Raw genomic sequence first — 57,671 nt, 5'->3', positions numbered from 1 at the left:
GAAGATCCGCGCTGGGTGCTGGTGGACGTGGCGTTCGAGCGCAAGCTCGGACGGACGATCGCACTGGACGAGATCAAGCAGCACGCCGACGCGCTGGGCGAGGGTTTCCCGCTGATCGCGCGCGGAAATCGGCTGTCGATCCTGCCGGTGACCGCTGCGCAGTGGAAATTGTTGCTGGCGATGGAATCGCCGTGATTCGGGATTGGGGATTCGCTCAATCCCCGCAGCCCGACGTGCGCCGCTCCGACGAATCCCAAATCCCCAATCACTAATCCCGAGCCTCAACAATGTCCGAAGCAAAACGCCTGGCCGCCGAAAAGGCGATCGATTACGTGGAAGACGGCATGATCGTCGGCGTGGGGACCGGTTCGACGGTGGCCTACTTCATCGATGCGCTGGGCCGGATCGGCCACCGCATCAAGGGCGCAGTGTCCAGCTCCGAGCAAAGCACCGCGCGATTGCGACAGCACGGCATCGAGGTGCTGGACCTCAATCACACCGGCAACCTGTCGCTGTATGTGGACGGAGCCGACGAGTGCGACCCCAACCGCTGCCTGATCAAGGGCGGCGGCGCGGCGCTGACGCGCGAGAAGATCATTGCCGAGGCCAGCGAGCGCTTCATCTGCATCGTCGACCCGAGCAAGCAGGTGCCGGTGCTGGGCAAGTTCCCGCTGCCGGTGGAAGTGATTCCGATGGCACGCAGCCTGGTGGCCCGGCAGATCCTGGCCTCGACCGGCGGCCAGCCGGTGTGGCGCGACGGCGTGGTCACCGACAACGGCAACGTGGTGCTGGACGTGCACAACCTGCACATCGCCGACCCGGTGGCGCTGGAGCGCAGCCTGAACCAGATTCCCGGCGTGGTCTGCGTGGGCCTGTTCGCCCGCCGCCCGGCCGATGTGGTGATCGTCGGTGGGCAACCGCCGCGCGTGCTGTGACGCGTCGGCGACATGGAGCGCCGGCGGTCCGCGCGCGCCGATAAGCACAGCGCCTACGCGGCCGGCGCTTCGGCGCCCACCCGGCCGCGCTCGCGGCCAGGTCGATCCGCGGCGGCCTGTGTCCGCTTTGGAGCAACGCGCTGCAAGCGCAATGCATGCAGCGCGTTGCATCGGTCCGGACACGCATGCCTGCAGGCCACGCAACCACGCCTGGGCCGCTGCGACGACGCACCGGCGGCTTGACGCGCGCCGGTGCATGGCAGATGGTGCGCGATCCCCCGCTTCGCCGGTCTGTCGCATGCGCCCTGTCCGCCTCTTCGCCCTCGCCTGCCTGATCCTGCTAGGGGGCTGCGCCAGCAGCGGACCATGGGTGGAGCTGGCCGGCACGCGCTACCAGGTCGAGGTGGCGCAGAACGACGCCGAGCGTATCCAGGGCCTGATGTTCCGCGATGCCATGGACGACGATCGCGGCATGCTGTTCATTCACGACCGTCAGGAGCCGCTGGCGTACTGGATGAAGAACACCAAGATCGCCCTGGACATCCTGTATTTCGACGACCAGCGCCGGCTGGTGTCGCAGCAGCGCGACGTGCCGCCGTGTTCGGCCGGCGATGCCTGCCCGCCCTACCCCAGCAAGGCTCCGGCCCGCTATGTGCTGGAACTCAATGCCGGGCAGGCGGCCAGGCTCGGCCTGCAGGACGGCACCGAGCTTGTTTTCGGTCCGGATATTCCCAAGCTGAAGTGATTCACAGCGATGCGGTGTCGCCTGTCAGGAAGTACCGGACTTGAACCCCGCGTCGCTTGCCGACACTCTTGGAGGCATGGTCGACATGCTCCCACTTCCCCACTGGACCGCACTCGCCAGCCTGGACGACGAGGCGGTGCCGCTGATGTCCACCGCGCTGCTGATCGCGCGCGACGAGTATCCACAGCTGGATGCCGAGTTGTACGACACCCTGGTGCAGAGCCATGTCGAACACCTGCGCCCCGAAGTGGAGGCGATCGATCTGTGGCCACTGAAGATGGCCGCGGTCAACCGCTACCTGTTCGACGAACTGGGGTACTCCGGCAATCACAACGAGTACTACGATCCGCGTAACAGCTATCTCAACCAGGTGTTCGAGCGCCGGCTGGGCAATCCGATCTCGCTGGCCATGGTGCAGATCGAAGTGGCGCGGCGCCTGGGCATCCCGCTGGCCGGCGTGTCGTTTCCCGGGCATTTCCTGGTCCGGCTGCCGGTCGACGACGGGGTGCTGGTGATGGACCCGTTCAACGGCGGCCGCCCGCTGGGCGTGGACGAACTACGCGAACGCGCGCGCCCGCATCTGGGCGGCGAGATTCCCGACGACCGCGCACTGGCGCAGATCCTCGACCCGGCCCCGCACCGTGCGATCCTGATCCGCATCCTGCGCAACCTGCACGGCGTCTACGCCGATGCCGAGCATTGGGACCGCGCCGCACGTAGCGCCGACCGCATCCTGAAGCTGGTGCCCGATCAGCCCGAAGCCCTGCGCGATCGCGGCATGGCGTATCTGCACCTGGGCCACCGTAGCGGCGCGCGTCACGATCTGTCGCGCTATCTGCTGCTCAACCCGAGCGCGCAGGACGCGGCGAGCCTGCACGAACATCTGGTCGAATTGAACAGTCAGCGCGCCCGCGCGCACTGAAGCACGCCCCCGCGCAGGCCTGGCGGCATCCTGCCTGCGCGCGGCCTCGGCCAGGCCGACCGGGCGGCCGACATCCGTGGATGCCTCGCGTACGGCCGCGCGCGTCCGCCTGCAATGCCCGCTCCCGGGCGCAATCCGCCCGCGGCATTGGGCCAGGCGGCTTTTGCCGCTCAGTCGATCTCCACCATCTCGAAATCGTCCTTGGTCACCCCGCAGTCCGGGCAGGTCCAGGTATCGGGCACGTCCTGCCAGCGCGTGCCGGGGGCGATGCCTTCCTCGGGAATGCCGTCGGCCTCGTGGTACAGAAAGCCGCAGACCACGCACATCCAGGTTCGGTAGGTAGTCGTGGATGTCTCGCTCATCGGATAATCGCGGCCATGCAACGGTGGGGTCTGCATTGTCCCATTCCACCCACTGCTTTCGGAAGCGCAGCCATGCCGCACCTCGAAGACGCCCGCGGCGTCTACCTGATCACCCCCGATGAGCCCAACACGCAGCGCCTGCTGCTGCGCACCGTCCCGTTGCTGCCGTCCGTCACCTGGCTGCAGTACCGCAACAAGCAGGCCGACGCGCCGCTGCGGCTGCGCCAGGCGCGCGCCCTGCACGAGGTCTGCGCGGCGCACGGGGTGCCGCTGATCATCAACGACGATGCGCAGCTGGCCGCGCAGGTCGGGGCGCAGGGCGTGCATCTGGGCGAGGACGATGGCGAAGTGGCCGCAGTCCGCGCCTTGCTGGGCGAGCAGGCGATCATTGGGGTGTCGTGCTACGACGGGATCGATCGCGCACGCATCGCGGCTGCGGCAGGCGCCAGCTACGTGGCGTTCGGTGCGTTCTTCCCCACCACCACCAAGCAGACCACCCGGCGCGCCACGCCGGCGCTGCTGCAGCAGGCTGCCACGCTGGGCGTGCCGCGCGTGGCGATCGGCGGTATCACGCCTGCGCATGTGCCCGACCTGATGGCAGCAGGTGCCGATCTGGTCGCTGTGGTCAGCGGCGTGTACGCGGCGGCGGATCCAGTCGCAGCGGTGCAGGCATATCGTGCAGGGTTCGGGTCTTAGTGCGGCAATCGTTCAAGCTTGCAGGCTTGCAGGCTTGCAGGCTTGCAGGCGCAAGCTATTCGTCCAGGCTTGTAATGCGCTTCAAGCTGGTGAATTTTTATTTCACTGCATCTGTTGATCACAGAAAGCCGGGGGCGTCGAGTGTGCGGTGCCCTCACCGCTCGCGGGACACGCCGTGGACCCGTCCGTGGGGGCTCGATGGCGGCATCCATGCCGCCAACGGTCCCGCAATCGGCAAGGACACCGCACCAGACAGCTGGCTGGCAGCCAACGAAAAGCCGCTCACTGCGACGAACCGCTTGCTGCATGTGTCGATTGGGTTGCTGCTGCGGATCGGTTGACCATGACATCCGATAGGCATTGCGACAGAAATCGAACGAGCTGACACCTGCTTTGTTCAGCGAGTCGCGCAATGCACCGCTTGTGCTACGCCCACCGACCGTCGCGACTGGTCCTTGCCCGCTCACCGTCGCGGGACCCTTGGCGGCATGGATGCCGCCACGGAGCTTACAGGGACGTACTTGCAGCGTGTCCTGCGATGGTGGGCGGGCAAGGGCCCTACAGCAGTCGCAACGTCGAGGGCGTGGTGCCCTCACCGCTCGCGGGACACGCCGTTAACCCGTCCATGGGGGCTCGATGGCGGCATCCATGCCACCAACGGTCCCGCAATCGGCAAGGACACCACGCCATACAGTTGGCTGGTTTTTTTGTTGAAGAGCAAAAGACACCGCGTCGTCAGCCAAGCCATCTCCCAAAACAAAAACAGCGACGCGTGCTTTCACGCGTCGCTGCCGAAACCGGCTTTGTCGCTGGCGCGATTAGAAGTCGTAGCTCAGGGTCACCCGGCCAGAGCGCGGCGCCTGGTAGGCCACGACCTGATTCCACAACGGATTGGTCGTGTTGTCGGGCAGCTGCGAGAACGGGTAGATATTGGTCGCGGTCTGCTCGTTGGTGATGTTGAACACGTCAAAGCGCAGCGCCAGCCTGCCATCGGCGAACGCGGGCTTGTAGGTCACGCCCATGTCGAGTTGCGCGATCCAGCCCAGGCGGCCCTGCGAGCCCGGAGGCGATGCCACGCCGGTGCCGGTTTCCGGGTTGTAGCAGTAGTGGTAAGGCCCGCCAGTGATGGCGCTGCCGCCATAGCCGGCCGGATCGCGGCCGCTGTATTGGCTGCCGTAGTAATTGCCCAGGCAATTGTGTGGCGCACCGGAGATCAGGCTGAAGTTGGCCGAGGCGCCCCATTGCGGATTGAACTGGTAGAAGCCGAACAACTTGAGCTGATGGCGGTGATCGTTGGACTGGTCGCCGTTGAAGTGTTCCATCAGCGCCGGATGGTCCCAGCTCTGCGTGGTCGAGACCGAGGCCTGGCCCTGGTAGCTGCCCAGCGCACCGCCGGTACGCCATAGATCCGAGCGCACCTGGCCCTCTGTGGTGCCGTAGCTGTGCGACCACACATAGTTGACCTTGGCGTACCACTGGCCGTCGAACGGGCGTTCCAGATTGAATTCCACCGCCGAATAGTTGCGTTTGAACTTCGGGAAGCCAGCCGCTTCACGGCTGACCGAGACTTCGTGGAATTGACCGTCGGTGCCGATCACGCCCCAGGTGTTGGTCTGGCCAGGATTGATCAGCGAGGCGCCAGCCACCTTCGAGAAATCGATGGTCACCCCTTGCGCCGCTGCCGCATCGATCAATGCGGTGTTGGAGACATCGTAGTTCTGGTCGTCGATGCCCGCGTTGAGGCGGCGATGGGTGCCGCGCATGCCCAGTACCCAGCCGCTGTCGAGTTGCTTGGTGAAGCCGAGGATGAGTTCGTCCTGGTTCTCGCCTTCGATGTCCTTGACCACCGCCGTGCGCACGTCGGCGATGCGGCCGAAGCGCGAATTGGCCGACACCGCAGAGCCCAGTTGCTGCGCCAGGATCGGTGTGCCGTCGGCATTGATGCCGCTGTAGGTGAAATAGGTGTCGGTGGTGGTGGCCGGGGTAAACAGACTCACCGCCGATAGCGGCAGGCCGAGATAGTAGCGGCCGAGGTTGCCGAACACCTTCAGGCTGGAATCGCCGTTGACGTCCCAGCTGAAACCCAGCCGTGGCGCCCAGGCGTTGTCCACCTCGATGTACGGGTCGCCGAACGGGGTGTAGTTGGTGAATTCGTCCTTGCGCAGGCCCAGGCTGAGCAGCAGATTGTCGGTGACCTGCCATTTGTCTTCGATGTAGTACGCGCGTTGTTTCGCCTCGTAGGAATACAGGCTGGTATTGATGTTGCGCACCACGTAGTAGCCGCTCGATCCGTTGACCGGATCGACCAGCCCCGGGCTCGGCGCGCCGATGCCGCCGGCTTCGTTGGCCGACTGACTGACCAATCCGCCGGTCGCCAGCCCGTTGGGATCATTGGTCTGGCCATAGGTCCACGCAAAGCCGGGGCCGGACAGCACCGACCCGACGTCGATGCCTTCGGACTTCTGGTTGTCGATACCGAAGTTGAGCGTGTGATGTCCCAGCCGCCATTCCAGATTCAAGCGCTGGTTGTCCTTCTTGTACTCGCGGTCGGGCGAGCTGACCGAGGTGACCAGCTGATTGCCGATACGCGGTGTGCCGCCGGTATAGGCGGGATTCTGCAACGCGGCGCTGTTGATCACCGGACCGTTGGCCGCGTTGTAGTTGAACGGAGTCAGCTCGTCCGGTGTGGTCATCTTGCCGTACAGCGCCGTCACGGTGAGGTTGTCGCCGAGGTAGCCGGTGTACTTGCCGGTGAACAGGGTCGGGCCGGTCTTCCAGGTGGATTCGTCGGTGAGATAGCTGCCGCGCGCGCGGCTGAGATAGTTGTAGCGATAGATCGAGCCGTTGGTTTCGGCTTCGTCGCTGGCACCGGTCACCTCGATCAGATGGTTGTCGGTGATGTTCCAGTCCACCTTGGCGTACCAGCGCTGCTGCTTGTAGTCGTAGTCGGTGAGGCCGCCGGTGCGGCCATTGTCGGTGTCGCGATTGGTGCCCACGCGCACGCCGTCCGAGTCGACCTGTTCGGCGGCCAGGAAGAAGAACAGCTTGTCCTGGATGATCGGCCCGCCCACGTAGGCGCTATAGGTGGTCTGGTTGGCCTCGGCCTCGCTGGCCGGCTGGTACAGGCCGTTGGCTGCGCGCGCGTAACGGTAGGCGGCGTTGTTGACGGTGCTGGCCTGGCTGTCCGGGCGCCAGTAGAGATCGCGCTGGTTGGCGCGCAGGCCATTGGGCTCCCAGATCACCGCGGCGCCGAACTTCCATTCGTTGGTGCCACGCTTGCCGATCTGGTTGATCACGCCGCCGTTGGAGCGACCGAACTGCGCGCCGTAGCCGCCAGTGAAGATTTCCTGCTGGTCGATGGCGCCGTATGGCAGGGTCAGGCCGCCGAGATTGTTGCTGATGGTGGTGGTGTTGAAACCGTTGAGGTAGTACGCGTTTTCGCTGGCGGCCGAGCCGCCGAAGCTGGGCAGCGAGCCGCCGAGCGGGCCGTTGTCGAACCCACCGCTGTTGACCACGACACCCGGCGCCAGCAGCGCGATCGCTTCGGCGGTGCGGCCCAGCGGCAGCTGCGCCAGCTGTTCGGCGGTGACCACGGTGCGGGTATCCACGCTGCTGACGTCGATGGTGGCCAGGCTGGCGGCATTGACGGTCACGCTGTCCAGGGTCTGCACGCCGCTTCCTGCGGCATTGGCGGCGAACGAGACGTCGGTGTTCGCGCCGACGGTGATGGCCACATTTTCGCGGGTTTCCACCACCGCGCCGTCGCGCTTGACCGTCACCTTGTAGGTACCCAGCGGCAGGTTGCCGGCGGTATAGCGGCCGCGCGCATCCACCGGCACCTCACGGCTGAGGCCACTGTTGTTTTCCACCACCACGCTGGTGCCGTTGCCCTGCCCCACGCTGCCGACGATGCTGCCGGTGGTCGACTGCGCGTGTGCGCTGCCGATGGCCACCACCAGGGCCAACGCCAGGGCACGCTTCTGGATACTGCGGTTCATGCTGTCTCCCAAAAGTCTGAACTGTTGCGACGAATGAACGGGGCCATGAGCCACCGCAATCACACTTTCTGAACATCGGCTGCCCAGCGCCAATAGCGCTATGCCATCAGCTCATGCCCGAGGCGGTCGATACCGTCGCGCTCGATCATAGGCAGGCCGGCTCGCCCACCCGTCGCCCGCGACGGGTAGGCAGGCATCTACCGGGTAGGCGTACACGGCTGCAGGCCTGACAATGGCGCAGACGATGCCTGTTGCCGGGCATCGCGGCCCCCACCGAACTTCCTCAAGGATCCGCGCGCATGAACCACACCCGCTCCCACGCCCTGTTCGCCCGGGCGCAGACACTGCTGCCCGGTGGCGTCAACTCACCGGTGCGCGCGTTCAAGTCGGTGGGAGGCGAGCCGTTCTTCGTGGCGCGCGCCGACGGCCCGTATCTCTACGATGTCGACGACAACCGCTATATCGACTACGTGGGCTCGTGGGGCCCGATGATCGCCGGCCACAACCACCCTGCAGTGCGCGAGGCGGTGGAGCGCGCGATCCGCGACGGACTGTCGTTCGGCGCACCCTGCGCGGCCGAGGTCAGCATGGCCGACACCATCACCCGGCTGGTGCCGTCGTGCGAGATGGTGCGCATGGTCAACTCCGGCACCGAGGCCACGCTGTCGGCGGTGCGTCTGGCACGCGGCGCGACCGGGCGTAACCGCATCGTCAAGTTCGAAGGCTGCTATCACGGCCACGGCGACTCGTTCCTGGTCAAGGCCGGCAGCGGCATGCTGACCCTGGGCGTGCCCACTTCGCCGGGCGTGCCGTCGGGCCTGAGCGAGCTGACCGCCACGCTCAGCTTCAACGACTTCGAAGGCGCGACCGCCCTGTTCGACGAGATCGGCGCCGACGTGGCGGCGGTGATCATCGAACCGGTGGTGGGCAACGCCAACTGCATTCCGCCGCTGGCGGGCTACCTGCAGCACCTGCGCACGCTGTGCACGCGCCACGGCGCGCTGCTGATCTTCGACGAGGTGATGACCGGCTTCCGCGTGGCCCTGGGTGGTGCGCAGGCGCACTACGGCGTGACCCCGGACCTGACCACGTTCGGCAAGATCATCGGCGGCGGCATGCCGGTGGGCGCCTATGGCGGCCGGCGCGAGCTGATGGAGCAGATCGCGCCGGCGGGCCCGATCTACCAGGCGGGCACCTTGTCGGGCAATCCGGTGGCCATGGCCGCGGGCCTGGCGATGCTGGAGCTGGTGCAGGCACCCGGCTTCCACGCCCGGCTGAGCGAGGCCACCGGCATGCTGTGCGAAGGGCTGGAAGACGCCGCACGCGCGGCCGGCGTTGCGGTCACCACCAACCGGGTGGGCGGCATGTTCGGGCTGTTCTTCACCGACCAGATCGTGGAGAGCTACGCGCAGGCCACCGCCTGCGACACCACCACCTTCAACCGCTTCTTCCACGCGATGCTGCAGCGGGGCGTGTACCTGGCGCCCTCGGCGTACGAAGCCGGCTTCCTGTCCAGCGCGCACGACGCGGCGACGATCGAGGCGACGCTTGCCGCCGCAGGCGAAGCCTTTGCCGAGGTGGCGCGCTGAGCGAGGCGGTCGACTGAGCGGCGCGTGTCCGCTGCGATCGCCGGCTCGGGCCATCCCGCGCCGGCGATTGGCCACGGCCGCCGATGCGTCCTGCATGGCCGGCCGCGATCGCGCCCACGCTTGCACGCGACCACCGCGCCAACGCCACAGCTCGCTGGCGAGGATGCTCGCACGGCGTGCGCGTTGGCTGAGTGGGCCGGTGGCGGTTCGCGCCCGGCCCGACGGCAACACTGCCTGCATCGCCGGATGTGCAGGACATTCGAACAGCGATCCGCGGTTTCAGCGATCGCTGCAAGCGCCGGCTCCCGTGCAGGCGCATGCAGCTGCTGCCACGGCCTGCACCGGCACCGATGCATGCGCCTGCGCGACCTTCACGAACGCCATTGGCTGACGGAGCGCGCTTGCCGACCCGGCGCACACCGACGGCATCGCTTGCCGCGATGCCTGCGATATGCGGCAGACGTCTTTGCTTTTGTCGTGTGGCTGTCATACCTTTCTGAAAGGTGCTCACGGACGGGCATGGGTGGGGACCCTCGAAGCAGCCGATCCGCCGTTGTCGTCTTCGCTGGCGACAGGTTGGCCGTCGCCGCTGTTTCATCCAGTCATGCAGCGCGTCGCGCCGGCGCGCTGTCGACGCTTGCCACGGCCGCCCTCGCCTCATGCTCAAGCCTGTTGCGTTGCTCACTCCGCGCCCGTCGCCATTGCGCGACCGCCATCTTCCCGACTGGCTGCTTGCCGGCAAGCTGGAGCCCCCATCGCCGCGTCCGGGGGCAGTGCTGCGCACGTCGCTGCTGACCGCGCTGGATCAGGCACAGGCACGCCCGCTCACCTTGCTGCTGGCGCCACCCGGCTTCGGCAAGACCACCGTGCTGGCGCAATGGCATGCCCATCTGCATGCAAGCCGGCACAGGGCGGTGGCGTGGCTATCGCTGGATGAAGAAGATGCCGATGCCGCGCGCTTGCTTGGCCACCTTGCCCTGGCGCTGCAGCACGCGGGCGCGGACGAGGCATTTTGCGCACGCGTGCTCCACGAGCGTGACCAGGACCCACGCAACGCGCTGACCCTGTTGCTCCGCGCACTGCATAGCGCACCGCGTCCGATCAGCGTGATCCTCGACGACTATGACCGCGTGGGCAGTGCGTCGGTCGATGACCTGGTGCTGCGGTTGATCGAACACGGCGGCGGGCGCCTGCATCTGTTGCTGGCCACCCGCCGCATCCCGGCGCTGCCGCTGGCGCGCCTGGACCTGCAGGCGCAACTCAGCCGGCTCGGCAGCGCGCAACTGGCATTGGATGGCGATGAGGCGCGCGCGTTGCTGGGAGCGCAGATCCCTGCCCCGGTGGCGGACGCCTTGCTGCATTACACCGAAGGCTGGCCAGTGGCGCTGCATCTGGCCCGGCTCTGGCTGGAAGGCGATGCGCAACGCCAGCAACAGGTGACGGCGCGCTTCTCCGGGCGCAGCGCGCAGATCGCCGCTTACCTGGCCGAACAGGTGGTCAACGACCTGGATGCGGACACGCGCGATCTGTTGCTGCGCACCAGCCACCTGGAGCGCGTCAATGCATCCCTCGCCGATGCGCTACGCCAGCGCGATGACAGCGGGCGGCTGCTGGCGCGCCTGGAGCACTTCCATGGGCTGCTGGTGCCGCTGGACGGCGAGCGTGAATGGTTCCGCTATCACCCGCTGTTCGCCGACTTCCTGCAGCAGTTGCTCGACCGCGAACATCCCGGCCAGGCCATGCAGCTGCACCAACGCGCGGCGCGCTGGTTTGGCGAGCACCGGCATCTGGCCGACGCCGTGCGGCATGCCGCGCGTGGCGAGTGCGGCGACCTGGCTGCCAGCTACATCGCACGCGCAGGCACCTGGCAATTGCTGTTGACCCATGGCACGCACGCGGTGCGCGCGTTGTTGCGCCACTTCGACCACCGCACCATCCGCGACACGCCCGCGCTCAACCTGACCCAGGCGCACCTGCATCTCAAGCTCGGCGAATTCGGCCACGCACGCCTGCTGCTGGAGCGCTTCCGCGATTTCCCGGCCGCCCTGCGCGAGCCGCAACAACGCGACTACACCGTGATGGTGGCGCTGCTGCGCGACCGCCTGGATGAGATCTGCGGCAATCCGCATGGCCTGGCCCAGATCGCCGCGCAAGCCGGCGCACTGGACGAAGACGACCACCTGAGCCGCGGCATGCTGCTGTGCATCTGTGCCAACACGGCTCTCGCACAGGGCGCCTTTGCCGTGGCCGAGCGCCATGCGCTGGCCGCGCGCGATGCCATGCGCCGCGGCGGCAGCGATCTCGGCGCCAGCCAGGCACTGCTGTCGTTGGGGCAGAGTCTGTTCTATCGGGGCCGGCTCGGCGACGCCGAAGCCTGCTACCAGCAAGCCCTGCAGTGCTGCGCGCGTTCACCGCAGCCGGATCGTGTATTGCAAGCCGCAGGTCAGTGCCTGCTTGCGCAGCTGCACCATGAGCGCGGCCACCACGACGATGCGGCCGACCTGCTGCATCCGGCGCTGGAGCTGCTGGAACAACACGATGGCAGCGCCGACATCCTGGCAGCCGCCTACCAGACCGCGCTGGGCCTGCAACGCCTGCGCGATCGCAGCGGACGCAGTGCCCTGGCGTTGCTCGAACACGTCGAACAGATCGCCCACGGGCGCAAGCTGGCGCGCCTGTCCGAACTGGCCGCCGCGTGGCGGCTGATGTTGCTGCTGGAGCACCCCGGCACGACGGCCATCGACCTGCTGATCGCGCGCAGCGGCGGCGAATCCGGCCTGGCCCACACGCTGCGTGCCGCGCACCACTGGCGCGATCGTGCCGCGATGGGCTTCGCGCTGGCACGCTGGCACCGCCTGGCCGGACGCAGCAGCGCGGCACTGGGCATTCTTGGACAGATCGAACAGGCCTGCCTGAGCAACGATAACGCGTGGCATCTGGCGCGTACCCGCGCACGCATCGCGCTGGTGCTACAGCAGCGCGGCGAACTGCTCGAGGCACTGCCGCCGCTGTACAGTGCACTGGAGCATGTAGCGCTGACCCAAAGCTGGCAGGCCATCGTCGAGCTGGGTTTGCCAGCCAAGGCGATGCTGCGGTCGCTGCGTCAGCACGATCCGCACACCATTGGCGGCACCACGCGCGCCTTGACCATCCAGGCACTGCTCGAACGGCTCAGCGGCGACGAAGATCCGGCCAGCGACATGTTCAGCGAGCGCGAACTGGAAGTGCTGGCGCAGCTGGCGCGGGGTCACTCCAACAAGCAGATTGCCCGCCACCTGCACCTGTCGGAGAACACCGTCAAGTTCCACCTCAAGAACCTGTATCGCAAGCTCGATGCACGCAGCCGCGAGGGTGCGCTGGCGCAGGCACAGCAACGCGGTGTGTTGTGTGTCCAGCCTCCGCAGCACTCCAAGGCGCCAACTTGAGTGGGCGGCACCTTGAGCGAGCGGCGGTGCCAGGCCTATTGAACGACCCTGCCGCGCTCGGCAATGCACGGAATAAGACGCGAGCAACCAACACGCTTCAGCCAGGAGCAGCCCACAAAACGACGGTGCTCACCGGCAGGCGGGCGCGGCCGGTGCCCGGAACGGCATGTACCACGCATACATTCCGCTTCCTCAAAGCCGTCCATACCCAGCTCACGACTGCTCGCTACGTTCTATCAGTCGCTCTGAGTGCCACCCGCTGCAGCTTCAGCCGAATGTGAGTGTGCCCTTCATCATCGCCCAGTGCCCGGGGAACGAGCAGAAGAACGTGTACGCGCCGCCCTTGGTCAACTTGCTGGTCGCAAAGCTGACGGTGGTACTTTCGCCGCCACCGATGACCTTGGTATGCGCGATCACGCGCGCATCGGCCTTGGGCAGATAGCTGTTGGCGATGGTCGATCGCATGCCGTCATTGGCGACCGGCTGGAAATCGGCAGACTTGGTCAGCACCCAGTTGTGCCCCATCGCCGTGGCAGCCAGCTTGCCGGAGTGCTTGAGCGTCACGTCCACCTGGGTGCAGTCGGGCGCGATGCTGATGGCGCTCCGGTCGAACGCCATCTGGTCGTTGCCGGTGATGGTGACCGCACAGCTACGCGCCCATGCCGATGGCGCCATCGCCAACAAGCCGAGCACCGCAATCGTCGAATACAGTTTCAAGACATGTCTCCTGCAAACAGAACTGCGCGATCCATTCGTCACCCGCGCCGCTCGCGCACGGCGTCGGGGCACTCAGGGTAGCGCCTTGGCGCAATCAACGGAATCGAGTGCGCTCCAGTGACGCAACCTGAGCGGCGTAGCGCACCGTTGGCGCGCGGGACATGCGCGGCGTTGCCCAAGGAAACCCCTGCGTCGCCACGCTGGCGGTCATGGTGCTTCCGCATGCCAGCACGGCGTCAGGGCCGTACCGCGACCACTTCGATCTCCACCCGGTACAGCGGATTGCCCAGCGCAGCGATCTGGAAGGCCGAGCGTGCCGGAAGATTCGGCTGCGCCTTGGTGCCGAAGAACTGGCGGTAGCCTTCCATGAAGCCATTGAAATCCATCTTGCCCCCCAGGGCCGGGTCGCCGACCAAAAACACCTGCATCTTCACCACATCGCCCATCCCCAGCCCCAGCGCTTCCAGCTGCTGTTTGATCTGGTTCAACACGCTCACCGTCTGCGCTTTGGTATCGCCGTAGGCGGCAGCCGAATCCTTCGGTGCGCTGGTATCCAGCACCGCCGGTACCTTGCCGCTGACGTACACCGTCGCCTTGCCGGCAGGAATCTCCACCGCCGCGGCGATCGGGAAGTCGCTATTGGGAATCTTGTGACGGATGACCTCGGCGGCAGTGGCAGCGGCAATACCCACCGAGCATGCGAGAGCGGCAAACAGGACACTTGCAAGAGGACGGAACATGGCAACTCCTTGGCATGGAAAAGGTCAGCGACGCAGCAGTTTGACGTCGTCGGCGGTGACGCGCTCGCTGTACTCGTTGCCGAAGTGGGTGCGCACATAGCTCACCACCTCGGCCACCTGGCGATCGTCGAGCAGGTCGGCGAAGCCGGGCATGCCGGCGTGCCCGTCGAGCACCATCATCGTCACATACGGGCCGGCCGCCAGTTTGGGATTGGTCGCCAGTGCAGGATATTCACCGGCGCCCTGGGCGCCATGTCCGGCCGGCATGTGGCACCCCTGGCAGATGGCCTGATAGACCTCCCGTCCGGAAGCCCTGGCAAAGCGCTGTTGCGGGAACAGGCGCGTGGCATCCGAACTCTGCGCCTGCGCATCGCGCATACCGGGCGGTAGCAGCAGCGCGACGATGAGCAGGCTCGCCAGGGCGATCAGGACGCGGGGTAGCAGACTCATGGGCGGGATCCTCCGGCGACGACCTTGCGATGCAGCCGGTCGACGACGTCATGCGCAGACAGGATCGCGCCCTCCTGCCAGGCGGGAATGTAGGACACATGCTCGCCCGCCAGCGCCAGGCGTCCGTCGATCTGACACAGCGCTTCGTAGTGTTCGGCACGCGCCTGCTCGCTCCACATGCCGAAACAGCCATGCGCGAACGGCACCCGATGCCAGCCGACCGCCACACCGGTCTCGAATTCGTGCGGATATTGCGGATGCAGCTGGGTGCCGTCGTCCACAGCCTTGCGCACGCGCTGCTCCGGCGTCATCGCGGTGAACTGGTAGGCGTCCAGCCCCCACGCATAGGCACCGAGCAGCACGCCTTTGCCAGGACTGTGATAACCGGTACTGGGATAGCTGATCAGCGTGATCGGCAGGTCGGTGTAGCTGATGCCGCCGTAGATCGCTTCGTCCTCTTCCCAGAAACGGCGCTTGAACTGCAGCCCGACCTTGACCGAGGCCGCATACGGTACCTGACCGATCGCGGCGGTCATCGCGTCGCTGGCGGTGACCGGAATCCGGCTCAGCACCGAAAGCGGGATCGTGCAGATGCACCAGTCTGCGCTGGCGATGCGTTGCTCGCCGCCCCGCGTCACATCCTGCCAGGACACGCGCACGCCACCGCCATCCTGATCGATCCGGGTGACCTTGGCGTTGTAGGTGATGGCGTCGCCGAGCCGACGCGCGAACGCCTTGCCGATCTGATCCATGCCGCCCACCGGCTGAAACATGGTGGTCTGCATCTCGTAGTTGTTGCCGGCCGCCAGGGTGGTCCATAGCCGCGAGCGCAGCACGTCCTGCATTCCGAACGGTTCGGAGAATTCCGGCTTGCCCGACAGGCCGCCACCGGGGTAACGCGCAAAGCCGCGCCGCTCGCTGCTGTCCTTGCCGCGTACGTAGCCGAAGTTGCGATCCAGCGCGCCCCAGCTGCGCAGCGATTCCAGCAGGATCTGCTGGTCCTCTGCGCTGACGCGCGCGTCCAGCGCATGCTGCTGGGTACACTTGGCCAGCAGCTCGGACACATGCCCCCTGTAGTCGGCGTCGATGGCGCGAAAGCGCTGCGGCCTGCCGCCGAAGCCCCGCTGGCTGTGCAGCAGCGCGTTGTAGTTGACCTGATTGAACGCCTCCAGTGCCACGCCGAACTGCTTGCAGTAGCTCAGCACCGCCGCGTGGTGATGTGGAATGCGCCACGGGCCTGGATTCAGATACAGCCCATCGTCGAACTGGCAGTGCTGACTGGCACCGCCCAGTTCGGTATAGCGATCGCCTCCGCGCAGTGTCCAGTTACGGCCACCGGGTCGGCCGTTGTATTCCAGCACCTGGACGCGATAACCGGCCTTGCGCAGCTCGAAGGCCGCGGTCATGCCGGCCAAGCCGGCCCCCAGGACCAGCACCGACGCGCCCTTTGCGTCGCCATCCAGCTGCAGCGGGCCGCTGAACCTGGACTCGGCCGCCATGCCCAGGCTGCTCATCGCCTGGTACATCATGGCGCCGCCGGCGCTCATCCCGATCCGCGCCAGCAATTGCCGCCGCGTCATCACCCGCGTGTGAGTACCCTGCATCAACGCATTCCCTGCACGTCATGGGCGCGTGCGGCCAGTGCGGCCGTCGGGTACTCGGTCTTCAAGTGCTCAGGCATGCAGTCGCCCCCCGGAATATGTTGCCTGCCGAGTGACCGCCCCCGCTCCCCGAGCCTGGCTGTCACCGCAGCTGCGGCACGGACCGACCATACCCAGCGCCGTTCTGCTACAGCGGCGGTGCGAAGGGTAGGCGCTGCCCGAGCGGGTAGGCTGCTACCGAATCGAAACATTTGGATACGAAGCATCGCTGCCCTCGGGCAGACGCGCGCCTGCAGGGCAAGGCATTGCCAAGGCCGGCATTCACCCGGCGGCGCGCAGGCGTGAGCCGGTCGCGGTAATGCGCCTACCCGTTCGCGGCTGGTCGGGCATCGCCCCTCGCACGCTTGCCATGCAGCGGCAAATCGACAAGGCTGCGGCACCACTCCCGAGCCTGCGCATGCCGACCGCACCGATTTCCCTGTTGCTGCTCGACTTCGACGGGGTGCTCGCCAGCTATCGGCGTCCGCGCCGTCTGGCCGCCCTGGCAACGGCCGCCGCCTGCACTCCGGAGCGCGTGCAGCAGGTGCTGTTCGAACAGGGACTGGAGCGCGCCTACGATGCCGGCGTGATCGACACGCCGACGTACCTGAGCCAGCTCGGCGACGGTCTAGGGCACCCGATCGACCGGGCCACCTGGATCGCTGCACGCGTGGCCGCATGCCGTGCTGACCCTGCGGTGGTGGCGCAGGTATTGGCGGTATCGGCGACGACCGCCGTGGCCGTGCTGACCAACAACGGCCCGTTGATGGCCGAGGCGATTGCACGGATCGTGCCGTCGCTGTTTCCGCTCTTGCAGGGGCGCGTGTTGTGCAGCGGTGCACTGGGCGGGCGCAAGCCGGACCTGCAGGTGTATCAGCGTGCGCTCGACGCCCTGGGTGCGAGCGCGGCAGGTACCTTGTTTGTCGATGACCTGTTCGTCAACGTTCGCGGTGCCCGCGCTGCGGGCCTGCATGCCGACACGGTGCGCGATGCGCGTGCCTTGCGGCGGGTGTTGCGGAGGTACGGCCTGGGCTGAGGAATCGGGAACCGGAACTTCCGAGTTCGAGTTCCGAGTTCCTCACCGCTCACGTGCCTGCATCTCTGCAGCCGCAGCCACGCGCGCCGTAATCGATTACTTCTGCGCCGCGTACTCGGCAATCGCCAGCCGCAGGCGCGCCAGCCCATCGGCCAGCTCGGCATCGGTCAGATTCAGCGCCGGCACGAAGCGCAGTACGTCCGGTCCGGCCTGCAACATCAACAGCCCGTGCTTGGCCGCCAGGTCGAGGATCGCACCGGCCTGGCCGGCATGTGCCGGCGCCAGCACAGCGCCCAGCATCAGGCCGCGCCCGCGGATCTGCGCGAACACGCCGAACTCGGCGTTCAATGCCTCCAGCCCTGCGCGCAATCCAGCCGATTGACGCTCCACATTGGCCGCGATCTCCGCCGAGGCCAGCTTGCGCAAGGCCACCCGCGCCACCGCCGCCGCTAGCGGATTGCCGCCGAAGGTGGTGCCGTGCGCGCCAAACTGCATGGTCTGCGCCACCTTGGGGCCGGCCAGCATCGCACCGATCGGGAAACCACCACCCAGCGCCTTGGCCAGCGTCACGATGTCCGGCGTCGCCTGCTCCTGCCAGTGCGCGAACAGGGTCCCGGTGCGGCCCATGCCGCATTGGATCTCGTCCAGCACCAGCAAGGCATCGTATTGGTCGCACAGCGCGCGTACGCGCGCCAGGAAGCCCGGTGCGGCCGGCATCACTCCGCCCTCGCCCTGGATCGGCTCGACCATCACCGCCGCCACGTCGCCTGCGGCCATCGCCGCTTCCAGCGCCGGCACGTCGTTGAAATCCACATAGCGAAACCCGCCCGGCAGCGGCTCGTAGCCTTCCTGGTACTTCGGCTGCGCAGTCGCGGTGACCGATGCCAGCGTGCGGCCATGGAAACTGCCGCGGAAGGTGACGATCACGCGACGCTCGGCCGGGCGGCCCTGATCGCTGGCCCACTTGCGCACCAGCTTGATCGCCGCCTCGTTGGCCTCGGTGCCCGAATTGCACAGGAAAACTTTCTCGGCGAAGCGCGAAGCGCCGACCAGTTCTTCGGCCAGACGCAGCGGTGGTTCGCTGTAGAAGATGTTGCTGGTGTGCCATAGCTTGCCGGCCTGCTCGGTGAGCGCGGCCACCAGATCCGGATCGTTATGGCCCAGCCCGCTGACCGCGATGCCCGAGGACAGATCCAGATACTCGCGGCCGGCCGCGTCCCACACGCGACTGCCCTGGCCGCGCTCCAGCACCACCTGGCGCGGGCGATACACCGGCAGGTAGTAGTGCGCCAGTGACAGGGGCGAATCGGCAGCGGTGCTCATGATGATCGGTCGCGGAAGCGGAAGGGGAACCGGCATTCTCGCGCATTCGCACGCCTGCGGCACAATGCGCGCATGCGCCCACTCTCCGATCCGCAGCTCACCCCCGCCACCGACCAGGGCTGGCGCCGGCACTGGTTCGACATCATCTACCGGCACGACACGCGCCCCTCGCGCAATTTCGACCTGATGCTGGTGGCGGCCATCCTGGCCAGCGTAGTGGTGATCATGATCGACAGCGTGCCGCGCATCCATGCGCAATCGGCACACTGGCTGCTGCCGCTGGAATGGGCCTTCACGATCCTGTTCACGCTGGAATATGCATTGCGCCTGGCGGTGGTGCGGCGCCCGCTGCATTACGCGCTCAGCATCTGGGGCGTGATCGACCTGCTGTCGATCCTGCCCAGCTATCTGTCCTTCTTCGTCCCCGGTGCACAGACGTTGCTGGTGGTGCGGGTGCTGCGCATCCTGCGCCTGTTCCGCATCCTCAAACTCACGCGCTATATCCAGGAAAGCGGGCAGCTGGTGGATGCGCTGTGGCGCAGCCGCCGCAAGGTGCTGGTATTCCTGTTCAGCGTACTCACCATCACCGTGATCGCCGGCGCCACGATGTACGTCATCGAAGGCCCGCAGCATGGGTTCACCAGCATTCCGACCAGCATGTACTGGGCCATCGTCACCATGGCCACGGTGGGCTTCGGCGATCTGGTGCCGCAGACCACGCTGGGCCGTTTCGTCACCTCGGCGCTGATCCTGATCGGTTACAGCATCATCGCCGTGCCCACCGGCATCTACACCGCCGAACTGGCCACCACGCTGCGCGAAGGTGGCCACGCGGGCAAGCGCGACATCCGCAACTGCGTGCGTTGCGGGCTGGAAGGCCATGCGCCGGACGCGCGCTATTGCCGGCAGTGCGCCGAGCCGCTACCGGCCGTGGGCAACGGCTGACGAAAAACCCTGCACGCAGGTGGGTCGCGCAGCCGGCAGGTGCGGCCGCAAGGCCTGCACCGCGCATCGCCAGCGGCGTGTACGCCCCGCGCTCCTGGCCCAGGCGATCCATGCGCACATGCACGCACGCGCGCGGCTCTCAATCCAGAAACAGATCCGGCAGCAGGTCGCGCGAGGGATCCACCGCATAGCCGCGCAGATCGGTGATGCCGGCCTGCGCCAGCACCTGCTCGTCGATCAGGAACTGCCCGTGGAAGCCGGCCGCTTCGCTAGTCAGCACCGCATGTGCGGCATCGGCCACGATCTCCGGCCGGCGACAGGCGGCCGCCTCCACCCCGGGCAGCATATTGATCGCATCGGTGGCGATCACCGTGCGCGGCCACAGCGCGTTGACCGCGACGCCCTGAGGGCCGAACTCGGCGGCCAGCCCGAGCGTGACCAGGCTCATCCCCATCTTGGCCAGCGTATAGCCGGTATGTGCGCCCCACCACGCCGGATTCAACGAAGGCGGCGGCGCCAGGCTGAGGATGTGCGGATTCGGCGCCTGCAGCAGATGCGGCAGGCAGGCCTGTGCACAGACGAAGCTGCCGCGCGCATTGACCTGCTGCATCAGGTCGAAGCGCTTCATCGGCGTGTCCAGCGTGCCGCGCAACCAGATCGCGCTGGCGTTGTTGACCAGGATGTCGATGCCGCCGAACGCCTCCACGGTGGCGGCAACGGCTGCCCGTACCTGCTGCTCGTCGCGGATGTCGCATTTGAGCGCCAGCGCCTGCCCACCGGCCGCGCGAACCGCGTCCGCCGCACCATGGATGGTGCCGGGCAGTTTCGGATTGGCCACTGCCGACTTGGCTGCGATCGCCACATTGGCGCCATCGCGCGCCGCCCGCAGCGCAATCGCCAGCCCGATCCCACGCGAGGCACCGGTGATGAAGAGGGTTTTGCCTTGTAACGTCATGGGATTCGGGAGTCGGGATTGGGGATTCGTCAGAGCTTACAGCCGATGCTCGCACCGGATCGGGATTCGTCATGCCGCCCAACCACCAGCCCTGCACCATCCGCTTTTACGAATCCCCAATCCCGAATAACCAATCCCGGCCCCTTCTACGAATCCCCAATCCCGAACAACCAATCCCGGCCCCTTCTACGAATCCCCAATCCCGAATAACCAATCCCGGCCCCTCAGGGCTTCGGCCCCTGCCCCTCGTTGTCTTCCCAGTGCAGGATGCGCCGGGTCACGAAGCGGTAGACCGGTTTGCCGGTGGCGAACCACAGCTCGCGCACCCAGGAGCGGCGCTGGAGCACGCGGCGCTCCACCGGGGTGATCGCGGCCGGGCAGTACATCCGCTTGTGCTTGAGCAGGTGACGCAGGTCTTCGCGTGCAAGCAGGCGCATCCAGCGCGCGCGCGGGCGGCCGCAGACTGCCAGTTGGAAATCGATCACCGCCGGGCTGCCGTCGTCCTGCACCAGCCAGTTGGCTTCCTTGGCCAGGTCGTTGTGGGCGACGCCGCGCCGATGCAGCTGCTGCAGCAGCCGGCGCGCACGACGGAAGTAGGCCAGATCGCCGCGTGGCGGGCGCTGGTACATCGCAGCGCCGGCCAGATAGCTACGGTCCAGGTGGCGCCCGTCCCAGTGCAACAGGCGCGGCGTTCGCGCCAGTCCATCCAGCTGCCGCAACGCCCGGGCCTCGCGCCGGGCCAGCCACCACGCCACACCGCGCAGCAGCCACGGCGCCGCACTCAGGTCGCGTCGCACGAAGACGCGGCCGGCGTCGCGGATCAACAGGATGCGTCCGAAGGTGTCGGACTTCAGCGGCAGGTTGCCGGCGGAATCGTCGCTCATGCCCCATTGTAGGCGGCGCGCCAACCCGACCCTACCGCAGGTGGCTGGCCCGCAGATCGCGCAGGCGCGCATCGACTCGGCTGCAACCGCAGGTGAAGCGGGCGGGCGGATGTGAGCGCCACGCACGTCAGCGCCGCCCTACCCACCTATAATTCCGCAATGAACTCATGGATCGACGCCACGCTGGAGTGGATCGGACACCACCCCACCTTGGCTGGCGTGGCGATCTTCGTCATCGCATTCTGCGATGCGGTGATCGTGCTCGGCGCCATCGTGCCTGCGCTGCCGTTGCTGTTCGCCATCGGCGTGCTGATCGGCCTGGGGCAGATCAACGGCCCGTACGCAGTGGTCTGCGCAACGCTGGGCGCCTTCGTCGGCGATGCGTTGAGCTTCTGGGTCGGCCATCGCTGGGGCCATCAACTGCATACCTACTGGCCGTTCCGGCGCTATCCGCAATTGCTGGAGCGCGGTGAACTGCTGTTCCGGCGCAATGCCTTCAAGAGCATCCTGATCGCCCGCTACGTGGGTGCGGTGCGTCCCTTCGTGCCGGCCATCGCCGGCATGTCACACATGCCGTTCAAACGCTATTTGATCGCCAGCGGGCTGGCCTGCATCTCGTGGGCTCTGCTGTTCCTGGTGCCGGGCTGGGTGCTGGGCACCGCCTACGACGCAGTGGCCGCCGTGGCCGGGCGTCTGTTCGTGGTGGTGGCGCTGCTGGCCGCGGTGATCGGCCTGGCCTGGGCGATGGTGCTGTATTCGTATCGCTGGTCGGCCGGCCACCTGGATGCCCTGCTGGCGCGGCTGCTGGAGTGGTCGCACCGGCATCCGGTGCTGGGCAACTGGTCGGTCAGCGTGTTCGATCCGCGCCGGCGCGAGTCGGTGCCGCTGGCGATGATGGCCTTGATGCTGTTGCTGCTCGGCTGGGGCTGGTTCGCGCTGTTGATGGTGGTGCTGGCGCATGGCGAACCGCTGCGCGTGGACCTGGCCGTGCACGACCTGATGCTGGCCCTGCGCAACCCGCTGGCCGATTACCCGATGGTGGCGCTGGCCTCGCTGGGCGACTGGCAGGTGCTGCTGCCGGCCATCGCGGCGGCGATGGGGTATCTGGCCTGGCGGCGGCGCTGGATGGCAGTGACGCATTGGGTGATCGCGCTGGCGTTCGGCCTTGCCCTGACCCAGTTGCTGGGCGCCACCGTCCAGGTCGTGCGCCCGCCGGCGGCCAGCAGCGGCTTCGGGTTTCCGTCGGTGGCGGTCACCATGGCCACGATTGGATTCGGCTTCTTCGCGTTGCTGATCGCACGCGAATTGCCCGGCCGGCGCCGGGTGTGGCCATACCTGGTCAGCGGTGCGCTGGTGTCGCTGATCGGCTTTGCACGGTTGTATCTGGGCGCGCACTGGCTAAGCGACGTGGTCGGCGGAATGCTGTTCGGCATCTTCTGGCTGCTGGTGCTGGGCATTGCCTACCGCCGCCGCGCCACCCGCGCGTTCTGGGTCAAGCCGGTGTCGTGGATTTTTTATGGCGTCTTCCTGGGCTGTGCGATCTTATTCGCCCCGCGCAATCTGGAGGCCAAGCTGGCGAAGTTCGAACCGCCGGCGGCGCTGCTGATGGAGCTGCCCGCCAGCGACTGGTGGAACGGCCAATGGCGATTGCTGCCGGCGCGCCGCAACGAATTCGACGACGACCAGCGCTGGCCGCTGGACGTGCAGCTGGCCGGCCCGCTCGCGCCATTACAACGGCAACTCGAAGCGCGCGGCTGGCGCGCACAGCCGCAGGCCGGATGGGAGCAGGCGCTACATCTGCTCGATGTCAGCGACCGCCCGGATGAAGTGCCCATTCTGCCGGCGACGCTCGATACCCGGGTCGAAGCGCTGTTGATGGTGCGCCACGCCGCTCCCGGCCATGTCCATGTTCTGCGCCTGTGGCCCGCTGCCGCGCGCCTGCAGCCCGGCGCCCAGCCCCTCTGGGTAGGCAGCACGCAGACCCTGCGTTACAGCCGCCACTTCAGCCTGATCGGCCTGTGGTATCCGCTGCGTGGCGTGGATCCGGCACTGAGCGCCCTGCGCGATGCGCTCGGCCCGCTGCCGCATCGGGTGGAACAGCGGCGTCGCTCGCGGGTACCGGTGATCCTGATCGACAGCACCTCGGGCAGTGCGGTGCGTGGCGAAAACAACCACAACGCTGCAGCGCAAACGCAGACCGCGGCGTTCGATCCAGCAGCATCAGGTTCGCCACAACAACGCCGTTGATCGATCGGGCAACAGGCGATTGGCTGGCGATCGCGCGGTCGTGTTGATATGGAGTGTCAGCAACGCGTCTTGAACGCTGTATCGATGGCGGTCACGTGCTGACGTCCTGTAGAAACAGATGAATTTTCAGGGTTAACGCTTGGCTAGCCGAGCGCGCGGCGCCCTCACCACTTGCGGGACACGCCGTTAACCCATCCATGGGGGCTCGATGGCGGCATCCATGCCGCAAGCGGCGAGGACACCGCACCAGAACGTTTGTCGGTGATCTACCAAGGAGCAGAGAACACTGCACCGCCTGCATCGCATGGTTTGCTATCGCTTGAACACTCTGCGCACCGACCAACTTGACTGGTCCTTGCCCGCTCACCGTCGCGGGACCTTACGCGGCATGGATGCCGCGTAAGAGCTTACAAGGACGTACTTGCAGCGTGTCCCGCGATGGTGGGCGGGCAAGGGCCCTGCAGCCAAGCCGCAGCCGCCCTACAACTAACGCATCCGCACCGTTTCATTACCTCTCAAGGTGGCCGAGAGCTTGTGTTTCAGCGCCGTTTGGATGCGCACAAGCCGCGCTGGTCAAGGGCGCAATGCCTCACCACAACACGCCATCCACCGGCTGAATCGGCTCCGGCGCTTGCTCACCAATGGCCTGCAGCGCATCGATCTCCACCGTGCGGCACATGGTGTCCAGCGGCAGGTCGTGGATGGTGTTGGCGAACGGGTCGACCAACTCGTCGCCGATCTTGAGGACCGCCAGGAACATCAATCCGGCCACCGTCGATCCCACCGGCGTGGCGTACTGCAGGGTCTCCACCAAACCGATCGGCAGCAGCACGCAGAACAACCGGGTGAACAGCGTGGGATAGAAACGGTACTGGTAGGGCAGCGGAGTGTTCTTCAGCCGCTCCATGCCGCCTTGCGCATTGGCGATATCGACCAGGATACGTTCGACGCTGGCCTGCTGGATGCTGTCGATCCAGCCCGCGCGCCGCGCCTGCTCCACGTCGCGGCCGGTGGTATCGAGCAGGCCATTGGCCACATTGGTGCGCGTGATCACCGCCGCGACCTCGTCGGCGTGCAGGCGTGACTCCAGCGCCATCGCCACCGGCAGGCGACGCAACTGACAACGCAAGGCGTTGACGTAGGCGACCTGCCGCATCGCGATCGTACGCCCCAGCCCTGTGGCCTCCGGTGCGGACAGCAGACTCACGCCCAGACGTACCAGGTTGCGCGAGGCATTGATCATCTGCCCCCACAGCACCCGCCCTTCCCACCAGCGCTGATAGGTGGAATTGGCGCGAAAGCCCAGGAACAACGCCAAGGCCGAACCGAAGATCGTCAGCGGCAGCGCCGGCGCGCGGAACGGCAGCACGTAGTAGATGATCGTGATCAACACGTCCCACACGAACAACACCGCCAGGGTTCGCCAGACCTGGCCGATCACATCGGCCACTCGCGGTTTTACGTCGATGATCAAGGGCACACTCCATCGGAAAGGAACGAGTGCGCCCGTGGCGCGCATCCTGTGCGCAGATGCGGTCGCTGGCGCACTCATGCGTGCGCAGTGTGAGGCCGTCGCGGTGCAAGCGTGGTGAGCGGCGGCCGGTGCGCGATCGCCGGGTTACGGCATCCACGCCAGCAGTTGATCCAGTCGCCGGTGCGGATCGTCCAGCTGCAACAGCGACAGCCGCTGCTGTTCGGTCAACGGCAGCAGTTCGGCCAATCGCCAGCCCACCCAGGCGGCCTGATCCAGCAGGCCCGGACCCACCGATGCGAACTCGCCGCCCACCTGCTCCAGCAGACGCTCCAGCAGCGTGGACAGCAGCGCGTGTTCGGGGCGCAGTTCGTCATCCGGGTCCGGTTCGCACCAGGCCACCTCGCCGACCACCAGGCCATTGTCGCGAATGCGCGAGCGCTGCACGCGGAAGCGGCGCACGCCGCGCAGGCGCAGCACCAGCACGCCGTCGGCACCCACATCGAAATCCTCGATGCGCACCTCGGTCCCGAATGCCGCAGGCGTCGCCGGTACACCGACCTCGTTGCCATCCAGGATCAGGCACACACCGAAGCTGGTGCCGCTGCGGCCGCACTCGCGCACCAGATCCAGGTAGCGGCGCTCGAACACGCGCAGGCCGATCGCCGCGCCCGGCAGCAACACGCTGTGCAAGGGGAACAGCGGCAGCGTGCCGGTGTCGGCAGTGGCATGGACCGGCGCCATCAGGCCAGCTGCGCCAGAAAACGCCGCGGCGCGCCATCGAACCCGCCGTTGGACATGAACACCACATGGTCGCCAGGGCGTGCCAGCTCGCCCAGGCGGCGCAGCAAGGCGTCCACATCCTGCGCCACGTGCGCATCGCCACGCACCTGCGCAATGATCGGCGCCGCATCCCAGGCCAGCTCGGGCCGATGTAGGAACACCACCGCGTCGGCCTCCTGCAGCGACGGTGCCAGCGCCTGCGCATGCGCGCCCAGCCGCATCGAATTGCTGCGCGGCTCCATGGCCACCACCACGCGCGCCGTGCCCACCTTCGCGCGCAGGCCCTGCAGCGTGGTCGCGATGGCGGTGGGATGGTGCGCAAAGTCGTCGTAGACGGTCACCTCGCGCGCCTGGCCCAGCAGCTCCAGCCGCCGCTTGACGCTCTGGAAGCGCGCCAGTGCCGGCATCACGCTGGATGGATCCACCCCCACCGCCTGTACGGCGGCCAGTGCGGCCAGCCCGTTGAGCACATTGTGACGCCCGACCAATGGCCACTGCACCTGGCCGATCTCCACGCCGCGATGCGCCACCGCGAAAACACTGCCATCAGCGGCGATCAGGCGTGCGCTCCACTCCAGCCCCGCGTCGAAGCCGAAGCGCTCCACCGGCGTCCAGCAGCCCATCGCCAGCACCTCGGCCAGCCGCGCATCCTCGCCATTGACGATCAGCCGCCCGCGCGCCGGCACCGTCCGCACCAGGTGATGGAACTGCCGCTGGATGGCGGCCACGTCGGGAAAGATGTCGGCGTGGTCGTATTCGAGATTGTTGAGGATCGCCACCAGCGGCCGGTAATGCACGAACTTGCTGCGCTTGTCGAAGAAGGCGGTGTCGTACTCGTCGGCCTCCACTACGAACTCGCGCCCCTGGCCCAGCCGTGCGGAGACGCCGAAATCCTCGGCCACCCCGCCGATCAGAAAGCCCGGCGCGCGGCCGGCCGCCTCCAGCAAGTAGCTCAGGATGGTGGTGGTGGTGGTCTTGCCATGGGTCCCGGCAACCGCCAGCGTGTCGCGCCCGGGCAGGACCTGCTCGGCCAGCCACTGCGCGCCGGAGGTGTAGCGCCGCCCGGCATCGAGCACCGCTTCCACCGCAGGATTGCCGCGCGACAAGGCATTGCCGATGACCACATCGCTGGCATCGGCGGCGATATTGGACGCCGCATAGCCCTGCGCCAGCGCGATGCCCAAGGTTTCCAACTGTGTGGACATGGGCGGGTAGATGGCCTGATCGCTGCCTTCCACCTGCCAGCCCAGCTCGCGCGCCAGGGCGGCCACACCGCCCATGAAGGTTCCGGCGATGCCGAGAATGTGAAGTTTGCTCATGACACCCATTGTCGCCGATCGCTGGCGTTACGCGACCTGGCAACCTCGTTACAAGCCCGCTGTCAGGAAAATCCTACCGTACTGTCAGGAATCTCCCGATATGCGAACTGCGTCACATCCATCACTATGCTGAACGCCAGTCGCAGCACCCTTTGGTCCTACTCCCCAAGAGGCCAAATCCCCAGGGAGCTCATGTTGTCGAGGCTTTGAGCAAGCCTATTACTGGCGTTATTGGGCCCCGGTCGTCTTGTACGACCGGGGTTTTTCTTTTCCGATCCGGATACCGCATACGCTGACGCACCGGTCGGCGGACCGGACCCCGTGGGCCCGGCCCGGGGGATCAGCGCTTGAGCGCCGAGCGGATCCGCTCCAGCACCTCGTCCAGCGACCCCACGCCATCCACGCGCGCCAGCTTGCCGCGCTGCGCGTAGAAGCCGATCACCGGGGCGGTGGAATCGGTGTAGACCTGCAGACGCTTGCGGACCGAATCCGGATTGTCGTCCTCACGGCCCTCGGCCTTGGCGCGCCCGGCGATGCGCTCGACCAGCAGTTCGCTGGCCACGTCCAGCTGCACGACCGCATCCAGTGGCTGCCCGATCTTGCTGAGCAGTTCGTCCAACGCATGGGCCTGGGCCACGTTGCGCGGATAGCCGTCCAGGATGAAGCCATTGGCGACATCGGCCTGGCCGAGCCGCGCTTCCAGCATGCCGAGCAGGATGTCATCGGAAACCAGGTCGCCACGCGCCATGACTTCCTTGGCTTTCAAGCCCAACGGCGAGCCGGCGGCGACTTCGGCGCGCAACAGGTCGCCGGTGGAAATATGCGGGATCTCAAAACTCTCTTTGAGCCGTGCAGCCTGGGTGCCCTTGCCCGAACCGGGCGGTCCCAACAGAACCAATCGCATCAGTGGACTCCACTTTCGAATAAAAACGCGTTGCGGTTGGCGGCGTTAGACTCGAGCCTTCGCCAGCACTGACCGTCTGGTCGTGCAGCTTACCGCATCCGGGGAATGTCCCGGCACTGTCCCTGCGTCATGTCCCCTTCGAGGAGCCTGTCCCTTATGACCATCGGCAACTTGTTGTATGCCCAATCCGGCGGCGTCACCGCTGTCATCAACGCCACCGCCGCTGGCGTGATCGGCGAGGCACGCGCACGCAAGGTCAAGGTGCTGGCGGCGCGCAACGGCATTCTGGGTGCCCTGCGCGAAGAGCTGATCGACACCTCCAGGGAATCGGCTGCCGCCATCGCCGCGCTGGCGCAGACCCCCGGCGGCGCGTTCGGCTCGTGCCGCTACAAGCTCAAGTCGCTGGAACAGGACAGCGCCAAGTACGAACGCCTGCTCGAGGTCCTGCGTGCGCATGACGTGCGCTGGTTCCTCTACAACGGCGGCAACGACTCGGCCGATACCGCGTGGAAGGTCTCGCAGCTGGCCAAGGCCTATGGCTACCCGCTGCATTGCATCGGCGTACCCAAAACCATCGACAACGATCTGGCGGTGACCGATACCTGCCCCGGCTTTGGCTCGGCCGCCAAATACACCGCGGTATCGGTGCGCGAGGCGGCATTGGACGTCGCGGCCATGGCCGACACCTCCACCAAGGTCTTCATCTACGAAGCGATGGGCCGCCATGCCGGCTGGCTGGCTGCCGCAGCCGGTCTGGCCGGGCAGGGTCCGGACGACGCGCCGCAGATCATCCTGCTGCCCGAACGGGCCTATGATCAGGCCGCGTTCCTGGCCAGGGTCAAGCAAGTGGTCGAAAAGGTGGGCTGGTGCGTGGTGGTCGCCAGCGAAGGCATCCAGGACGCGCAGGGCCGCTTCGTCGCCGATGCGGGCGGTGCTGCAGATTCGTTCGGCCATGCCCAACTCGGCGGCGTGGCCGCGTTCCTGGCCGCGCAGGTCAAACAGGAGCTGGGCTACAAGGTGCACTGGACGCTGCCCGACTACCTGCAACGCTCTGCACGCCATCTGGCGTCGAAGACCGACTGGGAACAGGCCCAGGCAGTGGGCAAGGCCGCCGTGCAGTACGCGCTCAAGGGCATGAACGCGGTGATCCCGGTGATCGAGCGCGTCAGCGATACCCCTTATCGCTGGAAGATCGTGCCGGCCCCGCTGCACAAGGTGGCCAACCACGAAAAGAAGATGCCTCCCAGCTTCCTGCGCAAGGACGGCTTCGGCATCACCGAGCGCGCCCGCCGCTACTTCGCCCCGCTGATCAAGGGCGAAGCGCCGCTGACCTATGGCAACGACGGCCTGCCGAAGTATGTGACGCTGAAGAACGTGGCGGTGGCCAAGAAGCTGCCGGCGTGGGAGGGCTGACGCATCGCGCAGCCCCCCCCGGCGCACCGCTCGGATCACGCGCATGCCACGACGCGTCATCCCGAACGCATACGGGATGCGCCGGTGCGCTCTGCCTTGAGGCAGCACGGCGACGCACCGACCACATCGGATGCGGAATCGATCCCGGAAGTGAGCCGGAGCGATGGACACTTCATCGCCACGGCAGCCGGCCACCGCTTGCAGCGTCAGCGTGGGAGCCGGAGCTACGGCGCCATCGCCAGGTTGACCCCGAGCGTGATCCAGCCGTGCGGCGCGTTGCGGCGGTCCTGTCCGGCGACAAGGTCGATGCTGGACGCCTTGCCAACCATCCGGCGCAGCCCCAACTGACCGCCTTGTCCGGCATGGTCATCCCCGAAGGCCTCGGCCAGAACGGTCCACGACGCATTGATCGCATGCTCCATCCCGAGCCCGGCGCTGGTCGTATCCGGCCCGGCATGCAGCGCAGAGGCACCGAGGTTGGCGTGGATGCGGGTGGCGGCGTCGGGGCCGATCGACCACGTCAACGGCACGCTGAGGTAGCTGCCGCGCTGCTGCGGATCCTGCCATGCGCGCTGCATGCCGACCGACACCGCAAGGCCCAAGGCGTGGCGCTCCGGATCGCGCAAGACACGCTTGGCACCGACATCCAGTGATGCCGGCCCGTGCCTGACGTCGGTCAGCCCGAGCGCGATCTCCGTTCCCATTACATTGCATGCAGGTACCACGGTGCTGGAAGCGCCGCTCGGCATTGCCCGCCACCAGGCTTCCAGCTGACAGTGGCCGCGCGCAGTGACGCCGGCATCATCGACGACCATGCTGGCGGCCGCGCGCGCCGTCACCGGATGCGACAACGCAATGGCTGCAAGCAGTATCGTGCAGTAACGAAATGGCTTCATGCATATCACATCGAAGAGGACGGCTGCCCCCGCCTACCCCACGCCGCAGCGCCGCGTAGACCAGGAATCGGGTCGACGATTGCCCACGCAGGCATGGGCTGGCTGCATGGCGCCGCGCAGTATCCACGACGCGTTGTGTGTGCCGCAATGCCGCAATGTGGATGGCAGAGCCGCTCTCAGGGCGTCGTCACGGGCAGGCCTTGCCTTCCATGAGCTGCTGGGCTGCGAACATCGGCACCTGCGGAATCTTGCCGGCAGCAGCCTGCTGTTTCGCATCTTCCAGATAGATGCGCGACTGACCCTGCCCATCCAGCTGCGGCTTGGCGTCCACCGGCTTGCGCCAGACGCGCACCACCGCCTGCTGGCTCGGACAGGCCGCACTGGGAACACGGATCACGTCGTTGAAGATCCAGCCCGACGCAACGCTGGGCGCGGCCTTGGCGTAGTCCACGAAACGCGCGCGCGGCTGACAGGTAGGACTGCTACGCACCACCGACAAGGTATACGGCTGCGCCGCATGCCCGGTGAAGACGCCCTCGAGCCGTGCGCACGCCTCGGGAATCTGCCGCAAGGTGTGCACGGCGCCGACCGCCTGCGCGGTGCCGGCTGGACGCGACTTGAGCTCCGGCACGGGGTCGGCGGCGAACGCGCTACCGGCAAGCAACAAGGCACTCAGCGCTGTGACGTAGCTGGACGCGGCGTGGTTGGACATGGTCGCTCCGTGGAAGGCCTGGATCGTGGTGGCCGCAGGCTGTCACGCGGCAACTGAACGACGTGCCAAAGCCATGGTGGTGGCACCCCCGCAAACCGCGGCGCATACTCGGTCGCGATCCGGCCATTGAACATCGCGACGCGCATAGCGGCCCCTGCGGCCGTCGAGTCCGTAATCGCCATCTACTCGTCGTGCATCGCCCCTGGTTCGTCCCGACCGGATGACATCCATTCTTTGGGAGGGGTCATGCTGGAACATTATGGGTTGGTGCTTGCGCTGGGTTGTGCGGTCGTGGCAATCGTCTATGGCATAGTCTCCGCGCGCTGGGTGGTCGCGCAGCCAAGCGGCAATGCACGCATGCAGGAGATTGCCGCCGCGATCCAGGAAGGCGCGCGCGCCTACCTCAACCGGCAGTACCTCACCATTTCGATCGCCGGCGGCGTGCTGTTCGTCCTGGTTGGCCTGTTCCTGAGCTGGTACACCGCGATCGGCTTTGCGCTTGGCGCAGTGTTGTCCGGGCTGGCCGGGTACATCGGCATGAATGTCTCGGTGCGCGCCAACGTGCGCACGGCCGAGGCCGCGCGCCAGGGCATCGGCAAGGCGATGGACGTGGCGTTTCGCGGCGGCGCGATCACCGGCATGCTGGTGGTCGGACTGGGGCTGCTCGGCGTGGCCGGCTATTTCGCTGCGCTGCAGGCCATGGGGCTTGCACTGGAGCAGAACCTGCATGCGCTGGTCGGGCTGGCGTTCGGATCGTCGCTGATCTCGATCTTCGCTCGCCTGGGAGGCGGCATCTTCACCAAGGGTGCGGATGTGGGTGCGGATCTGGTGGGCAAGGTCGAAGCCGGCATTCCCGAAGACGATCCACGCAACCCGGCCGTGATCGCCGACAACGTGGGCGACAACGTGGGCGATTGCGCCGGCATGGCGGCCGATCTGTTCGAGACCTATGCGGTGACCGTGATCGCCACGATGCTGCTCGGCAGTCTGACACTCGCCGACACCGGGCCGCATGCGGTGCTGTATCCGCTGGTGCTTGGCGGTGTCTCGATCATCGCTTCGATCGTCGGCGCGGCCTTCGTCAAGGTCAAGCCCGGCGGCTCGATCATGGGCGCCCTCTACAAGGGGGTGACCGTGTCCGGTGTGCTGGCGGCGCTGGCGTACTGGCCGATCACCCAGGCATTGATGCGCGACAACAGCCACGGCGCCACCGCGTTGTATCTGTGCGCGCTGATCGGCCTGGTGTTGACCGGGCTGATCGTCTGGATCACCGAGTACTACACCGGCACCCAATACACGCCGGTGCAGCACGTGGCATCGGCGAGCACCACCGGCCATGGCACCAACATCATTGCCGGCCTTGGCATTTCGATGAAATCCACCGCGCTGCCGGTGGTCGCCGTATGTGCCGCGATCTGGAGCGCGTTCCATTTCGGCGGCCTGTACGGCATCGCCATCGCGGCCACCGCCATGCTGTCGATGGCCGGCATGATCGTGGCATTGGACGCATACGGCCCCATCACCGACAACGCCGGCGGCATCGCCGAGATGGCCGAGCTGCCGCCTGACGTGCGCAGCATCACCGATCCACTGGATGCGGTCGGCAATACCACCAAGGCTGTGACCAAGGGCTATGCGATCGGTTCGGCGGCGCTGGCCGCCCTGGTGCTGTTCGCCGACTACACCCACAACCTGCAGGCCGCCAACCCGGAAGCGGTGTTCACCTTCGACCTGTCCGACCACACGGTGATCATCGGCTTGCTGATCGGCGGGCTGATTCCCTACCTGTTCGGTGCAATGGCGATGGAAGCGGTCGGCCGCGCGGCGGGCGCAGTGGTGGAGGAAGTGCGGCGCCAGTTTCGCGAGATCCCCGGCATCATGGCCGGCACCGCCAAGCCGCAATACGATCGTGCGGTGGACATGCTGACCCGCTCGGCGATCCGCGAAATGGTCGTGCCATCGCTGCTGCCGGTCGTGGTCCCCATCGTGGTGGGCTTGCTGCTGGGGCCACGCGCGTTGGGGGGGCTGCTGATCGGCACCATCGTCACCGGGTTGTTCCTGGCCATTTCCATGACCACCGGCGGTGGCGCCTGGGACAACGCCAAGAAGTACATCGAAGATGGCCACTTCGGCGGCAAGGGCAGCGAAGCGCACAAGGCCGCGATCACTGGCGATACCGTCGGCGACCCGTACAAGGACACCGCAGGCCCGGCGATCAACCCGCTGATCAAGATCATCAACATCGTGGCCCTGCTGCTGGTGCCGCTGCTCTAGCTGTGTAAACCCACCACGTTGTTCAGTGTGATGTGGATCCTGGAGATGGGAGGTTGGTGTCCGAGGCTGGCATGGGGCCGATGCCAGTTGTAGTGATGGAGCCATGGCAACAGGTGCTGGGCACGTTGCTCTGAGCTGTCGTAGCGGTGTGCATAGGCCCATTCGCGCAATGCGGTCTGGATGAAGCGTTCTGCCTTGCCGTTGGTGCGTGGGGTGTAGGGGCGGGTTCGGTAGTGTCTGAGTTTCAGGCGCCGGAGAGTGCGGGCAAACGCCTTGGAGCGGTAGCAGGTGCCGTTGTCGGTCAATACGCGCTGGAAGCTGACGCCCAGGCTGCGGTAGTAGCGCAAGGCCGCGATCAGCGCCCGGCAGGCGCTGAAGCCGCCTTCGTCCGGGTGCAGGGTGCTGAACGCAACGCGGGAATGATCGTCGATGGCGACATGGACATACTCCCATCCGGCTCCTCGGCTGGCTTGGGTACGGTCCCCGGTGACGCGATGACCGGCTTGCCGAAAGCGCCCGAGCTTTTTGATGTCCAGATGCAACATGCCGCCGGGCTGGGGATATTGGTAGCGCACGACAGGAGGTCTGGGCTCCAGTTCGGCAAGGCGATGCAGGCCGGCGCGGCGCACGATGCGCGCGATGGTGCTGTGTCCCACCTTCAGGTGAGTGGCAATCTGCCAATAGGTGGAGCGTTGTCGGCGCTGCTGCAGGATCTGTTCGACAAGTTCCGGTGGGGTGGCATGCGGACAGCGCTGTGGGCGCGAGGAGCGGTCCTGCAAGCCATCGACTCCCAGCAAACGGTAGCGCGCCAGCCACTTGTAAGCGGTGCGTACGCTGACGCCGCTGGCGTGCGCGGCCTCTTCCACGCGCAAGCCATGCTCCACGATGCGCTGAACGAGCAAGGCTCGACCTCGCGGCGTCAAACGGGCATGTTTATGAATGTTCATCCGGGGCTCCTGGGGGCTGGGTTGGCTTGGTAACCCCCATCTTCCAGATCAGCCCCGGATGAACAACCTACTGAGAGATCACATCTAGCCCGGCGCACGGCCCAGGCGGGCACCCGACGCTCCACCGATCGGGATGCCCGCTGCGGCGGGGCCGCGGGCTTGGCGCCAAGCAGTCGCCGGTCAGGCCACCAGCCCCCGGTTATCACGAACGGCGCAACGCATACCGCCCCGGCCTGCGCCACGTCGATCGCAGGGCCGCCGGCGCGTGTCCTATAGACAGCCGATCAGGCCGTCGTAGATCGGCGGAGCGCCGCCGGGCAGCGGCTCGAACAACGGGTTGGTCACCGCCAGCACGCGGTACAGCTCGTCCAGGCGGGTTCCGGCCTTCAACGGCGCAGTACAGCGCCAGACCCGGCTATCGGAGCGCAGGTAACCGGTGCGCGGATCCACGCTGACCTCGCTGGCGCCGAACGTCCAGATGCAGCTGCGCACGATCCCGCTGACCCGCTGGACCGAACAACGGAAGCGCAACGACTGGTAATCGCTGAACTCCCCACCGCAGAAGGTATCGCCACAGATCTGGTCGAAGTCGTGCTCCAGCCGCTGCTCCAGGTCGATGAACGCCTCCCAGCCCTCGCCGTTGGCGGGCCAGTCCACCGCATCGACGAAGGCCGGCGCGGCGGAGGTGGCCGTGGCGGCGGGAGCCAGAATGGACAACGACAAGACGACGAGGACGCGGGCAAGCCTGTACATGGGCACTCTCCGTAGCTGGGATGTGCCGTCAGCGTGCGCCGGGGCAAGCGCCGCCGGCATCGGAGAGCTCCCCGCGTCGCGTGCGGACTATGCCGCGGCCGGCCATCGGAAGCCTGCCCATTCAGGGTCGCTGCAGCGCAACAGCCGAACGCGTAGAATCGCGCTCCACACACTGCTGATGCCTCGGAGCTACGCGCATGGGTCTTGAACTGGTCACCTCTGGCAAGAATCTGCCGGAAGAAATCAACGTCGTCATCGAAATCCCCAAGGATTCCGAGCCAGTCAAGTACGAAGTGGATAAGGCCAGCGGCGCGATCTTCGTCGACCGCATCCTGTCCACCCCGATGCGCTATCCCTGCAACTACGGCTACGTGCCCAACACCCTGTGCGGCGACGGCGATCCGGCCGATGTCCTGGTGGTGCTGCCGTTGCCGCTGGTGCCGGGCTCGGTGGTGCGGTGCCGCCCGGTCGGCGTGTTGCGCATGAGCGACGAAGCCGGCAGCGACGAAAAGATCCTGGCAGTGCCGATCGAGAAGATCTTCTCCGGCTACGCGCACATCGAGGACATCAACCAGGTCTCCAGCCACTGGATGGAGCGCATCGGCCACTTCTTCGAACATTACAAGGATCTGGAGAAGGGCAAGTGGGTCAAGCTGGACGGCTGGGGCGGCGCGGTGGAAGCCAAGCGCATCCTGGTGGAAGCGGTGGAACGCTTCAACTCCGACGTGCCCTGATCCATTCAGCCCTGCAACGGCCCTGCAGGCATGGGGGGATCGGGATCACGCTTTCGGCGTGATCCCGGTGACCGCTGGCGGCAGATTGGGTACATTGCCGACAGCGTTTGGCCGGTGTCTGTCACCGGTGACTTCTGGGGAAGTGTCTTGCGTATTCTGTTTGTTGGGGACGAAGCCAGCCTTCCGTCCGACCTGATCGATTATGTCGCCGATCTCGGCGAGCAGTGGCAGGCGCAGCAGGTCGCCGATGGCAATTCGGCGATCGAGGCTGCCGCGCTGTCGCCCTTCGATGCGGTGATCGTTGCGCCGGTCCTGCCGGACCTGACTGCGGCGACCTTGCTGGGGCAGATCCGTACCCTGCGACCGGACACGATCCGGATTGCGTTGATCGACGCCCAGGATGGCCAGCGGACGCCACCGGCCCGCATCATCGGCGTGGCGCATCGGTTCCTGCCGATGCCGTTGGCGCCGGAAGTGCTGCTCGAGGCGGTCACCAGCCTGGAAGAATTACGCGATCTGCTCGGCAATCCGCGCCTGCGCGCGGCGATCGGCCGGATCGAGAAACTGCCTTCGCCGCCGCACCTGTATCTGAGCCTGATGCATGCGCTGGAAGAAGACGATGGTGCCGACGCGGCCGATATCGCCAAGCTGATCGCGGGCGACCCGGCGATCGCCGCCAAGGTGCTGCAGTTGTGCAACTCGGCGTTCTTCTCCGGCGGCCGCAGCATTACCGATCTGCGCACGGCGGTCACCCGTCTGGGCGTCGCGACGCTGCGCGATCTGGTGCTTGCCAGCGAAGTGTTCTCGGTGCAGACCCTGACGCCCGCCGAACGTAGCGCGATGCAACGGCGCGCCCTGCTTTCTTCGCGGCTGGCGGCCAAGGTATTGCCGCCGACCAGCGCGGAACTGGGCTCCACCGCGGCCTTGCTGGCCGATATCGGCCTGCTGCTGCCGGGTGTGCGCGACGAACGCGAGCCGACGCCGGAGGGCGGCGACGAGCGCCTGGGCCATACCGAAGCCGGCGCCTATCTGCTCGGCCTGTGGGGCCTGCCGATGCCGATCATCGAGGCGGTCGCCTTCCATCGGCACCCGCAGCGTTCCAGCCTGCGCAGTTTCTGGGTCACCGGCGCGGTCCATGTGGCCACGGCGCTGGCCAGCGGCGAAACGGTGGACGAGGAGTATCTGTCCAGGGTCGGCGTGATCTCGCGCCTGCCCACCTGGCGCGAACAGGCCGATACCCTGCTGGGGCTTGCCGAGGCGTGATCGGCTGATCGCACTGGCGACCGGAATGGAAAAGGCGCGATCGGATCGCGCCTTTTTTCGTTGCCACCTCGCTCGCAGGCCGGGCGCCGGTCTCGCATGCATGGCCGGCCCCGCACTCCGACGCTGGCGGGCTCGGCCGTTCCCACCCTGCACCGCTGGCTGTGCCGGCAGGAGCGCCTGCCGGACGCTGGCACCGCTCAGTTGGCAGCCGGCTTCAGGACACACGGCCCTGCATTTGTCGCATGTCCTGCAGCGGCTCATCTTGCAGCGGCCAGCGTAGAAACCCCGCCTTTCCGGCAGACGCCATCCTGCCAGCGCATCGTTCCGTTGAGCGTCTGTCGGCTGCGTCAACGACACGCTCCAGTGCGAGACCCCGCTACTCGCGACGAAGCCGCACATAAAAAAAGCGGGCCTTTCGGCCCGCTTTCTTGTTGCGACGCTTCGATGATCAGAAGCGCTGGTTATACTGCACGAACAGGAAGCGGTCGTAGTCCAGCATCGGGTCGATCGCAGCGGTGCTGCTGTTGGTGATCGAGTAGGTCACCGGCGGCTGCCTGTTCCAGATGTTGCGTGCACCAACGGTCACGCTGCCATCCCACGGAGCCTGCCAGGTCACGGAGACGTCCTGGTAGGAGATCGAACCCTTCTTGTTGGCGCCCGTACCGCCGCCCCAACCCGGATTCGGGGTCTGGTAGTTCGGGTCGTTGCACTCGATACCTGCCGAGGCATCCCAGCAGTAATCGCGGAAACCGCCGTAGTAGCGCAGGTTCCAGTTGGCCGACAGCGAACCCAGCGACCAATCCACACCCAGGGTGGCGCGCACGCGCGGGAAGTTCCAGTAGCCGGCCGAATTCGCCCAATCCGCACCCGACTCGGCCTGCGACTTGTAGGTCGCCAGGTAGTTGGTGTCCAGGTTGAAGGCGAACTTGCCGTACGCGGTTTCCGGCATGCGGTAACGCACACCGAAGTTGTAGCCTTCGGTTTCCAGACGACCCAGGTTGACGTTGCCGCGGCTCAGCGTGGTGACCTGGCCGCTGATCGGGTCACGACCGTAGTCGGCGCAGTAGCTGGCCAGGCTGTTGAGGTAGCAGTTGTTCAACACATCGTTGGCCGTCAGCGACGTGATGATGTTGGAGATCGAAATGCGGTACCAGTCCAGCGAGAGGTCCAGGCCCTGTACCCACTGCGGGCTGTACACCATGCCCACGGTGCGGGTGATGCTGTATTCCGGCTCCAGCTCCGTGTTGCCCACGCCGGAATTGAACGGTGCGTTGCCCTGCACGTCGCGGCGGGTCACCGGGTTGCCCGCAGTGTCGGTCTGGCGGTAACCGGCCGGCAGGCCTTCGCCGGCACAGCGTGCTGCCACGCCCGCATTGCCCAGCGAGCCGAAGGTGGCATCGCACGGATCGGTGAAGCTATCGAAGGTCTGAGAACCGCCACCGAAGGTGTCCGACAGCGTCGGCGCACGGAAGCCGGTGCCGTAGGTACCGCGCACCAGCAGGTCGTCGATCGGCTTCCAGGTGAAGCTGAACTTGCTGTTGGTGGTGTCGCCAAAGCGGCTGTAGTTGCTGTAGCGCGCGGCCACGTCGAACGACAGCTCCTTGGCGCCCGGCAGATCGCTCAGCACCGGGATCAGCAGTTCCAGGTAGGCTTCGTTGGTCTGGTAGCGACCTTCGGTCGCCTGCGCCGCCAGGTCGGTGGTGTAACCGGCGCTGGACAGCTGATCCGGATAGTCGTAACCGCTGATCTGGCGATGTTCGAAGCCTGCTGCGAAGCCCAGCTCACCGGCCGGCAGTTCGACCAGGCCACCGGTGATGTTGGCGGTCCACTGCTTGCTCAGGCTCTGCTGCGTGGACTGGCCCAGCGCATTGATGTACTGCAGTGCGTTCGGCGTGGAAGCCGACGGGCCGCCCAGGATGTTGAACGGGGTGCACTGGCCCAGCGCGTTGCTGGTGCCCAGTGCGATCGGAGCCGCTGCGGTACCGCACTGCACCTGGCCCTGCGCATTGAGGAACGACGGGCCGAGCGCCTTCTGCAACGCCAGCAGGTTGATGTTGCCGCGCGAAACCTGCGTCACATCGTACTTGTTGTAGTTGAAGCCGACATCCCAGTTCCAGCCGTGGCTGCCGACGTCGAACACGCCTTCGAGCGCCGCATCGAAGTGCAGGGTCTTGACGTTGCTTTCGGTGGTGCGCGGCAACTCGATGGTACGACGGAACCAGCTGGTGATGTCCTGGCCGACCGGGTTGTAGTAGCTGCTGCCGCTGATCGCCACCGGGAACTGCGGCTGCGACGTCGCCTGCAACGGATAACCGGCAATCTGGCGGTTGGACGTACGCTCCGAGTACATCGCCGTGGACTTGAAGGTGATGTTGTCGGTGATGTTGTAGCTGCCGGTGGTGAAGATCGACTTATTCTTGCTGGACTGCTGCAGCATCATCTGGTCGACGGAATTGTAGTAGTCGTCCGTACCTGCGCCGACGTGATAGTTCGACAGGCTACGCGAATCGGCGCCGACGCCCTTGCCGTCGAACGAACCGGTATGGTTGAGAACCCACTGATTGGGCGACCATGTGCCTTCGCCGGCACCCACGACATTGCCGTCGGCATCGAAATAGTTACCAGCGCCAGGCGTACCCACTGCACGCGGATCGTTGAAACGACCCCACGGGCCGGTCGCGCTCAGGCTGTCCTCGATGTGGTTCGGGCCGGCCGAGTAACGGGTCAGCGCACGGTCCTTGGCCCACACCGGATCTTCGTTGGTGTAGTTGGCGCCGAACACCAGCGAGGCGCGGTCGGTGGTGGTGCCGGCGGTGAAGGAGTACTGCTCCTTGGAACCGTCGCCGCGACCGTTCTGACCGAAGTACGCCGAAGCTTCGGCGCCGTCGTAGTTCTGACGCAGGATGATGTTGACCACACCGGCCACGGCATCGGAGCCGTAGATCGCCGAGGCGCCGTCCTTCAGGACTTCGATGCGCTCGATCAGCGAGCTGGGGATGGTCGACATGTCGGTCAGGCCGTTCAGGCTGCTGGTCCAACGCTTGCCGTTCACCAGCACCAGGGTGCGGTTCTCGTTCAAGTTGTACAGGTTGACGTACTGGCCACCCTGCTCCGGATCGGAGGTCAGCACCGCCGCCTTGCTATAGGTCTGGGTGCCGGCGATCGACAGGTTCTGAAGGATGTCGCCGACGCTGACCAGACCGGACTTCTGGATGTCCTGCTGGGACACGGTGAACACCGGCTGCGCGGTTTCCACGTCGACCGAGCGAATGCGCGAGCCGGTGATTTCGATGCGATCCAGCGTCGTGGTCGACGGGGCGGACTGCTCTTGTGCATTGGCGGCAAACGCCGGCGTCAACGCGATCGCAATACCGGCGGGCAACAGGCCCAGCCGCACTGCGGAGGTGCGAAGGTTCATCAATCTCTCCAGGGTTCGTTAGTGGCGCGTTAAGCGCCCCTGTGCAAATTACGTTTGCGTGAACGCCGTCGCTTTGCGGGTCACGTTCCGTGGCTTTGCCGAATCTGGCGGGATGGCCGCCTGGTCGCGGTAATGGGAGGCGGAGACACCGAAGCGCGCACGGAACGCGCGCGCGAAACTGCAGCAGTTGTCGAAGCCGCTGGCGGCCGCGACCTCACCGATCATCATCGAGGTATCGCGCAGCAGATCCGACGCGCGCTCCAGGCGCAGGCGCGCCGACAAGGCCTGCGGACTTTCCTCGTACAGGCTCTGGAAGGTCTTGGAGACGTACCAGCTGGAGAAGTTGGTCAGCTGCGCCAACTCGCTGATGCGCACCACGCGGTCGCTATTGCCTTCCAGATAGAGACGGGCGCGCTGCATGCGGCCGAAGACCTGGCGGCGACGACTGCGCGAGCGGCCCGGGCAGCGTTGTTCCTGCTCGATGAAACTGCGTTGCATGGCGGCCAGGTGCAACAGCAGCGGCCGTGCCGAGGCGCTGTCGCTTTGCGTGGCCGCGTTGCGCCACAGTCGCAACGCGATGCGCAGATCGTTGCGCGCGAGCTGGCTGCGTCCCGGGTACAGCGTGGCATCGGTCAATTCGGCCAGCGACTGCAGGCTGTCGCCATCCAGACCCACCCCAACACACAAGGCGCCGCGATCTGCCTGCACGGTGGGATGGGAATCCTTGTCGAAGGCGATCCAGTCGCCTGCACGCAGCCGGAAGCGACCCTCCTTGGATTCCACCCAGGCGCGTCCGCGCAACTGCACCCACAAAGTGAAGGTGGCAGAGACTGTGCGGATGCTGCCCAGCCGCGACACCGCCAGACAGGTGGTCGGCGCCGACTCGCCGGCGGTGTCCAGCGTCAGCGCGAGACCGCGATCGGCAGTGATGACCTGTTGCATGTTGGCAGCCCCCTGTACGAAAGAGGGCGCATTGTTTTGCCGAATCTGGCGCCGGTCAGGAAGTTCCGACGAAACCCTGCCGAAATCGCCACGAAGCCTTTCCGAGAAAGTTACGAGGCCATTTTTCTCAGCAGGATCAGCAAGTTGGAGAGCACACCCAAGTTCGCGACGGGGCGCTCCGGCAGCGTCATATGGGCGATCGCGCTGCCATCTTCTGCCGCCAGTGCCACATACAGCGCACCGCTGTGCTGATCCACGCTGAAGCCGTTGATGGTGGTGAACTTGGTCGCATCCAGGCATCGCCCGCTGCCACCACTACGCAGCATCGCATCGAAGGTGGCGCAGCTGTCGGTGGGCGAGAGATAGTGCACCTGCCCCGCAATGCCTGGCGCCCAGGCGCGATAGCGCCAGCGCGACGGCTGCTGCGGATCGATCGCCTGCAAGGTATCGGCTGCCAACGATGGCGCGATCTGCCACAAGCCGCCGCGGCTCAGCCGCGTCAACAACAGCTGGCCGCTGTGCCGGTCCAGACGCACCTGCGAGACATCCGGCAACGAGGCCAACGCACGCCACGGGCTGCTGCGCCGATCGTACAGGGTGGCGAAGGTGTGTCCATCCTCGGCCGCGGCGACCACCAACAGACGGTCGGGATCGGGCAGATGGATCGCCTGAAGCGGCCGCGGCTGCGGGACTGGCAGGCGCACCGCCTCCCCGGTTTCCGGGGTCACCTCGAACAGCGCAGCATGCCCCCGCGCATCGCTGCCGCTGACCAGCACCTGCCGCGCATCGGCCGACCAGTCGGCCGCCTGCCGCGCATCCGGTCGCACGCCTTCGATCAGACGCACCGAGCCCGGGCGGGTGACATCGCCCCACCACAATCCGTAGGCGCCTGAGCGATCGGAGGCGAAGATCAGCTGGCGGCCGTCGGGCGCGATCACGGGATGGTCGTCGCGCCCGCTGGAGACGAACAACCGCCGCCGGAGGTAACCGCCGTTCATGGGATCCTGGATGACCTGATACACGCCGAACAAGGGCCTGCGTTGCACGAACACCAGATGGCCCTGCGCAACGTCCGGGGCCTGGGCATCGTCCACCCCGAGATCGTGCAGGCTGCGATCGCCCAGATCGAGCCGATACAAACGCGACTCGCTGTCCACCCGGCGCCCGAAGACCACCCCGCTGCCGTCCGGCAGCCAGCTCCAGCCGCGGATGTCGGCGTTGTCGTAGGTCAAGCGCTCGGCACCACCGCCCTGCGCGGGAATCCTCCACAGATCGCCCAGTTGCGGGTTACGCAGGAACACGATCCAGCGCCCGTCGGGCGAATAGCGCGGCGCGTAATCGAAGTCGTCGGTGCCGGCACTGTAGCGCAGGGTCTGCCACTGACCACTGTCCAGATCCAGACGCCGGATACGCGCAGATCCCTGCGCGCCGCTCATGCTGCCGAACAGCAGCGCGCGCCCGTCCGGCGACCAGCTGAAACTGAGCATGTCCGCGCCGTCGCAGCGCGCTACCTCACGCGCGGCCGTTCCGGTCGCAGCGGCGATCATGATCCGGCACCTGCCATCGGGCGACTGCCGGGAGAACGCGATATCGCGCCCATCCGGCGACCACGCCGGTAGCCGATCGGAAACGCCGGGCGCAGGCGTCTGCAGCACGCGGGGATACGCGTTGTCGGTGCGCTTGACCAGGATCGACGTAGTCAGGCGACCTTCGGTCAGCGAGGCATAGGCCACCATGGAGCCGTCGGGCGACAGGCTGGGGGTGAGATCGAAGCCGCCACCGGTGGTGATGACCTGGTAAGGCCGTTTGGGACTGCCCGGCACGGTGGCCGAGGCCGCGCTGGAAGAGGACGTCGGCGCACGCAGCCACAGCATCCACCCTGCCAGGCTCGCCACCAGCAGCACGGCCAGGGACGTGATGATCGAGACCTTCCAGCGCCCCCGCGCCCCTTTCGAATCCGCAGCGCTGGATGCGTCGGTCGAAGGCGGGCGCGCGCCCGCTGCCACCGTGTCATCGGCGGCAGCGACCGCAGGGGCCGTCTCGACTGGCGACACTTGCTGCGCAGGCAACGCAGCCGGAAGCGCGTGCGCCGACTCGGACGCATGCGCCTCCCACACCACTGGTGCGATCAGGCGGTAACCGGTCTTGGCGATGGTCTCGATATGCTGGGAACGCTCGCTGCCCTGGCTGGCGAAGGCCTTGCGCAGCTGCGTCACCGCCTGGGTCACCACATCGTTGGTGGGCAAGGTATCCGGCCAGACCTCCGTCAGCAGTTGCTCACGACTGACCACCTGCCCGGGCTGACGTGCCAGCGTCAGCAGCACCGCCAACGACTTCGGCGCCAACCGCAGCACGCGCCGCGCGCCGGGCACATGCACCTCGCGAGAAGTCACATCGACCACGCACTCCCCGACGTACAGCCGGGCAGCGGGCATGGCATTGGCGGGAGGGACACTCATCGGCAAGGAAACGCATCGCACGCAAAGAGACGACAAAGGGCGCAACGCGCGGTCGCGCGAAACGCCAAATTCAGCAAAGGACCACGACCGACTGTGTCATGCATCCATTTGGTGCAAATTTTACCCTATGCGCCGTTGCTTCCTATGACAGGCGGCGACGTCAGGCTCTCTCTCTCTCGCCGACGAATTCGAATAATCACGATGTTCTCTTCGCGCCTTCTGGCGCGATTTTTTTATCTGCGATTCAGCTCGAGCGCCCGAGACCCTTGCACGCCGGAACCGGTTGCAGAACGACCGCACGGCGGCACTTGCGCATCGCCGTGCGATCTGCACAACTAAAACTGAACTAGCGCTAAGCGACCGCTACCCGACGTAGTGACCGCGCCGGCCGTGCGCGCTTAGGACGCACGATAGACCTGCGCGCCCTGGGCCAGGAATTGCGCCGCCTTCTCTTCCATTCCGGCTGCCAGTGCCCGCTCCTCGCCTACCCCGTGTTCGGCTGCGTAATCGCGTACGTCCTGGGTGATCTTCATCGAACAGAAATGCGGCCCGCACATCGAACAGAAGTGCGCGAGCTTGTGCGCGTCCTTCGGAAGGGTTTCGTCGTGGAACTCCTTGGCCTTGACCGGATCCAGGCCGAGATGGAATTGGTCTTCCCAGCGAAACTCGAAGCGCGCCTTGCTCAGCGCGTTGTCGCGCACCTGTGCGCCCGGATGGCCCTTGGCAAGATCGGCCGCGTGCGCGGCGATCTTGTAGGCCATGATGCCGTCGCGCACGTCCTGCCGGTTGGGTAGGCCCAGGTGTTCCTTGGGCGTGACATAGCACAGCATCGCCGTGCCGTACCAACCGATCATGGCCGCCCCGATCGCGCTGGTGATGTGGTCGTAGCCCGGCGCGATATCGGTGGTCAGCGGCCCCAGCGTGTAGAACGGCGCCTCACCGCACTCGCGCAACTGTTTGTCCATGTTTTCCTTGATCAGTTGCATCGGCACGTGGCCGGGACCTTCGATCATGGTCTGCACGTCGTGCTTCCAGGCCACCCGGGTCAACTCGCCGAGCGTTTCCAGTTCGCCGAACTGCGCCGCATCGTTGGCGTCGGCGATGCAGCCAGGACGCAGGCCATCACCCAACGAAAAGGCCACGTCGTAGGCCTTCATGATGTCGCAGATGTCTTCGAAGTGGGTGTAGAGGAAGTTTTCCTTGTGATGGGCCAGGCACCACTTGGCCAGGATGGAACCACCGCGCGACACGATGCCGGTGAGGCGTCTGGCAGTCAGCGGCACGTAGCGCAGCAGCACGCCGGCATGGATGGTGAAGTAGTCCACGCCTTGTTCGGCCTGCTCGATCAGGGTGTCGCGGAAGATCTCCCAGGTGAGTTCTTCGGCGCGCCCGTCGACCTTTTCCAACGCCTGGTAGATCGGCACCGTCCCGATCGGCACCGGCGAATTGCGGATGATCCACTCGCGCGTCTCGTGGATGTGCTTGCCGGTGGACAGATCCATCACCGTGTCGCCGCCCCAGCGGATCGCCCACACCAGTTTTTCCACCTCTTCGGCGATACCGGACGACACCGCGCTGCTGCCGATGTTGGCGTTGATCTTGGTCAGGAAGTTACGGCCGATGATCATCGGCTCGCTCTCGGGATGATTGATGTTGTTGGGCAGGATCGCACGGCCGCGCGCGATCTCCTGCCGCACGAATTCCGGCGTGATGCGCTGCTGGATCGCGGCACCGAAAGGCTCGCCTGGATGCTGCTGGCGCAGCACCGCATCGGCGACGGACTCCAGCCGCTGGTTTTCGCGAATGGCCACGAATTCCATCTCGGGAGTGACGATGCCGCGGCGCGCGTAGTGCATCTGGGTGACATTGGCGCCGGCGCGTGCGACACGCGGCAGGTGCCGCGCGGGAAAGCGCACCGCGTCCAGCCGCGCATCCTGCTCGCGACCGCGTCCGAAGCTGGAACTGAGCCGATCCAGGGCCACGGTATCGCCACGTTCGGCGATCCAGCCCGCGCGCAGCGGTGCCAGCCCGGCGGCCAGATCGATCGCCGCCTGTGGATCGGTGTACGGCCCAGAGGTGTCGTAGACGCTGAGCGGCGGGTTGTCTTCGCCGCCGAACAGGGTCGGAGTGCGGGTCAGGGCGATCTCGCGCATCGGCACCTGCAGATCCGGGCGCGAGCCCTGCACGAAGATCTTGCGCGAACCGGGAATCGGCTGGGTCACAGCCCCGGAAAGGGATTGGGTGTGTTGCTGCAAAACGGTGGGCGCGGCATTCATGGCATTCGTCCTGTGTGCTGGAAGACCAGCACCGAGGGCGCTGGCTCTGCGAGGGAATCGCAGTACGGACGAAGCGGCGGCGCTCAACACGCAAGGCCCGTGCAGGCACGGACCATCGCATCTAACGAAGCTTCCCTACGCCGGTATGAGCCGGATCAGGTTCGAAGGGACTATCTCAACCGCAACACTGCTGCGGTACCCCCACTTCGGTGCAAATTAGAACACGAAACGCAGCAGCCAAGCGCCGCCCGCCTTACGCGCCGGCACGCGTGCGCGGTGCATCCCGCTCTGGACGCGCCCAGACCCTTGCGCCATGCTCCGCGCCTGCTTGCACGCCACTCTGCCCATGAACTCCAGCGTCTCACGCCGCCCGTTGACTCACGCCGAAGCCGACGCGTTGCAGGCACGTTGCCCAGCCGGTTGGGAGTACCTGCGCTTGCGTGGCGGCGAGGACGGCTTCGATGCCTGCGATGGCCCACTGCGGATCGATGGGGCACTGGAAATCGAGGAGAACGTGCTCGTGGTTCTGGGCGACGTCGAGTGCGACATCCTGTTCGTCAACGATATCGCCAGCCTGATCGTCGCCGGGGAACTGCGCGCCCAGGCGATCATCGCCAACGGTGGCCTCCACGTGCTTGGCGACCTCGACTGCCAGACCCTGGTCGGTCTGTCCTATGGCGATCGTATCTTCGGCTGCACCGGGCGTGCCCGCGTGGGCACGCTGATCGAGGACGCGCATACTTTCGACTTCGTCGGCACATTCGAAGCCGACCTGATCGCGCCGCAGTCCAACGTCATCGCTGTGCCGGAGAACGCACGCATCGCCCGCGATTTCCGCCACGGCATGGACGCGCAGCAGGCGCGGGAGGCCTTCGTGGAGAGCGTACTGGAGGATGGCGCGCTCGACGTCGACCGTGTCTGCAGCGTGCTATGGGAAGGCCGCTCGCCGTTGCGTTGAACACGTACCGCTGTGCCCCCCTCTCGAATGCAGCGACGCTAGCGCGGTATCGAGGGTCTTTTCCAACCCGGCCTTCGTCCCCACAAACCCGAGCATTGCGCCAACAGGCCGCGCCTGGAACGCGCGCAGACGCCCCTGTCAGCCGGCGGCTGCTCGCCCGCGCTCACTCCAGGGTGTACCCCACCCGCAGGCCGCCCCAGTGCTTGCGGCCCACGAAGATCGGCGCAGACAGATCGAACATGATCTGCCCGGTGTCGCGGCGGTAGACCTGCAGGCGGTACGGGTCGGTGTGTGCGCCGACGCTGCGGCCGACTCGGTCGGTGAACTTGCGCTTGGTGCGGTTGCCGACCAGATCGCGCTTGGGGTCGCCGGTCAACGGCTGGGTGAAACGCAGGTTGTGGGTGGGCACGTAGCCGTCGGGATTGGCGCAGATCGCAAACACGATCCACGGATGCGCCTCCAGCAGCGGCTCCTGCAGCGGCGGAAGCACGTGATCGCACACCGCGTCGAAGTCGGTGCTGAACTTGGCCGGCTCCACGCCGGGGATCGGAGTATAGGTGCGCGCGAACAACGCCGCCTCGTCGATCTGGCCGCGTGCCATCGCCTGTGCCAGGGCCGTGCCGATCTTGCCTGCCGTGGCGACGGCCAGTTCCTTGACGCGCGCATGCCGCGGCACCTGCAACGGGTCCGCCGGCAGTCGGAACAGCCCCACGCAATCGCGCAGGGTCTCGGTGCCGCGCTCCAGCGCTTCGCTGCGTTCGGCCACATGGGCGGCGTGCTGCAGATTGCTGCGACCCAGCGCGACCACACCATCCACCGCGTGCTCGATCCCGCGAATCTCCCCATCCTGCGCCTGGATGCGCCCGGCCACCGTGGTCATCGCGGCACTGGCCTGGCCAAGCACGCGGGTGATGCCGTCGAGCACCGCTTCGGTGCCGCGCGCGGAGGCCGCACCTTCGCCTACCGCGGCGCTGGTTTCGGCCAGGATCGCGCGTACATCGCGCGCCGCAGTGGCAGCGCGTTCGGCCAGCCGGCGGATCTCGGTGGCCACGACGGCGAAGCCGCGCCCGGCCTCGCCGGCATGCGCGGCCTCGATACTGGCGTTGATCGACAGAATATTGGTCTGGAAGGCCACCGAGTCGATGACCTCGATGACCTCGCCAGCGCGTGCGGCCCGCCGTTCCACTTCGTGCATCGCCTGGCCCAGCGCATGCGCCGCGGCCACGCCCTGGCGTGCGCTGTCGTCGGCGCTGGCCGCCAACGCGATCACCTGCGCCAGTTCGGCGTTGACGTCCTGCAGGCTGGACGAGAGCCGCTCCACAGCCATGCGCGCCCCATCCAGCGCGTCGGTCTGCGCCTGCGACTGGCGCACCATTTCGTCGTTCTCGGCCACCAGCGGCGGCACTTCGGCGGCGATCTGTACCGACAGCGCCACGGCCTGGCGGATCGCTTCGGCCAGGTTGCCGAAGCCGGCCTGCAGTCGGCGGCCCATCTCGGTCTCCGCCAGGCCTGGTGGCAACAGCAATTCCAGTTCGCACCCGGCCAGCGCCTGCGCGGTGCGCTCCAGCACCGTGCGGTCTTCGTGCTCGGCCTGCAGGCGCGCCACCAGCGGTTGCAGCAGGGGCGAGATCGGCACCGGACGGCTGTCTTCGGCCAGACGCGTGGCTTCGCGCAGCAGGATCGCGGTTTCCACATGCGGCAACGACAGCATCCAGCCGCCATGCTCACGGTCGCGCACGTAGCGCACGCGCCGGGCCGGATCGTCGCCCGGTGCGGCCCACACGCCTTCGTCACCGACCAGATCGGCCGCAGCCAATCCCCATAACACCGTCGCCGGCGCGCCAATCAGATCGCTGGCAGTCGTACCCAGCACATCCAGGCCGACACGGTTGCAGGCCACGACCTGGGCAGCGGCCGACAGGCGCAGCAACGCCACCGGGGCATCGGGAAGCAGGGCCGCCTGGGTTTGCGACGGCACATCGGGCTGTTGCATCGAGCTCATGGGAATGTCCTGGTCCATCGCTGTCGTTAGCGGCGCGTCGTGGCTGGAGTTGAGCGGCGAACTCGAACCGGGCGGCCTGTTCAGTAGCCGGCGGCCTGTCCGTCCTTGCGGCTCTCCGACGCTCCGTAATAGACGCCGCTGGCCGCATCGCGTGCGATCGCCTGGTAGCCGCCGTACGGACCATCGGCAAAGATCACCCGATGCCCCTTGCGCATCAGTGCGCGGATGGTGTCGTAGGAGAAGCCGGTTTCCAGATTGAGCTCGCCGCCATCGCGCATTGCGGTGGCCTGACCGGTGGGCTCGGTGGAGCCTTCGTGCTGGATACGCGGCGCGTCGCCGGCTTCCTGCAGATTCATGTGGAAGTCCACCAGGTTCATCACGATCTGCACATGCCCCTGCGGCTGCATCGCCCCGCCCATCACGCCAAAGCTCAGCCACGGCTTGCCGTCCTTGGTGACGAAGGCCGGGATGATGGTCTGGAACGGCCGCTTGCCCGGCGCGTAGCCGTTGGGATGGTCCTTCTTCAGCACGAACATCTCGCCGCGATCCTGCAGGATGAAGCCCAAACCGGGTGGCGCCATGCCGCTGCCCATCCCCCGATAGTTGGACTGGATCAGCGACACCATCATGCCGTCGGCATCGGCCACGGTCATGTAGATGGTGTCACCCTCTTCCAGTTGCCTGGGCGTGCCGGGCTGGACTTCCTTGAGCACCTTGTCCATCGAGATCAGCGCGCGGCGCTGGGCCGCGTAGTCCTTGGAGATCAGCCTGGCCAGCGGTGCCGGCTGAAAGGCCGGGTCGGCGTAGAAGCGCGCACGGTCGGCAAACGCCAACTTCTTGGCCTCGGTGAACAAGTGCACGTGTTCAGCCGAACCGAACGGGATCTTGGAAAAATCGTAGCCTTCCAGGATGTTGAGCATCTGCAATGCGGCGATGCCCTGGCTGTTGGGCGGCAATTCCCACACGTCGTAACCGCGGTAGTTGGTGCCGACCGGCTCCACCCACTCGCCTTGATGGCTGGCCATGTCCTCATAGCTGAGGTAGCCACCGTTGGCCTTGAAGTAGGCACCGATGGTGCGCGCGATCCCGCCCTTGTAGAACGCATCGCGGCCGCCGTCGGCGATCTGCTGCAGCGTGTTGGCCAGATTCGGGTTCTTCCACAGCTCCCCCTTGCGCGGGGCGCGGCCATCGATGGTGAACTGCTCCTTGAAGCCGGGGTATTGCGCCAGCCGCGGCACCGAACGATCCCAGTAATAGGCGATGGTCTCGGCGACCGGATGGCCTTCGCGCGCATAGCGGATCGCCGGCGCCAGGTTCTGTGCCATCGGCTTGCGGCCGAAGCGCTCGTGCAGCGCGAACCAGCCGTCCACTGCGCCCGGCACCGAGACCGGCAACGGGCCGGTCGGCGGTATGTCCTTCAGCCCACGGCGCTGGAACTCGGCCAGGGTCAGCGACTTGGGCGAACGGCCCGAACCGTTGTAACCGTAGAGTTTGCTGGTCTTGGGATCCCAGACGATGGCGAACAGATCCCCGCCCACGCCGTTGCCGGTCGGCTCCATCAGGCCCAGCGCCGCATTGGCGGCAATGGCCGCATCCACCGCCGAGCCGCCATCCTTCATCACATCCAGCGCGATCTGGGTGGCCAACGGTTGCGAGGTCGCGGCCATGGCGTGCGGAGCAATGACTTCCGAGCGGGTGGCGAAGGGCTGCCCGGTGATGCGGTCGGCAGCGCCGAGAGGCGGCGCGAGCAGCGCCAGAGCAGAGACCAACAGCACAGGGACGCGACGCATTGCAGGCAACTCCAAAGGACAGGACGGATGGAGACGCCACCATACCAGCGGCCTCGCCTTGCAGCGCTCGATCGCACGCTGCACCGCGCCATGAACCCGCGCAATTGGCGATCCTGATCAGCCCGTCCGGCTGCCGGGCGATGCAGTTTCAGCGGTAACCATGCTGGCGCGCTGCGGCCTGCCGCCACATCGCCGACGCATTCGCAGATGTTTCATCCGCAAGGGTTGACACCTCACTGGCAGCGATGGTTATCTCAGCCACATGTCGCATCGCCCCGCCACCTTGAACGCCTGCCTGTCCGCGCCTTCCGGCGCGTCGGCGTCGCTTCTCGTGCTCGTACTCATTACCTCGCCAACCGGTGCGGGACGAGACTTCGTGTAGGCAACAGACACACAAGGCTTCGATCAGACCCCGCACCGGCAACGGCGCGGGGTTTCGCGTTTCAGGGATCACCAAAAGTTTCGAATGACATGAACGACATCACGGCCACTTCCGCACCATTGTCGACCGACACCCGCAAGCCTGCGGCTGCCCCTGGCTGCCGGTGCCGTGCCCTCGTCCATCCCCGCCTTGTTCAGCCGGCCAGTGCCTGCACTGCCGGCTGATTCGTTTTTCCACTGCCAACCTCGCAAGGATTACTCATGAGCAACCATACCCAACCGAAAATCACGATCATCGGCTACGGCAGCCAGGGCCGCGCGCATGCACTGAACCTGCGCGATTCCGGCTTCGATGTCACCGTCGGCCTGCGCCCGGGCGGCCCCACCGAAGCCAAGGCCCAGGCCGACGGCTTTGCCGTGGTGGCGCCGGCAGAAGCGGTGAAGACCGCCGATCTGGTCGCAGTCCTGACTCCGGACATGGTGCAGAAGAAGCTCTATGAAGACGTCATCGCTCCGAACATGAAACAGGGCGCCTGCCTGCTGTTCGCGCACGGCCTGAACGTGCACTTCGACATGATCACCCCGCGTGCCGACCTGGACGTGGTACTGGTCGCACCGAAGGGCCCGGGCGCGCTGGTGCGTCGCGAGTACGAAATCGGCCGCGGCGTGCCGTGCATCTACGCGGTGTACCAGGACACCAGCGGCAAGGCCGAGCAGTTCGCGTTGACCTACGCGGGCGGCCTCGGCGGCGCACGCGCCAACATCATCAAGACAACTTTCAAGGAAGAGACCGAAACCGACCTGTTCGGCGAACAGGCCGTGCTGTGCGGCGGCGCGTCGTCGCTGGTGCAGGCCGGTTTCGAGGTTCTGGTGGAAGCGGGCTACCAGCCGGAGATCGCATACTACGAAGTACTGCACGAATTGAAGTTGATCGTGGACCTGTTCTACGAAGGCGGCATCACCCGCATGCTGGAATTCGTCTCCGAGACCGCACAGTACGGCGATTATGTCAGCGGTCCGCGCGTGATCGACGCCAGTACCAAGGCGCGCATGAAGGATGTGCTGACCGACATCCAGAACGGCACCTTCACCAAGAACTGGGTGGCCGAATACGAAGCGGGTCTGCCCAACTACAACAAGTTCAAGCAGGCCGATCTGGAGCACCCGATCGAAGAAGTGGGCAAGAAGCTGCGCGCCAAGATGGTATGGCTCAACGGGCAACAGCAGGCCGCTACTGCACCAGCGAATCAACAAGCGGCGTAACTGCCGCCTCCCCCACCGTTTAACACCGAAGGTCCGCAACGCATGAACACCTCCGCACACAGCGCGCCCCGCAATGGCGCGCGCTGGCTGACGCAGGCCCTGGAGGCCGAAGGCGTGGAAACGCTGTTCGGTTATCCGGGCGGCACCATCATGCCGTTCTACGACGCACTGGTGGATTCCAGGCTCAAGCACATCCTGGTCCGCCACGAGCAGGGCGCAGCCCTGGCCGCCAACGGCTATGCCCGCGCCAGCGGTCGGGTAGGCGTATGCGTGGCCACCTCCGGTCCGGGCGCATCCAACCTGGTCACCGGCATCGCCGATGCGATGCTCGACTCGGTGCCGATGATCTGCCTGACCGGCCAGGTCGCCACGCCGTTGCTGGGCACCGATGCGTTTCAGGAACTGGATGTGTTCGGCATGACCATGCCGATCGTCAAGCACAGCTTTCTGGTGCGCAGCGTGGACCAGTTGCCGGAGATGGTGCGCGAGGCGTTCCGGATTGCCCGCGAAGGACGTCCCGGGCCGGTCCTGATCGACCTGCCCAAGGACGTGCAGCTCGCCGATGCGGCGCATCTGCCCGACCACGTACCGGCCGCGGTGGTGCCTCCGCCGGCACCGGCCGACGCACCGCTGGCCGACGCGCTGGCGGCCATTGCCGGCGCCGAACGCCCGATCGTGTACGGCGGCGGCGGCATTGCGCTGGCCGGCGCGGTGGACGCGTTCCGGCGCTTCGTCGAGTCCACCGGCATCCCGACCGCGCTGACCTTGCGCGGTCTCGGCGCCCTGCCGCATGGACACCCGGATTACCTGGGCATGTTGGGCATGCATGGCACCCGCGCGGCCAACATGGCCATCCAGGAATGCGATCTGCTGGTGGTGGTGGGCGCACGCTTCGACGACCGTGCCACCGGCAAATTGAGCGAATTCGCTCCGTTTGCGCGCGTCATCCATCTGGATGCCGACGCCTATGAGATTTCCAAGCTGCGCACCGCCGACATCGCGGTGCCCGGCGACGTGGCAGTGAGCCTGAAGGCGCTCAGCGCTGCGCGTGCCAATTGTCAGGCGTGGCGCACGCGCTGCTTTGCCAACCGCGAAAAGTTCGGTGCGCGCTACGACGCGCCCGGTACCGATGTCTATGCCCCGGCGCTGCTGAAGCGCCTGAGCGAAGTGGCCCCGGCCGACACCATCATTGCCTGCGACGTGGGTCAGCACCAGATGTGGGTGGCCCAGCATTGCCGCTTCAACGACCCGCGCAACCACCTGACCAGCGGCGCCCTCGGCACCATGGGCTTCGGCCTGCCCGCCGCGATGGGCGCCCAGTTTGCCTGCCCCGATCGCACCGTCGTGCTGGTCTCCGGCGATGGCAGCTTCATGATGAACGTACAGGAGCTGGTGACCATTGCGCGCTGCAAGTTGCCGGTGAAGATCGTGCTGCTGGACAACAGCTCGCTGGGCATGGTGCGGCAGTGGCAGGAACTGTTCTTCGCCGAGCGTTACAGCGAGATCGACCTTTCCGACAACCCGGACTTTGCGGCGCTGGCGCAGGTGTTCGGCATTCCGGCCAGGCGCATCGTCACGCGGGGCGAGGTGGATGCGGCGCTGGCCGAGCTGCTGGCCCAGCCCGGTCCCGGCCTGCTGCATGTGGCCATCGATGCACGCGCCAACGTCTGGCCGCTGGTACCGCCCAACAATGCCAACAGCACCATGCTGGACAGCAATCCCGCACACGCGGCCAAGGAGGCGACCCATGCGTTACCGGCTTGATCTGGTGCTGAAGCCGGCCGAAGGCGCACTGGTGCGGGTGATCGGCATGACCGAGCGCCGTGGCTTCCGTCCCTGCGCCATCCAGGGCGCCGCGCACCCGGACGGGTCGGGCCGCTGGCACCTGCAGCTGGACGTGGACAGCAGCCGCCCGCCGGAGACGCTGCGCCTGCAACTGGAAAAGGTCTACGACTGCGAAGCGGTGACGATCACCGCGCTGGAATCGATCGAGGCAGCCGCATGAACGGCCCCACCTCGCACGATCACCACAACGCCATCCGGAGGTCTCTTCTTCCGGATCGGCCAAGCGTGCGCCGCAATGCCTGATTCGGGCCGCTCTTCCGTGCAGGAGCCAGACGTAGGCGACGTCGCCGTCAGTGTGGCCGACGTCCTGGCCGCGCAGGCCCGCCTGCGCAAGTATCTGTCGCCCACGCCACTGCACTACGCCGAACGCTTCGGCGTGTGGTTGAAGCTGGAAAATCTGCAACGCACCGGCTCCTACAAGGTGCGTGGCGCGTTGAATGCCTTGCTGGCAGGGCTGGAGCGCGGCGATGAACGCCCGGTGATCTGCGCCTCGGCCGGCAACCACGCGCAAGGCGTGGCATGGTCGGCATACCGGCTCGGCGTGCAGGCCATCACCGTGATGCCGCATGGCGCACCGCAGACGAAGATCGCCGGCGTGGCCCACTGGGGCGCAACCGTGCGCCAGCACGGCAACAGTTACGACGAAGCATTCGCCTTCGCCCGCGAGCTGGCCGACCAGAACGGCTATCGGTTTCTCTCCGCTTTCGACGACCCGGATGTGATCGCCGGCCAGGGCACGGTGGGTATCGAATTGGCCGCGCATGCCCCGGATGTGGTGATCGTGCCGATCGGCGGCGGCGGCCTGGCATCCGGCATCGCCCTTGCGCTGAAGTCGCAGGGCGTGCGCGTGGTCGGTGCGCAGGTGGAGGGCGTGGACTCCATGGCCCGCGCCGTGCGCGGCGATGTGCGCGAAATCGCGCCCGTGCCCACGCTCGCCGATGGCGTCAAGGTCAAGATTCCCGGCTTCCTCACCCGTCGTCTGTGCGCCAGCCTGCTGGACGATGTCGTCATCGTGCGCGAAGCCGAATTGCGCGAAACCCTGGTGCGGCTGGCACTGGAAGAACACGTCATCGCCGAGGGCGCCGGTGCGCTCGCCCTGGCCGCCGGTCGCCGCGTTGCGGGCAAACGCAAATGTGCGGTCGTCTCTGGCGGTAATATCGACGCAACCGTTCTGGCCACACTCTTGTCCGAAGTGCGGCCGCGTCCGCCACGCAAACCGCGCCGCCGCAATACCGAGCGGCTGCGCAACGAACGCAGCGTCAAGCCGCCCCCACCCGCCGCCGCTGTTTCCCGCCCATCCGCAGTCGCTACAACGCCTGTCAACGCCATCGCAGTAGAGGAGTCTTCCTGGTGAACACGACCGTATCCAACCAGACCCCGCGTATCCGAATTTTCGACACCACCCTGCGCGACGGCGAGCAATCCCCCGGCTGCAGCATGACGCCCCAGCAGAAGCTGGTGATGGCGCGCGCGCTGGATGAGCTCGGCGTGGACATCATCGAAACCGGCTTCCCGGCCAGTTCGCATTCCGATCGCGAAGCGGTAGCGATGATCGGCCGCGAGCTGCGACGCCCCACGCTTGCGGTGCTGTCGCGCTGCCTGCAGGCCGACATCGAAACTTCCGCAAAGGCACTGGAGGCCGCCGCCAATCCGCGCCTGCACGTGTTCCTGTCCACCAGCCCGCTGCACCGCGAGCACAAGCTGCGCATGAACCGCGAGCAGGTGCTGGAATCGGTGCACAGGCACGTGACGCTGGCGCGCAGCTACATCGACGATGTGGAGTTCTCCGCCGAAGACGCCACCCGCACCGAGGAAGACTTCCTGGCCGAGGTCGCCCGCGTGGCGATCGCCGCTGGCGCCACGACCATCAACCTGCCCGACACGGTAGGCTTCACCACGCCGGAAGAGATCCGCGGCATGTTCTCGCGCCTGATCGCCGGTGTGGAAGGCGCCGACAGGGTGATCTTCAGCGCGCACTGCCATAACGACCTGGGCCTGGCGGTGGCCAATTCGCTGGCCGCCATCGAAGGCGGAGCGCGTCAGGTGGAATGCACCATCAACGGCATTGGCGAGCGTGCCGGCAACTGCGCGCTGGAAGAAATCACCATGGCATTGAAGGTGCGTGGTGCGTTCTACAACATCGATACCGACATCAATACCCCACGCATCGTGTCCACCTCGCAGTTGCTGCAGCGCCTGGTCGGCATGCCGGTGCAGCGCAACAAGGCGGTGGTCGGCGGCAATGCGTTCGCGCACGAATCCGGCATCCACCAACACGGCATGCTGCGTCACCGCGGCACCTACGAAATCATGCGCCCGGAAGACGTGGGTTGGGAGTCCTCGCAGATGGTGCTGGGCCGCCACAGCGGACGCGCCGCAGTGGAACAGCGCCTGCGTGCGCTGGGCTACCTGCTGGAGGAAGAAGAGGTCAAGCTGGTATTCGAACAGTTCAAGGCACTGTGCGAGAAGCAGCGCGTGGTCACCGATGCCGACCTGCAGGCATTGATGCAGGATGCCACCGTGCAGGAAGGCTACCGCCTGGCATCGATGACCATCAGCGACGTCGGCAGCCGCGCCAATGCGCTGGTGGAATTGTCCGACCCGGAAGGCAACCGCGTGGCCGAAACCGCGCAGGGCAACGGGCCGGTCGATGCGTTGTTCGGTGCATTGGCGTCGGCCACCGGCGTGAAGCTGGAGCTGGATAGCTACCAGGTGCACAGCGTTGGCATCGGCGCCGACGCGCGCGGCGAGGCCAGCCTGAGCGTGCGTCACGACGGTGTGGAATACGAAGGCACCGGCACCAGCAAGGACATCATCGAAGCCAGTGCGCTGGCGTGGCTGGATGTGGCCAATCGTCTATTGCGCCAGCGCGAGCGCGGCGTGGTCGCAGGCAAGACCGCTGCGGTGGCGTAACACTGCTCGTTGGTTAGGTGATGCAAGCCTGACGGCCAGCAGAGTGATCTGCTGGCCGTTTTGGTGTTTGGTGACTGGTGATTTGAACGTCTTCTAAGAATGCTTGCTTGCCGATCAGCAGCCGCGAAGAGTGGGAGCGCGGCGCCACATCGATCAATCCCACGCACGACGTTTGCCGGTCCCGCGCGAACGCCTCGTTCACTGAGGGTGCTTGCACGCGTACCGGCATGGGACACGCCGCAAGTACGTCCCTGTAGGCTCTTACGCGGCATCCATGCCGCGTAAGGTCCCACGCCGGTACGCGCGCAAGCACCTCCGGTTTGAGTCGGTAACTGAAGGAAAAGCG

44 protein-coding genes, 1 other RNA gene, 1 pseudogene and 1 riboswitch (1 of these 47 only partly in view) are annotated in these 57,671 nt (G+C 66.4%); of the genes and pseudogenes, 22 read left to right on the top strand and 24 right to left on the bottom strand.

Translation table 11 applies throughout. The features are described 5' to 3' along the window. The 4 genes from LL962_RS03740 to LL962_RS03725 form a co-directional block, all read left to right on the top strand. Positions 1–195 carry the final stretch of an EVE domain-containing protein gene (locus LL962_RS03740; RefSeq protein ID WP_228315954.1) on the top strand. The gene continues 282 nt to the left of window position 1, outside the view, so 195 of the gene's 477 nt are visible here — the last part of the coding sequence; the start codon falls outside the window, past its left edge; it ends in the stop codon at positions 193–195. A 92-nt stretch (positions 196–287) separates the two neighbouring features. Then, positions 288–935 (top strand): ribose-5-phosphate isomerase RpiA, encoded by a 648-nt coding sequence (gene rpiA / locus LL962_RS03735; protein WP_228315953.1) that lies wholly within the window; start codon positions 288–290, stop codon positions 933–935. 298 nt (positions 936–1,233) lie between these two features. Continuing rightward, complete coding sequence (locus LL962_RS03730) at positions 1,234–1,680, top strand: DUF192 domain-containing protein (RefSeq protein WP_228315952.1); 447 nt, start codon at positions 1,234–1,236, stop codon at positions 1,678–1,680. Positions 1,681–1,720: 40 nt separating this feature from the next. Further along, entirely contained in the window at positions 1,721–2,602 is an 882-nt protein-coding gene (locus LL962_RS03725; RefSeq protein WP_104586759.1) for a SirB1 family protein, read from the top strand. 170 nt (positions 2,603–2,772) lie between these two features. On the opposite strand, the gene LL962_RS03720 is transcribed toward LL962_RS03725, so the two are convergent. Further along, positions 2,773–3,000, bottom strand: coding sequence for a rubredoxin (locus LL962_RS03720; RefSeq protein WP_146092348.1), 228 nt, complete (start codon positions 2,998–3,000; stop codon positions 2,773–2,775). Positions 3,001–3,036: 36 nt separating this feature from the next. Here LL962_RS03720 and thiE point away from each other — a divergent pair, with 36 nt between their 5' ends. Both thiE and LL962_RS03710 read left to right on the top strand, forming a co-directional pair. Then, positions 3,037–3,660 carry a thiamine phosphate synthase gene (gene thiE, locus LL962_RS03715; protein ID WP_228315951.1) on the top strand — a complete coding sequence of 208 codons (624 nt, stop codon included), beginning with the start codon at positions 3,037–3,039 and terminating at the stop codon, positions 3,658–3,660. A 74-nt stretch (positions 3,661–3,734) separates the two neighbouring features. Then, positions 3,735–4,001, top strand: a complete 267-nt coding sequence (locus tag LL962_RS03710) for a hypothetical protein (protein WP_228316037.1) — start codon at positions 3,735–3,737, stop codon at positions 3,999–4,001. Positions 4,002–4,478: 477 nt separating this feature from the next. On the opposite strand, the gene LL962_RS03705 is transcribed toward LL962_RS03710, so the two are convergent. Beyond that, positions 4,479–7,658: a TonB-dependent receptor plug domain-containing protein gene (locus tag LL962_RS03705; RefSeq protein WP_228315950.1), complete on the bottom strand. Its 3,180-nt coding sequence runs from the start codon at positions 7,656–7,658 to the stop codon at positions 4,479–4,481. 299 nt (positions 7,659–7,957) lie between these two features. On the opposite strand from LL962_RS03705, the gene hemL reads away from it, so the two are divergent. The 3 genes from hemL (at position 7,958) to LL962_RS03690 (ending at position 12,914) form a co-directional block, all read left to right on the top strand. Beyond that, positions 7,958–9,247, top strand: coding sequence for a glutamate-1-semialdehyde 2,1-aminomutase (gene hemL / locus LL962_RS03700; RefSeq protein ID WP_228315949.1), 1,290 nt, complete (start codon positions 7,958–7,960; stop codon positions 9,245–9,247). 659 nt (positions 9,248–9,906) lie between these two features. After that, positions 9,907–12,672, top strand: coding sequence for a LuxR C-terminal-related transcriptional regulator (locus tag LL962_RS03695; protein WP_228315948.1), 2,766 nt, complete (start codon positions 9,907–9,909; stop codon positions 12,670–12,672). Positions 12,673–12,838: 166 nt separating this feature from the next. Further along, a non-coding RNA gene (locus LL962_RS03690) (sX9 sRNA) lies at positions 12,839–12,914 on the top strand. 25 nt (positions 12,915–12,939) lie between these two features. Here LL962_RS03690 and azu read toward each other — a convergent pair. The 4 genes from azu to LL962_RS03670 all read right to left on the bottom strand — a co-directional run bounded on the left by azu (position 12,940) and on the right by LL962_RS03670 (position 16,183). Beyond that, positions 12,940–13,389 (bottom strand): azurin, encoded by a 450-nt coding sequence (gene azu, locus LL962_RS03685; RefSeq protein ID WP_228315947.1) that lies wholly within the window; start codon positions 13,387–13,389, stop codon positions 12,940–12,942. Between the two features lie 236 nt (positions 13,390–13,625). Continuing rightward, positions 13,626–14,129 carry a RidA family protein gene (locus LL962_RS03680; RefSeq protein WP_228315946.1) on the bottom strand — a complete coding sequence of 168 codons (504 nt, stop codon included), beginning with the start codon at positions 14,127–14,129 and terminating at the stop codon, positions 13,626–13,628. Between the two features lie 24 nt (positions 14,130–14,153). Next, positions 14,154–14,579, bottom strand: coding sequence for a c-type cytochrome (locus LL962_RS03675; protein WP_104586767.1), 426 nt, complete (start codon positions 14,577–14,579; stop codon positions 14,154–14,156). Then, entirely contained in the window at positions 14,576–16,183 is a 1,608-nt protein-coding gene (locus LL962_RS03670) for a flavin monoamine oxidase family protein (RefSeq protein ID WP_167395262.1), read from the bottom strand. Before LL962_RS03670 ends, LL962_RS03675 begins: the two co-directional genes overlap by 4 nt. 454 nt (positions 16,184–16,637) lie before the next feature. On the opposite strand from LL962_RS03670, the gene LL962_RS03665 reads away from it, so the two are divergent. Continuing rightward, entirely contained in the window at positions 16,638–17,255 is a 618-nt protein-coding gene (locus tag LL962_RS03665) for an HAD-IA family hydrolase (RefSeq protein ID WP_228315945.1), read from the top strand. 96 nt (positions 17,256–17,351) lie between these two features. On the opposite strand, the gene LL962_RS03660 is transcribed toward LL962_RS03665, so the two are convergent. Next, a complete protein-coding gene (locus LL962_RS03660) occupies positions 17,352–18,578 on the bottom strand; it encodes an acetylornithine transaminase (RefSeq protein ID WP_228315944.1) in 1,227 nt (408 codons plus the stop codon). Between the two features lie 72 nt (positions 18,579–18,650). Here LL962_RS03660 and LL962_RS03655 point away from each other — a divergent pair, with 72 nt between their 5' ends. Next, the gene (locus LL962_RS03655) at positions 18,651–19,523 is read left to right on the top strand and encodes an ion transporter (RefSeq protein ID WP_228315943.1); all 873 of its coding nucleotides are present in this window, start codon (positions 18,651–18,653) and stop codon (positions 19,521–19,523) included. Between the two features lie 139 nt (positions 19,524–19,662). On the opposite strand, the gene LL962_RS03650 is transcribed toward LL962_RS03655, so the two are convergent. Both LL962_RS03650 and LL962_RS03645 read right to left on the bottom strand, forming a co-directional pair. Further along, a complete protein-coding gene (locus tag LL962_RS03650; protein WP_228315942.1) occupies positions 19,663–20,478 on the bottom strand; it encodes an SDR family oxidoreductase in 816 nt (271 codons plus the stop codon). A 224-nt stretch (positions 20,479–20,702) separates the two neighbouring features. Beyond that, on the bottom strand, positions 20,703–21,362 hold the full coding sequence (locus LL962_RS03645; protein WP_228315941.1) for a serine/threonine-protein kinase: 660 nt from the start codon (positions 21,360–21,362) through the stop codon (positions 20,703–20,705). Between the two features lie 159 nt (positions 21,363–21,521). On the opposite strand from LL962_RS03645, the gene LL962_RS03640 reads away from it, so the two are divergent. Further along, positions 21,522–23,609: a bifunctional DedA family/phosphatase PAP2 family protein gene (locus LL962_RS03640; RefSeq protein ID WP_228315940.1), complete on the top strand. Its 2,088-nt coding sequence runs from the start codon at positions 21,522–21,524 to the stop codon at positions 23,607–23,609. Between the two features lie 186 nt (positions 23,610–23,795). Here the strand turns inward: LL962_RS03640 and LL962_RS20960 are convergent. From LL962_RS20960 to LL962_RS03620, 5 genes and pseudogenes are all read right to left on the bottom strand, one after another. Beyond that, positions 23,796–23,988, bottom strand: a pseudogene (locus LL962_RS20960) (hypothetical protein); the annotation flags it as partial. Positions 23,989–24,198: 210 nt separating this feature from the next. Next, positions 24,199–25,083, bottom strand: coding sequence for a bestrophin family protein (locus LL962_RS03635; RefSeq protein ID WP_104586774.1), 885 nt, complete (start codon positions 25,081–25,083; stop codon positions 24,199–24,201). A gap of 144 nt (positions 25,084–25,227) precedes the next feature. Next, entirely contained in the window at positions 25,228–25,824 is a 597-nt protein-coding gene (locus tag LL962_RS03630; RefSeq protein WP_104586775.1) for an LON peptidase substrate-binding domain-containing protein, read from the bottom strand. Beyond that, positions 25,824–27,191 carry a UDP-N-acetylmuramate:L-alanyl-gamma-D-glutamyl-meso-diaminopimelate ligase gene (gene mpl, locus LL962_RS03625; RefSeq protein ID WP_208621406.1) on the bottom strand — a complete coding sequence of 456 codons (1,368 nt, stop codon included), beginning with the start codon at positions 27,189–27,191 and terminating at the stop codon, positions 25,824–25,826. Before mpl ends, LL962_RS03630 begins: the two co-directional genes overlap by 1 nt. A gap of 331 nt (positions 27,192–27,522) precedes the next feature. After that, positions 27,523–28,086 (bottom strand): adenylate kinase, encoded by a 564-nt coding sequence (locus LL962_RS03620; RefSeq protein ID WP_104586777.1) that lies wholly within the window; start codon positions 28,084–28,086, stop codon positions 27,523–27,525. 156 nt (positions 28,087–28,242) lie between these two features. On the opposite strand from LL962_RS03620, the gene LL962_RS03615 reads away from it, so the two are divergent. Further along, positions 28,243–29,499: a 6-phosphofructokinase gene (locus LL962_RS03615; protein WP_228315939.1), complete on the top strand. Its 1,257-nt coding sequence runs from the start codon at positions 28,243–28,245 to the stop codon at positions 29,497–29,499. Positions 29,500–29,723: 224 nt separating this feature from the next. Here LL962_RS03615 and LL962_RS03610 read toward each other — a convergent pair whose 3' ends face one another. Further along, positions 29,724–30,125 carry a hypothetical protein gene (locus LL962_RS03610; protein WP_228315938.1) on the bottom strand — a complete coding sequence of 134 codons (402 nt, stop codon included), beginning with the start codon at positions 30,123–30,125 and terminating at the stop codon, positions 29,724–29,726. A gap of 457 nt (positions 30,126–30,582) precedes the next feature. After that, a complete protein-coding gene (locus LL962_RS03605; RefSeq protein WP_228315937.1) occupies positions 30,583–31,107 on the bottom strand; it encodes a hypothetical protein in 525 nt (174 codons plus the stop codon). 246 nt (positions 31,108–31,353) lie between these two features. On the opposite strand from LL962_RS03605, the gene LL962_RS03600 reads away from it, so the two are divergent. Further along, entirely contained in the window at positions 31,354–33,381 is a 2,028-nt protein-coding gene (locus LL962_RS03600; RefSeq protein ID WP_228315936.1) for a sodium-translocating pyrophosphatase, read from the top strand. On the opposite strand, the gene LL962_RS03595 is transcribed toward LL962_RS03600, so the two are convergent. Further along, complete coding sequence (locus tag LL962_RS03595) at positions 33,378–34,328, bottom strand: IS481 family transposase (protein ID WP_228315935.1); 951 nt, start codon at positions 34,326–34,328, stop codon at positions 33,378–33,380. The genes LL962_RS03600 and LL962_RS03595 overlap by 4 nt on opposite strands. A 270-nt stretch (positions 34,329–34,598) precedes the next feature. Further along, complete coding sequence (locus LL962_RS03590) at positions 34,599–35,081, bottom strand: hypothetical protein (protein WP_228315934.1); 483 nt, start codon at positions 35,079–35,081, stop codon at positions 34,599–34,601. Positions 35,082–35,278: 197 nt separating this feature from the next. On the opposite strand from LL962_RS03590, the gene ppa reads away from it, so the two are divergent. Continuing rightward, positions 35,279–35,815, top strand: coding sequence for an inorganic diphosphatase (gene ppa, locus LL962_RS03585; protein WP_104586783.1), 537 nt, complete (start codon positions 35,279–35,281; stop codon positions 35,813–35,815). Positions 35,816–35,929: 114 nt separating this feature from the next. Next, on the top strand, positions 35,930–37,078 hold the full coding sequence (locus LL962_RS03580; protein WP_167395263.1) for an HDOD domain-containing protein: 1,149 nt from the start codon (positions 35,930–35,932) through the stop codon (positions 37,076–37,078). A 448-nt stretch (positions 37,079–37,526) separates the two neighbouring features. Here the strand turns inward: LL962_RS03580 and LL962_RS03575 are convergent, their stop codons facing one another. The 4 genes from LL962_RS03575 to thiC all read right to left on the bottom strand — a co-directional run bounded on the left by LL962_RS03575 (position 37,527) and on the right by thiC (position 46,173). Beyond that, positions 37,527–40,496: a TonB-dependent receptor plug domain-containing protein gene (locus LL962_RS03575; RefSeq protein ID WP_228315933.1), complete on the bottom strand. Its 2,970-nt coding sequence runs from the start codon at positions 40,494–40,496 to the stop codon at positions 37,527–37,529. A gap of 48 nt (positions 40,497–40,544) precedes the next feature. Continuing rightward, positions 40,545–41,438, bottom strand: a complete 894-nt coding sequence (locus tag LL962_RS03570; RefSeq protein WP_228315932.1) for a helix-turn-helix domain-containing protein — start codon at positions 41,436–41,438, stop codon at positions 40,545–40,547. 110 nt (positions 41,439–41,548) lie between these two features. Next, positions 41,549–43,873 (bottom strand): winged helix-turn-helix transcriptional regulator, encoded by a 2,325-nt coding sequence (locus tag LL962_RS03565; RefSeq protein WP_228316028.1) that lies wholly within the window; start codon positions 43,871–43,873, stop codon positions 41,549–41,551. 422 nt (positions 43,874–44,295) lie between these two features. Then, positions 44,296–46,173 (bottom strand): phosphomethylpyrimidine synthase ThiC, encoded by a 1,878-nt coding sequence (thiC, locus tag LL962_RS03560; RefSeq protein WP_228315931.1) that lies wholly within the window; start codon positions 46,171–46,173, stop codon positions 44,296–44,298. 114 nt (positions 46,174–46,287) lie between these two features. Next, positions 46,288–46,386, bottom strand: a riboswitch (TPP riboswitch). 133 nt (positions 46,387–46,519) lie between these two features. Here thiC and LL962_RS03555 point away from each other — a divergent pair. Continuing rightward, a complete protein-coding gene (locus tag LL962_RS03555; protein ID WP_228315930.1) occupies positions 46,520–47,131 on the top strand; it encodes a hypothetical protein in 612 nt (203 codons plus the stop codon). Between the two features lie 163 nt (positions 47,132–47,294). Here the strand turns inward: LL962_RS03555 and LL962_RS03550 are convergent, their stop codons facing one another. Both LL962_RS03550 and ggt read right to left on the bottom strand, forming a co-directional pair. Next, positions 47,295–49,133: a methyl-accepting chemotaxis protein gene (locus tag LL962_RS03550; protein ID WP_167395265.1), complete on the bottom strand. Its 1,839-nt coding sequence runs from the start codon at positions 49,131–49,133 to the stop codon at positions 47,295–47,297. Between the two features lie 80 nt (positions 49,134–49,213). Then, positions 49,214–50,923 (bottom strand): gamma-glutamyltransferase, encoded by a 1,710-nt coding sequence (ggt, locus tag LL962_RS03545; protein ID WP_228315929.1) that lies wholly within the window; start codon positions 50,921–50,923, stop codon positions 49,214–49,216. 642 nt (positions 50,924–51,565) lie between these two features. On the opposite strand from ggt, the gene ilvC reads away from it, so the two are divergent. The 5 genes from ilvC to LL962_RS03520 all read left to right on the top strand — a co-directional run bounded on the left by ilvC (position 51,566) and on the right by LL962_RS03520 (position 57,325). Next, positions 51,566–52,567 (top strand): ketol-acid reductoisomerase, encoded by a 1,002-nt coding sequence (gene ilvC / locus LL962_RS03540; RefSeq protein WP_228315928.1) that lies wholly within the window; start codon positions 51,566–51,568, stop codon positions 52,565–52,567. Positions 52,568–52,609: 42 nt separating this feature from the next. Beyond that, the gene (ilvG, locus tag LL962_RS03535) at positions 52,610–54,331 is read left to right on the top strand and encodes an acetolactate synthase 2 catalytic subunit (RefSeq protein WP_228315927.1); all 1,722 of its coding nucleotides are present in this window, start codon (positions 52,610–52,612) and stop codon (positions 54,329–54,331) included. Next, on the top strand, positions 54,315–54,572 hold the full coding sequence (locus LL962_RS03530; RefSeq protein WP_104586793.1) for an ACT domain-containing protein: 258 nt from the start codon (positions 54,315–54,317) through the stop codon (positions 54,570–54,572). Before ilvG ends, LL962_RS03530 begins: the two co-directional genes overlap by 17 nt. Positions 54,573–54,647: 75 nt before the next feature. Continuing rightward, positions 54,648–55,766 (top strand): threonine dehydratase, encoded by a 1,119-nt coding sequence (locus LL962_RS03525; protein ID WP_228315926.1) that lies wholly within the window; start codon positions 54,648–54,650, stop codon positions 55,764–55,766. Then, positions 55,763–57,325: a 2-isopropylmalate synthase gene (locus LL962_RS03520; RefSeq protein WP_104586795.1), complete on the top strand. Its 1,563-nt coding sequence runs from the start codon at positions 55,763–55,765 to the stop codon at positions 57,323–57,325. The genes LL962_RS03525 and LL962_RS03520 overlap by 4 nt, the downstream gene beginning before the upstream one ends. Positions 57,326–57,671: the final 346 nt, after the last annotated feature.

Origin of the sequence: Xanthomonas sp. NCPPB 1067 (assembly GCF_020783795.1) — a bacterium.
GTDB classification, from domain to species: Bacteria; Pseudomonadota; Gammaproteobacteria; order Xanthomonadales; family Xanthomonadaceae; genus Xanthomonas; species Xanthomonas melonis.
Note: the sequence above shows the minus strand (reverse complement) of the source record. Positions and strands in the feature narration are given on the sequence as shown.

Excerpts from the sequence above, each read along its gene's own strand:
- LL962_RS03710 (WP_228316037.1), top strand. The coding sequence starts at position 3,735 with ATGCGCTTCAAGCTGGTGAATTTTTATTTCACTGCATCTGTTGATCAC.
- LL962_RS03670 (WP_167395262.1), bottom strand. The coding sequence starts at position 16,183 with ATGCAGGGTACTCACACGCGGGTGATGACGCGGCGGCAATTGCTGGCG.
- LL962_RS03600 (WP_228315936.1), top strand. The coding sequence starts at position 31,354 with ATGCTGGAACATTATGGGTTGGTGCTTGCGCTGGGTTGTGCGGTCGTG.
- LL962_RS03695 (WP_228315948.1), top strand. The coding sequence starts at position 9,907 with ATGCTCAAGCCTGTTGCGTTGCTCACTCCGCGCCCGTCGCCATTGCGC.
- LL962_RS03675 (WP_104586767.1), bottom strand. The coding sequence starts at position 14,579 with ATGAGTCTGCTACCCCGCGTCCTGATCGCCCTGGCGAGCCTGCTCATC.
- LL962_RS03680 (WP_228315946.1), bottom strand. The coding sequence starts at position 14,129 with ATGTTCCGTCCTCTTGCAAGTGTCCTGTTTGCCGCTCTCGCATGCTCG.
- LL962_RS03660 (WP_228315944.1), bottom strand. The coding sequence starts at position 18,578 with ATGAGCACCGCTGCCGATTCGCCCCTGTCACTGGCGCACTACTACCTG.
- mpl (WP_208621406.1), bottom strand. The coding sequence starts at position 27,191 with ATGGGTGTCATGAGCAAACTTCACATTCTCGGCATCGCCGGAACCTTC.
- LL962_RS03570 (WP_228315932.1), bottom strand. The coding sequence starts at position 41,438 with ATGCAACAGGTCATCACTGCCGATCGCGGTCTCGCGCTGACGCTGGAC.
- LL962_RS03525 (WP_228315926.1), top strand. The coding sequence starts at position 54,648 with ATGCCTGATTCGGGCCGCTCTTCCGTGCAGGAGCCAGACGTAGGCGAC.
- LL962_RS03730 (WP_228315952.1), top strand. The coding sequence starts at position 1,234 with ATGCGCCCTGTCCGCCTCTTCGCCCTCGCCTGCCTGATCCTGCTAGGG.
- LL962_RS03575 (WP_228315933.1), bottom strand. The coding sequence starts at position 40,496 with ATGAACCTTCGCACCTCCGCAGTGCGGCTGGGCCTGTTGCCCGCCGGT.
- LL962_RS03530 (WP_104586793.1), top strand. The coding sequence starts at position 54,315 with ATGCGTTACCGGCTTGATCTGGTGCTGAAGCCGGCCGAAGGCGCACTG.
- LL962_RS03655 (WP_228315943.1), top strand. The coding sequence starts at position 18,651 with ATGCGCCCACTCTCCGATCCGCAGCTCACCCCCGCCACCGACCAGGGC.
- ilvG (WP_228315927.1), top strand. The coding sequence starts at position 52,610 with ATGAACACCTCCGCACACAGCGCGCCCCGCAATGGCGCGCGCTGGCTG.
- LL962_RS03555 (WP_228315930.1), top strand. The coding sequence starts at position 46,520 with ATGAACTCCAGCGTCTCACGCCGCCCGTTGACTCACGCCGAAGCCGAC.
- LL962_RS03595 (WP_228315935.1), bottom strand. The coding sequence starts at position 34,328 with ATGAACATTCATAAACATGCCCGTTTGACGCCGCGAGGTCGAGCCTTG.
- LL962_RS03645 (WP_228315941.1), bottom strand. The coding sequence starts at position 21,362 with ATGAGCGACGATTCCGCCGGCAACCTGCCGCTGAAGTCCGACACCTTC.
- LL962_RS03620 (WP_104586777.1), bottom strand. The coding sequence starts at position 28,086 with ATGCGATTGGTTCTGTTGGGACCGCCCGGTTCGGGCAAGGGCACCCAG.
- hemL (WP_228315949.1), top strand. The coding sequence starts at position 7,958 with ATGAACCACACCCGCTCCCACGCCCTGTTCGCCCGGGCGCAGACACTG.
- LL962_RS03650 (WP_228315942.1), bottom strand. The coding sequence starts at position 20,478 with ATGACGTTACAAGGCAAAACCCTCTTCATCACCGGTGCCTCGCGTGGG.
- rpiA (WP_228315953.1), top strand. The coding sequence starts at position 288 with ATGTCCGAAGCAAAACGCCTGGCCGCCGAAAAGGCGATCGATTACGTG.
- thiC (WP_228315931.1), bottom strand. The coding sequence starts at position 46,173 with ATGAATGCCGCGCCCACCGTTTTGCAGCAACACACCCAATCCCTTTCC.
- LL962_RS03550 (WP_167395265.1), bottom strand. The coding sequence starts at position 49,133 with ATGAGCTCGATGCAACAGCCCGATGTGCCGTCGCAAACCCAGGCGGCC.
- LL962_RS03720 (WP_146092348.1), bottom strand. The coding sequence starts at position 3,000 with ATGCAGACCCCACCGTTGCATGGCCGCGATTATCCGATGAGCGAGACA.
- LL962_RS03705 (WP_228315950.1), bottom strand. The coding sequence starts at position 7,658 with ATGAACCGCAGTATCCAGAAGCGTGCCCTGGCGTTGGCCCTGGTGGTG.
- thiE (WP_228315951.1), top strand. The coding sequence starts at position 3,037 with ATGCCGCACCTCGAAGACGCCCGCGGCGTCTACCTGATCACCCCCGAT.
- ggt (WP_228315929.1), bottom strand. The coding sequence starts at position 50,923 with ATGCGTCGCGTCCCTGTGCTGTTGGTCTCTGCTCTGGCGCTGCTCGCG.
- ppa (WP_104586783.1), top strand. The coding sequence starts at position 35,279 with ATGGGTCTTGAACTGGTCACCTCTGGCAAGAATCTGCCGGAAGAAATC.
- LL962_RS03605 (WP_228315937.1), bottom strand. The coding sequence starts at position 31,107 with ATGTCCAACCACGCCGCGTCCAGCTACGTCACAGCGCTGAGTGCCTTG.
- LL962_RS03615 (WP_228315939.1), top strand. The coding sequence starts at position 28,243 with ATGACCATCGGCAACTTGTTGTATGCCCAATCCGGCGGCGTCACCGCT.
- LL962_RS03565 (WP_228316028.1), bottom strand. The coding sequence starts at position 43,873 with ATGCCCGCTGCCCGGCTGTACGTCGGGGAGTGCGTGGTCGATGTGACT.
- LL962_RS03630 (WP_104586775.1), bottom strand. The coding sequence starts at position 25,824 with ATGGCGCCGGTCCATGCCACTGCCGACACCGGCACGCTGCCGCTGTTC.
- LL962_RS03590 (WP_228315934.1), bottom strand. The coding sequence starts at position 35,081 with ATGTACAGGCTTGCCCGCGTCCTCGTCGTCTTGTCGTTGTCCATTCTG.
- ilvC (WP_228315928.1), top strand. The coding sequence starts at position 51,566 with ATGAGCAACCATACCCAACCGAAAATCACGATCATCGGCTACGGCAGC.
- LL962_RS03640 (WP_228315940.1), top strand. The coding sequence starts at position 21,522 with ATGAACTCATGGATCGACGCCACGCTGGAGTGGATCGGACACCACCCC.
- LL962_RS03665 (WP_228315945.1), top strand. The coding sequence starts at position 16,638 with ATGCCGACCGCACCGATTTCCCTGTTGCTGCTCGACTTCGACGGGGTG.